The organism is Mesorhizobium sp. M4B.F.Ca.ET.058.02.1.1, assembly GCF_003952505.1.
Taxonomy (GTDB): Bacteria; Pseudomonadota; Alphaproteobacteria; order Rhizobiales; family Rhizobiaceae; genus Mesorhizobium.
Map to the genome: position 1 here is coordinate 5247020 of NZ_CP034450.1, position 55616 is coordinate 5302635.

Below are 55616 nucleotides of genomic sequence, written 5' to 3' on the forward strand. Positions count from 1 at the left end.
CTCGATCTTCTTTCGCAGCCGCATGATGCGGATGTCGACCGCCCGCGAAGATTCCGGGTCCTCGACGAAGCCGATCGCTTCGGAGATCGCCGCTCGTGTCAGCAGACGGTTGGCGCGCGTCAGGAAGACTTCCAGTACGTCGAACTCGCTTTTGGCCATGTCGACGACCGCGCCGTTGGCACCGGTGACCAGCCTGCCGTCGAGATCGGCGTGGAATGAGCCGAAGCTCATGCGGCGGCCGGCAGAGGCCGGTTCGGGCTTGGCGGCCTGCGGCTCGGCCGGCTGCGGCACGCGGCGCAGCACGCTGCGCACCCGGGCCAGCACCTCGCGCAGTTCGTAAGGCTTGACGATGTAGTCGTCGGCGCCGAGCTCGAGCCCGACGATGCGATCAAGCGCGGTGCCGGCCGCGGTGGCATAGATGATGCCGATCGGGGTCTTGGAGCGCAGCCAGCGGCCGAACGACAGGCCGTCCTCGCCAGGCATGGCTATGTCGAGGATGGCGAGATGAAAGGATTGCGTCTCAAGCAGGTTCCGCGCCGCGGCGGCACTTTCGGCCGTCGCCACCTCATAGCCGCTGGCGCCGAGATACTCGGCGACGGCATCCCTCAGGTCAGGCTCGTCCTCGACGACGACAATTCTTGCCCGCACTATGCTCTGGCTCCCGCTTTCAGCGGAAAGTAGATTGGGTATAAACATGATGTCCAGCACTCATCTTGAGATGTCTGTCGCAGGGTGGAGAAAAATGGCCGCACGATCCGTCATCGCGCTCGTTTCCGTCGCCGAAGTGGTGGCGGGCGACCTTGCCGACCATCTCGAGCGGCGCGGTCATGACGTGCGCGCGGCGCGCCAGCCCTGGGAAGCGGAATCGCTGCTTTCGGCCAAAGGCATCGACGTGGTGGTTGTCGGCGACAGCCTGAGCCAGGCTGAGGGGCGCGATCTGCTTCGGCGTTATGGCGGCGAGGGCGGACCCGACTTCATCCTGATCTGCCGGCCGACCGACCTGGTCGACAAGGTGCTGGCGCTCGAGCTCGGTGCCGCCGACGTCGTCGAGAGCCCGCTCAACGTCAGGGAACTGGCCGCGCGCATCGGCGGCCTGCTGGCGCGGCGCGGCAGGGCCGCCGGGGAACTGATCGTGCTGGAGAACGCAACCGTCGATCTGAGGTCGGCGATGGTCATGCACCGCTCGGGCGCGGAAGACCAGCTTTCGCCCGGCCAGGTGGCGCTGCTCAAGCTGTTTCTGGCAAGTCCCCGCAAGGTGCTGACGCGCGACGACATCATCGCCGCGGCGCCGGCCGAAAACGCCGACGCCTTCGACCGCTCGATCGATTCGCGCATCGTGCGGCTGCGCCGCAAGCTCGACACCGAAACCATCACCACGATACGCGGCGCCGGCTACCGGTTCGACCCGCCGACGCAGCGCGTCGATTGAATCAGCCAGACTGTTCGATTGTTTCAGCATCGGACCGGTTTCCATTCTGGTCCGATGCTCTCGCTCAGCGCAGCACGATGGCCGAAGGGCCGGATGGCGCATCGCTGGCGACGGCGACCACCTCAGCCTGGGCACGGTCCCGCAAGAGGACGGTGGCAAGGCCGGCAAAGCCCAGAAGGCCTTGTGCGTAAAGCAATGCGGAAAGCACGGCTGCGGCAGATTTCGTGTTCATTGGCTCCATCCCTTCAACTTGTGGTTCCGCTTCAGGAAACCCCCGAAGCGCCCGCGCCGCCCACGGAGCCCCCCGCAGCGGCGCGGGCCTTCGGTCCTCTCGGCAGCAAGTAGCCGGAGGCGCCGCGCATCCACTTCAGCCGAAGGCCGACCCGCCAGAGGGCCTTCAGCCGGTTAACGCGCAGGCTGGACACGATCCAGACCGTGGCGATGAACAGCGCGGCATGCAGCGTCGAAATCTCGCCGGAATTCATGGCCGCAAGTGTCGTCGCCGGGTTGCCGGCAACAGAGCCGACACCGCCGAGGACGATTGCAGCGACGCTTGTCCGGAGAAGCCAGGAGCGTAGGTTCGTTTTCCTGCCCATTTTCGTTTTGCTGTCGTCTGTTCCCGTTGCGTCAACTGTGCTGCCGGCTTGTATCGGGATCATGCCGCACGAGTCGCGCTTTGTTGCAATCTGGTTTCGGCGCAGGTCGTATCGCTTTCATATCAGAGGCATAGGTGCTTTCGTCTGGGGGCTTTGCAGCCTGATGCCGATAACGAAGCGTTAACTATATGCCCTGTCCCCCGATCACGCCCCTCGTCGGGCGGTTAACCACGGGAAACAGATTCGAAACAAATGTGAGCATCAAGCGAAATTGGCTTGAAACATCACCCAGCGATAAATCCGCCATCGAATTGGAGCCGGCCGGACCGGCAGAGAGAGGGGACATCGCCATGCACGCCACCATTTCCGCCAAGCTTATCAACATCACCGCCGCTGCGTTCACCGGCGCGGCCCTGCTTTTCGGCGCCGGCAGCGGCGCCGCCCACGCCAACCAGATCGTGGCCAAGGTTTCGCTGTCTCAGCAGACCATGGAGGTCACCGTCGATGGCCGGCCGACCTTCGCCTGGAAGGTGTCGACCGGCGACCGGGCGCACATCACGCCGACTGGATCCTTCAAACCGACCCGCATGCACGAGATGTGGTATTCGAAGAAGTACGACAACGCGCCGATGCCGCATTCGGTGTTCTTCAGCGGCGGTTATGCCGTGCATGCGACCTATGCCATCAAGCGTCTCGGACAGCCGGCCTCGCACGGCTGCGTGCGGCTGCACCCGGATGCCGCGGCCGATTTCTACCAGCTCGTCGAGGCCTTTGGCCCGTCGAATACCAGCATCGTCATCGTCAAGTAGCAGGCTGTGGTCGAAGGCGGCGAAGAGGGTTGGCAAAACCTCCTCTCATCCGTTCCGCCTCCCGCCTGGCATTGCTCTTCCGCGGTAAACGCCCAACCAAAAAAGAGGCCGGAATTTTCCGGCCTCTTTTTTCCTTTGTCGTTCGATTCCGTCAGTCCTGCAGCGCCGGCATCAGGTTCGGATCCGGCTTCTCTGCATGGTGCGGCAGGTCCTTGCTGGCGATGAAGGTGTAGAACATCGGCACCACGAACAGCGTGAACATGGTTCCAACCAGGATGCCGGTGAAGATCACCAGGCCCATTGAATAGCGGGCGGCGGCGCCGGCGCCGCTGGAGATGATCAGCGGCACCACGCCAAGCGCCATCGCCGCCGTGGTCATCAGGATCGGCCGCAGCCGCACCTTGGCCGAAGCGACGATCGCGTCGCGCCGGCGCATGCCGTGGAGCTCACGCTGCTGGTTGGCGAACTCGACCAGAAGGATGCCGTGCTTGGTGATCAGGCCGATCAGCGTGATCAGGCCGACCTGGGTGTAGATGTTGAGCGTGCCCAAGCCGATGTTGAGCGGCACGATCGCGCCAAAGATCGACAGTGGCACCGCCATCATAATGATCAGCGGGTCGCGGAAGCTTTCGAACTGCGCCGCCAGCACCAGGTAGATGACGAGCACAGCCGCAACGAAAGCGATCAGGATGGTGTTGCCCTGCTCCTTCTCCTGCCGCGACTGGCCGGAATAGTCGATGAAGAACGTGCCGGGCAGGCTCTCCTTGGCGATATCCTCGATGGCCTTCAGCCCGTCGCCGGTGGTGACCCCCGGCAGTGGCAGGGCTGTGATCGTCGCCGAGTTGAGCTGGTTGAACTGTTCGATCGCGGCGGGTGCCGCATTGGTCGAGATCTTCACCACCGCCGACAGCGGCACCATCTCGCCCGAGGCGCTGCGCACGAAATACTGGGCGAGCTTCTCGGGGTTGTCGCGGAATTCCTGCGGCACCTGCGGGATAATGTCGTAGCTGTTGGAGTCGCGGTCGAACTGCGCCACCTCGGCGCCGCCGACCAGCAGCGTAAGCGTGCGGCCGATATCGGCGATCGGCAGGTTCAGCGCCGCCGCGCGCTCGCGGTCGATCGTCACCGTCACTTGCGGCGCGTCATAGGACATCGAGTTTTGCACAACGATGAAGCGGCCGGAGGCCTGCGCCTTGTTCTTGATCTGCTCAGCCGCCTCGTAAACTTCGGCGGAGTCGCCCGTGGAACGTACCACAAAGGAGATCGGCAGGCCGCCGCCCGAACCGGGCAGCGTCGGCGGCGCGAAGACGAATGCCTCGACGCCGGCCACCTTGGCAAGCCGGCCGGTGATGTCTTCCTGGATCTCCTTCGAGCTGCGGGTGCGCTCGGCCCAGTCCTTGAAGGCGAAGCCGACAAAGGCGCCGTTGGTGGCGCCGCCGAAGGCGACGGCCGAGAACTGGGCGCGCGTCTCAGGGATGTCCCTGACCAGACCGAGGATCTGGTTGACGTAGGTTTCGGTATAGTCCGACGTCGCGTAGCGCGGCCCGGTCACGATCGAGAGCAGGAAGCCCTGATCCTCCTCCGGCGCCAGTTCGCTTGAGGTCTTGGTGAACATGAAGCCGGTGAGCGCGACCAGCGCGACCACGATCAGTAACGTCACCGGACGGTTTCTCAGCGAGCTGGTGACCATCCGCTCGTAGACGCGCTCGACGCGGCCAAAGGTGCCGTCGACGATGCGCTGGAAACGGCTGTGCGAGCCTGCCTTGAGGATACGTGCCGACATCATCGGCGTGATGGTGATGGCGATGATGCCCGACAGCACAACCGAGCCGGCAAGCGTCACCGCGAATTCCCGAAACAGCGCGCCGGTCAGGCCGCCGGTGAAGGCAAGCGGGGCGAACACCGCCGCCAGCGTGATGGTCATGGCGACGATGGCGGAGAGAATCTCGCGCATGCCGTTGAAGGCCGCCTGCATGGCCGACATGTGGTCCTCTTCCATGTGGCGGTGGATATTCTCCACCACCACGATGGCGTCGTCGACGACGAGGCCAATGGCCAGCACCATGGCGAGCAGCGACAGCAGATTGATCGAGTAGCCGACCGAATACAGCAGGAAGCAGACGCCAATCAGCGAAAGCGGAATGGTCACGATCGGCATCATCACCGAGCGGAACGAGCCGAGAAAGAGCAGGATGACGACGACGACGATCGCCACCGCCTCGCCGATGGTCTTGAATACCTCCTCGATCGAGGCGCTGATCTGCTCGGTGGAATCGTAAACGATCTCGATCGTCATGCCTTGCGGCAGCGTCTCCTGGATCGTCGGCACCAGCTTGTGGATCGCCGCCGCCGTCGTCAGCGGATTGGCCGCCGGCGTCGGGAAGATGGCAAGGAAGGTGCCGGGCTTGCCGTTGAAGGAGACCCTGGTGTCGGTGCTGACCGCGCCGAGCTCGACGCGCGCCACGTCGCGCAACCTCACCACATTGCCGTCCTTGGAGCGCAGAGGAAGCGCCGCGAAAGCCTCCGGCGTCTGCAATGTCGAGCGCACGGTGATCGATGAGACAACGTATTCGTTCTCGGTGTTGCCGGGCGCCGACAGGAAGTTGCTGTCGTTGATGGCGGTCAGCACATCGGCCGCCGTGACGCCGCGCGCGGCGAGCTTGACCGGGTCGATCCACACCCGCATCGAATAATCCTCGGCGCCGAAGATCTGCACGTCGGCGACGCCCTCGACCGTCGATATGCGCGGGCGAACGACGCGCTCGATATATTCGGTCAATTGCTGCTTCGTCATGTTCGGATTCTGCATCGAGATGTACATCATCGCGAACTCTTGGCCGGTGCCCTTGACGATTACCGGATCCTTGGCGGCGTCGGGCAAGGTGCCACGCACGCCCTGCACCTTGGACAGGACCTCGGTCAGCGCGACGTCCGGGTTGGAGCCGAGCTTCATCTGCACAACCACGGTGCTGGAGGAGGGCCGGCTCGACGAGGTGACGTAGTCGATGTTCTCGGTCGAGGCGACGGCGCGGGCGATCGGAGCGGAGATGAAGCCCTGGATCAGGTCGGCGCTGGCGCCTGGATAGGCCGTGGTGATGGTGATGGCCGTCTCGTCGACTTTCGGATACTGCCGGATCGACAGGTTGAAGATGCCCTGGAAACCCAGGAGCAGGATCATGCAGGCGAGCACGGTCGACAGGACCGGCCGGCGAATGAAGATGTCGGAGAAATTCATTGCTGGGCGGCCTGCTTGTTCGCCGGCTTGGTCGGATCGATTGTGTTGTCGACGGCAACGGACATGCCGTTGAAGAGCCGGTTCTGGCCGGCGGTGACGACCTCATCGCCGGCGGTGATGCCTTCCAGGATCTCGACCATGCCGGCGTTGCGGCGGCCGGGCTTGACGAATACCTGGGCAAGCACAAGCTCAGGCTTTTCGCCTTCCACCGGCTTGGCCGCCGCGTCGGCCGGCTTTTCGTCAGGTTTTTCGTCCGGCTTGGCGGCCGGGGTGGAGCCGGTCTTTGTCGCATCCGGCTTCTCTTCGGGCTTGGCTGCTGGAGCGGCAGCGTCGCCCGCGGGCTTGGCCGGACGCACGACAAAGACGAAGTCGCCATAGAGGCTGGAGGTCAGGGCCGTCTGCGGCAGCGTCAGGACATTCTGCTCCTCCGGCAACTCGACGCGCACCTGCACGAACTGGCCTGGCGTCAGCTTGCCGTCGGGGTTGGCGACCTCGGCGCGGATCGACACCAGCCGGCTCGTAGGGTCGATCTTTGGGTCGATGCCGCGAATGGCGCCGGCGAACGGCATATCGCTGTTGCCGCCGCCGATGCCGAGCCCGCACCGTCTGGCCGATCTTGAGCAGCGGCAACTGCTGTTCCGGCACCGAGAAGTCGACCCGCATGGTATCGAGGTCCTGCAGGGTCACCACCGAGGATCCGGTGGCGAGATACTGACCGAGGTCGATCTTGGGGATGCCGACAGTGCCGGCGAAGGGAGCGGTCAGCTGCTTCTGGTCGAGCACCGCCTGCAGCTTGTTGACCTGCGAGGCGGATGCCGACGCGGTCGCCCGCGCGGTGTCGAGCGTGGCGTCGGTGCCGACGCCGCGCCGCTGCAATTCGACGGCGCGTTCGAGCGCCGTCTGGTCAGAGACGTTCTGTGCTTTCGCCGCCGCGAGATCGGCGCGCTCGACGGCATCGTCGAGCTGCAGCAGCACGGCGTTGTCGGCTACCTTCTGGTTGGCGTGGAACATGATGCTCTTGACGATGCCGGCTGTTTCGACGGTGAGGTCGACGCCGCGCACGGCATTGACGGTGCCGATCGCCTCGACGCCCGGCGTCCACTCGGACGGCTTCACGATGACCGTCGAAACGGTCGCTGCCGGCGGCTTCATGGTGGCGAAATACTGCTTGATCGCGCTGTCACGAAACAGGTTGAAGGCGACAATTCCGCCGCACACCACAATGAGCAGAAGCAATATTCCGACGATGATGAAGAAGCGCTTCACGAACAGTCCCCCTCGGCCGGCGTCCGGCAATAGTCGTCGAACAGCGGGACACATATCGACGTCAGGTCCCGTTTTCAAATGATGGCGATCTTACTGTACCGTCTGGACGGTGTTGTCAATTCCGCCTAGGCTAATGTAAGGGGGATGCACCGATGAAAACCCGCAGAGCAAATTCGCGTGACAGGATACTCGCCGCCGCCGCCGACGTGGCGCGCGAGACGGGTCCGGGCAGCCTGTCGCTGGACGCCGTCGCCAGCCGCGCCGGCGTGTCGAAGGGCGGCCTGCTCTACAATTTCCCGACCAAAGCCAAGTTGATGCAGAGCCTGGTGGAGGATTATCTCAAGGCATTCGAGCAGGCGATGGAAGCCCGCACCGCCGTGGCTGGTCATGAAAGCGCGCTCGCGGCCTATATCAAGCTCTCGGCCGACGAATGCGAGGAGCCGCAGCCGTCGGCGTCCTGGATATTTTCCGCCATCGCCGAGGATCCCGAATTCCTGACGCCGATCAAATCGTTCAAGCGGCAGCTGTTCGAGCGGCTCAAGGGGGAGACGAACGACCTCAGCGCGCTGTTGGTCTGCTTCCTCGCCATCGAGGGCATGCGCAGCATGAATCTCTTCGATTCCGACGTGCTCTCGAAGGATGAGCGGCAGCTGCTGACCTCGTCGCTGCTGGAGATCGCCGGATAGGGGCCTAGCGCCGGCATTTGACTGGCGTTTTGAAATGCCCTCCCTGCCGAGCCCGGTATCCCGCCCGTCACACCAGCTTCATCGACCGGACATAGCCTCACCTGTGGTTGTGCCGAAGTGCGAACGGGAGTGGGACATGGTGGACATTGTTTCGAGCGAAGCGGGCATTCCAAGGCCAGATCATCCACTCAATCAAACCGGCGGCGCCAAGTGGTTCCTGCCGGCCTTCGGAGTGATCGTGCTCGCCGGCGTCATCTATGTCGCCTACGCACTCAGCCAGGATCTCGCCATAGCCAAGACGGTGCCGTGGATCCTGCTCGGCATCGCCTTGCTGATTGCGCTGGGCTTCGAGTTCGTCAACGGCTTCCACGACACCGCCAATGCCGTGGCGACGGTCATCTATACCCGCTCCCTGCCGGCCGAGTTCGCCGTCATGTGGTCGGGCGTCTTCAATTTCCTCGGCGTTCTCACCTCCAGCGGCGCGGTTGCCTTCGGCATCCTGTCGCTGCTGCCGGTCGAGCTCATCCTGCAGGTCGGCTCCTCGTCAGGCTTCGCCATGGTGTTCGCGCTGCTGGTCGCCGCGATCCTGTGGAACCTCGGCACCTGGTTCCTCGGCCTGCCGGCCTCAAGTTCGCACACCATGGTGGGGTCGATCATCGGCGTCGGCCTCGCCAACCAGTTCATGGCGCCGGCCGGCAGCGCCACCAGTGGCGTCGACTGGTCACAAGCGACCAATGTCGGCACCACGCTGCTGGTCTCGCCAATCATCGGCTTCTTCGCCGCGGCAATCCTGCTCTATGCGATGAAACTGCTTGTGCGCAATCCGGCGCTCTATGAGGCGCCGAAGGGCAACACCCCGCCGCCGTGGTGGATCCGCGCGCTGCTGATCTTCACCTGCACCGGCGTCAGTTTCGCCCATGGCTCGAATGACGGCCAGAAGGGGATGGGCCTGATCATGCTGATCCTGATCGGCGTGGTGCCGACGGCCTATGCGCTCAACCGCACCCCGGACATCAACTATCTCGAAGCCTACAAGTCGGCTTCGGTGAGCGTCGAACAGGCACTGGGCAAGTACGTCAAGCCGGGCATCACCGTCCCCGATGCCAAGGTGGCCGTCCAGGACGCCGTGCGCACCAGGACCTGGAACGACCAAACCACGGTGGCGCTGCAGACATATATTCACAACACCACGGCTTCGCTGCAGCCCTACGCTTCGATCGAAAAGGTGCCGACCGATCTGGTCGGCAACGCCCGCAACGACATCTATCTGATCGGCGAGGCGCTCAAACTGATCGACAAAAAGAAGCTGCTGCCGATGGAGGCCGCCGATCTCAAGGCGGTAACCGACTATCACAAGGCGGTCGACAACGCGACGAAGTTCATTCCGCTTTGGGTGAAGATCGCTGTGGCGCTGGCGCTCGGGCTGGGCACCATGGTCGGCTGGAAGCGCATCGTCGTGACGGTCGGCGAGAAGATCGGCAAGAGCCATCTGACCTATGGCCAGGGCGCCGCAGCGGAGCTGGTGGCGATGGTCACGATCGGCATGGCCGACCGCCTCGGCCTGCCGGTGTCGACCACCCATGTGCTGTCGTCGGGCGTTGCCGGCACCATGGCGGCGAACGGCTCGGGGCTGCAATGGTCGACCGTGCGCAACCTGCTGCTTGCCTGGGTGCTGACGCTGCCCTGCTCGATCGCGCTCGCCTTCGTGCTGTTCATCATTTTCCGCCAGGTGTTCTGAGCGGCCAAGTTCTCAAATAAAAGGCAGCGCCGGTCGCAGCCGCTGCCTTTTTCTTTGTGGCTGTTCCATGGCTGTTTCGAGGCGCCGGCGGGACAGCACCCTCCTCTGGCCTGCCGGCCATCTCCCCGCAAGGGGGAGATCAGCGGCTTCAGCGCGGACCTCCATTGTTGCAATGCCGGAGATTAGCGAAAGCCGAACAGAGGGGGTGTGAGGGAACTCGACGGGGGTGCCGTATGGACAGGCCGCGATCTTTCGCCGGCGGCTAAGTCGGATCCTCGCGGTGGAGATCGTGGATGGTGACGCTCTCGGCATTGGTCGGCAGCGTCAGCCACTGGCGGTGGCGCAGTGTGCGCTCGGTGTCCTCCAGCCCCATCTCCCAATGTTCGCGCATCGAGGTGCCGGAGAACTCGTAGTCCTTGGCGTGGCCCTCGTAGCCCTTGTGCTGGTAGATCAGGTGGACGATGTTGACGACGCCGGCGTCGGAATAATCGGCGATCAGGTCCCTCTCACCCTCCTTCAGCAGTTCGGGGGGAACGCGCTTCAGCGCGTCGAGCAGCTTCATCTTCAGCGCATGGATGCGCTGGAAATTGTCGGTGTTCTGGCGCGTGCGGCTGGAATACATGATGTCCTTGTGGCGCGACAGCACGTCGGCCATGCCGCGCGGCAAGGCGCCACGCGCGCTGAACAGGTCGACCTGGAACACCAGCGAGGAGCGGTCTTCTTCCTGGTCGAGCAGATATTGCAGCGGCGTGTTGGAGACGATGCCGCCGTCCCAGTAATATTCACCCTCGATGCGGATCGAGGGGAAAGCCGGCGGCAGCGCGCCGCTCGCCATGATGTGCTCCGGGCCGATGCGCACCTTGTCGGTGTCGAAATAGACGAAGTTGCCGGTCCTGACATTGACCGCGCCGACGCTCAGCCGCTTCCTGCCGTCGTTGAGGATGTCGAAGTCGATCAGGCTTTCCAGCGTGTCCTTGAGCTCGGCGGTGTTGTAGAAGCTGGTCGCGCCCTCGGCGCCCGGCTGCTCGAACCAGGGATTGGGCGAGCGAGGCTTGAAGAAGCCGGGCTGGCCCATCATCATCGTCATCCACGAAGAGGTGCGGTTGCGGATGTCGCGATAGATGTCGCCCTCTGGCGTATAGGCCCAGATCTTGCGCCCGGAGATCGTCTGCCAGAACTGCTCCAGCCGCTCCAGCCTACGGCTCGGCTCGTTGCCGGCGATGATCGAGGCGTTGATGGCGCCGATCGACACGCCGGAGAGCCAGGTCGGCTCGCAGCCGGCATCGGACAGCGCCTGGTAGACTCCAGCCTGATAGGCGCCGAGCGCGCCGCCGCCCTGGAACACCAGGGCGATGCGGTCATACTGCGCCGTTATTTCCTCGATCGAGGCGGCGACCGCCTTGTTTCGGGTGCGTTCAAGCACGGGCCTTCTCCGGCTGGGTTGCGTTCGCCCAGGAATGGCCGCGGTCGGCGAGATAGTCATGGACGACTTCGCCCAGCCCAAGCGTAAGGTCGGCGGTGAAGTGGACGGCCGACACGATGTCCAGCACCGGCAGCTTCGCCACGTCGGCCATGACATGAGGGCGAAGGTCGAGCGCGGCCGGCGCCGTCCAGGCCTCCTTCAGCGTCACGTCGGTAAGGTAGTAGCGAACCAGCTCGCAGATGCGCGGCGTGCCGTCGACATGCGGGATGATCTTGCTGAGGAAGTTGGGCGCGGCGAGCGAGGCGAGCACCTGGTCGTGGTCGGCCTCCTGGTGCTTGTAACCCATCGTGCTGGTGGCGCATAGGACGCTGCCATAGTGCAAGGTGCCGACAACCACCTCGCCCTCATGCACGATCTTGGGGCTGGCGAGCTTCTTCGGGAAACCCCAGAGCTCGCGGCCGCCGGCGATCGGCGCATCGTCGTCGAGATACATGGAATGGACATAGCCGCCGTGCTGGCCCTTGTAGCGCACGGGGATGACCTGGCCGGTCTCGGTATAGTCGCCGAAGCCGGTCGAATCCGGCATGCGGATGAACTCGTACTTGACCAGCGGCTCGTCGATCTCCAGCGGCGCCGGCACGACCGCCTCCAGCGCCTCGCGTGTCGTGCGGTAGGTGATGATGATGTATTCGCGGTCGAAGAAACGGTAAGGCCCGGGCGGGAATGATGGATTGGTGAGCGGCATCGCATAGGCGCGCTTCACGACGTCGTCGATTTTCAAGCTATTTACCCATCGGTTGCAGGAATAATACGCTCGAAACGCGCAGGAGGACTATGTTGCACGGCACCATGACAGTGCCATGTCATCGACCTTGAGGCCAGCACGCAGTCTCCTTTACAGCATCACAACATTGTAATCGCACCACATATGGTCATGACATTGTTATGTTGCGGCGCACAAACTATGTGCGGAAATATCCCCTTCAATCCTGTCGCGAGATCATCATGGGTTCCCTTTCCTCGAAGAACGCCCTCGTCACCGGCTCTACCAGCGGTATCGGCCTGGCAATCGCCCGCGCCTTTGCCGCCGAGGGCGCCAATGTCACCATCAACGGCCTCGGTGACGCAGCTGATATCGAGCAGGAGCGCGCCGGCATCGAGAAGGATTTCGGCGTCAAGTGCCGCTATTCCGATGCCAACATGATGGACGGCGCGGCCGTCAGCGCCATGGTGCGCGAGGCCGATGCGGCTTTCGGCAGCCTCGACATCCTGGTCAACAATGCCGGCATCCAGCATGTCGCGCCGATCGACGAGTTTCCCGACGACAGATGGGAAGCGATCATCCGCATCAACCTGCTGGCGGCCTTCTACGCCATCAAGGCGGCACTTCCCGGCATGAAGGCGCGCAAATGGGGCCGTGTCATCAACACGGCTTCCGCGCATGCGCTGGTCGCCTCGCCGTTCAAGTCGGCCTATGTCTCGGCCAAGCACGGGATTGCGGGCCTGACCAAGACGGTGGCGCTCGAAGTCGCCCAGGCAGGCATCACCGTCAACGCCATCGCGCCCGGCTATGTCTGGACGCCGCTGGTCGAAAAGCAGATCCCCGACACGATGAAGGCGCGCGGCATGACCGAGGAGCAGGTCAAGCACGACGTGCTGCTCGCCGCGCAGCCGACCAAGGAATTTGTCACCGTGGACGAGCTCGCCGCGCTGGCGCTGTTCCTGTGCTCGGACGCGGCCAAGCAGATCACCGGCACCACCCTGCCGATGGATGGCGGCTGGACGGCGCAGTAAGCGTCGCAAACCGCCGCGGGTATCGCTCGCGGAAGCTCATTCCTTGACAAGGGCGAGGGATCGTTCCAGCATCCTAGGCAAGGGGTTCCCCGCGACGACCCCGTGAGGCGTCAGCCCAACGTTCGCGTCCAAACTCTCTTTGTTCTGGAGGTGGACGCCATGCCGTCAACAACCGAAATCACCGTACAGCAACTTTCCCGTCTCGCCGGCCTGCCGGATGCGCCCGTCCTCGTCGACGTGCGCGTCGAGGAGGATTATCAAGCCGATCCGCGCCTGCTGCCGGCATCCAGCCGGCGCGATTTCAGGACCGTCCCGACCTGGGCGGCGGAGTTCACCGGCTCCAGGGTCGTCGTCATCTGCCAGAAGGGCCAAAAACTCTCGCAAGGCGTCGCCGCGTGGCTGCGCCATGAAGGGATAGCGGCGGAATCGCTGGAAGGTGGCTTCGAGGCCTGGGCGGCGGCCAAGGCGCCGCTGGTCACGGCCAGCGCGATTCCGCCCCGTGACGACAAGGGCCGCACGGTCTGGGTGACGCGGGCGCGGCCCAAGGTCGACCGCATCGCCTGCCCATGGCTGATCCGCCGCTTCGTCGATCCCAATGCGGTGTTCCTGTTCGTCGATGCGGCCGAGGTGCCGGCGGTGGCCGACCGCTTTGCGGCGGTTCCCTTCGACATCGACAATGTGTTCTGGAGCCATCGCGGCGAGCGCTGCACCTTCGACACGATGATCGAGGAATTCGGGCTGCGCTCGGAGGCCCTCGATCGCCTGGCCTTGATCGTGCGCGCCGCCGATACGGCACGGCTCGACATGGTGCCGCAAGCGGCGGGCTTCCTTGCCGCATCGCTTGGCCTGTCACGCATGTTCCGCGACGATCTCGAGCAGCTCGAGGCGGGCATGCTCATCTACGATTCCTTCTTCAGATGGTGCCGCGACGCCACCGAGGAAACGCACAACTGGCCGAGCGGGAGCAAGCCGTTATGAACGACCTCATGGCGGGCAACGATGCCGAGACCGCCCGTGTGCCGCCGGCGCCGAGTTTCAGGGAGGCGGTGCGGCTGTGGGCCAGGATCGGGCTGCTCTCCTTCGGCGGGCCGGCCGGGCAGATCGCCCTGATGCACAAGGAACTGGTCGAGGAGCGCCGCTGGATTGGCGAGCAGCGTTTCCTGCATGCGCTCAATTATTGCATGCTCCTGCCTGGTCCCGAGGCGCAGCAGCTTGCCGTCTATGTCGGCTGGCTGCTGCACCGGACCGCCGGCGGTCTCGTCGCAGGCATCCTGTTCGTGCTGCCGGGGGCGCTGGTGATGCTCGGCCTCAGCAGCTTCTACATGCTCTACAATGATGCGCCGGTCATCGAGGCGCTGTTTTTCGGCGTCAAGGCGGCGGTGCTGGCGGTGGTGGTCGAGGCCGTCATCCGCATCGGCAAGCGGGCGCTCAAGAACCGGGTGATGGTGGCGATCGCGGTCGCCGCCTTCCTCGCCATCTATGTCGTCAAGCTGCCGTTCCCGCTGATCATCCTGCTGGCCGGACTGGCTGGCTGGGTCGGCAACCGCGTCGCGCCGGCCCTGTTTTCCGGGTCGGCGCATGGCAAGAGTGGCGTTGCCGACGACAGCAAGGGCGCCGTCGACCTGATGTTCGAGCGCGGCGAACTCGAGCACACCAGGCCGACGAAGTGGCACGCGCCGCGCACCATCGCCATCTGGCTGCCGATCTGGCTCGGGCCGGTGGCGCTGATCGCGGCGCTGACCGGACCGGCCAGCGTCTGGTCGCAACTAGGCAGCTTCTTCAGCGTCATGGCGGTCGTCACCTTCGGGGGCGCCTATGCGGTTCTCGCCTATGTCGCGCAAGCGGCGGTGTCGTCGTTCGGCTGGCTGGCGCCCGGCGAAATGGTCGATGGGCTCGGCCTTGCCGAGACGACGCCCGGGCCGCTCATCCTGGTGCTGCAGTTCGTTGGTTTCGTCGCCGCATACCGGCACGCCGGCGCGATAAACCCGCTGCTCGGCGGGGCGCTCGGATCGCTGCTGACCTTGTGGGTGACCTTCGTGCCCTGCTTCTTCTGGATCTTTCTCGGCGCGCCCTACATCGAACAGCTACGGCAGAACAAGGCGCTGTCGGCGGCGCTCGGCGCGATCACCGCGGCCGTCGTCGGCGTGGTGATGAACCTGGCGCTTTGGTTCGCGCTGCATGTCGTCTTCGGCACGGTGCGCAGCGTCGGCCTGGGCATGGAGATCCCGGTGCTGTCGTCGCTCGACTGGCGCGCCGCGCTGCTTTCGATCGCAGCGATGGTCGCCATGCTCAGGCTCGGGGTCGGCATGCTTCCGACGCTGGCCGCATCGGCGCTGGCGGGGCTGGCGTTGCAGGCGCTTTGACGCCTGCGCCATCACGGCGGCACGCTGCAAGACGGCGGCGCATCGGTCTGGCCGCAACCGGTGCGGCCATCACGGCAGGGTGATTTCCGGTCCGATCGAACGACGTGGTGTTGTCGGCGGGCAGCATCGGGGGCTACACGCTTTGTGCGCTTTGCCGCAATGAGGCCCGGTGCCAGGATTGTCCTTTCGAGTTGGAACGCAGCATGACGCTACTGACGCGCCGCAACCTTCTGAAAACCACGGCGGTGGCCGGCGCGGCCGGTATCGGGCTGTGCGCCATGGGCAGGTTCGCCAGCCGGGCCTTGGCCAGGCCCGATCCGGTGATGCTGAAGACGGCGAGGATCGAGGCGAAGCTGATGGATGTCGGCCAGACCAGGGATGTGCTCACCTATGGCGAGGCCGGCATGCCGCCAGTGCTCAGGATGAAGAAGGGTGAGCCGTTCGCCGCGCGGCTGATCAACGGCCTCGACGATCCGACGACGATCCATTGGCACGGCATCCGCGTTCCCAACAAGATGGACGGCGTGCCGTTCCTGGTGCAGCCCTATGTCTACACCGGCGATCATTTCGACTACGCGTTCACGCCGCCGGACGCCGGCACCTTCTGGTATCACCCGCACTGCAACACGCTGACCCAGATGGGCCATGGGCTGACCGGCGTGATCGTGGTCGAGAACCCGAACGATCCGCAATTCGATGCCGAAATGGTGATCAATCTGCGCGACTGGCGACTCGGCGATGACGGCCAGTTCATCGACCAGTTCCGGCCTCGCGATGCAGCAAGGGCGGGCACCTATGGGACGGTGCGCACCGCCAACTGGCTCGACCAGCCGCAATTCGATGCGCCCGCCGGCGGTTTGGTGCGGCTGAGGGCCGCCATTACCGACGTCACCCGCGTCTACGCCTTCCGTGTCGAGGGAGCCGAGGCGGCAGTCGTCGCGCTCGACGGCAATCCCGTGCCGCAGCGCTTCGCGCCCGACGCCTTGCAACTTGGACCCGGCCAGCGGCTCGACCTTGCCATACGCATGCCCGACGACGAGGGTGCCATCGTCAGCCTCAGGGACGTCAGGGGCACCAAGCCCAAAATACTGGCGACGCTGCGCGCGGTCGGAAAGTCGCTTAGGCGCGACGTTCGCGATCTCGCGGCGCTGGAAGCCAATCCGGTGGCGGAGGTCGATGTCGCCAGCGCGAAGCACATTTCGCTGGCGCTCAGCGCCACCGCGGAAAACGTTCCGGCCGACGGCATCTGCGGCTCGCTCGGTTACAGTTTCTGGGCGATCAACAAGGTGCCGTGGCCGGGCGACACGCCGGACCCGACCGCGCCGCTGGCCGAACTGAAGCTCGGCAGGAGCTATGTCATCGACATGGAGAACCTGACGCCGCAATCGCACCCGATCCATCTGCATGGGATGAGCTTCAAGGTGCTGTCGTCGTCGACGCGCCGGGTCCAGCCGCTCGTCTCCGACACCTATCTCATCCAGCCCGCCGAGAAGGTTCAGCTGGGTTTCGTGGCCGACAATCCCGGCGACTGGCTGCTGCATTGCCACATCATCGAGCACCAGAAGTCGGGGATGACGAGCTATATCCGGGTAGCCTGAAAGGACTGGTCGCAACGCATGACGGCGGCTCGCGGCGCGGGCAAAGGCTGGTTTTTTCGCAGCCACTCCGGATGTTGCGCCCCGGCGTTTCCAAACTTGAACGGGTGCCATTTCCAAAACTCGCGACCGCGCATTTACAACTAACATGTTAGTGTGATAAAGCTGCCCACATAGTGACATCAGGAGAGCTTTCGCAGTGACTTCGCGCTTTGGTCTTTCGGTCGCCCTGGCGACGCCTTTTCACGCGTCCGGGCAGATCGCGGTTCCCGCGATGGTCGCGCAGGCCAAGGCTTGCCTTGGCGCCGGCTGCGGCAGCGCTACGCTGTTCGGCACCACCGGCGAAGGTGCCTCGATCGGCACCGAAGAGCGGCGCCGCATCATCGAGGCCATGCTTGCCGCCGGCATCCCGGCGCATCAGCTCGTTTCCGGCGTGCTTGTCGATGCGGCCGAAGACGCGGCCGAGCAGGCGCGGCACGCGCTGCAACTGGGCGCCCGCAACATCCTTTTGGCGCCGCCGAGCTATTTCAAGAATGTCGGCGAGGACGGACTGTTCGGATGGTTTGCCGCCGTCTTCGCGGCGCTGGGTCCGCTGGCCCGCGATATCCTGCTCTACAACATCCCGTCGGTCACCATGGTGCCGTTGCCGCTCAGCCTGATTAGCCGGCTGCGCACTGCCTTTCCGAACGTGGTCGCAGGTGTCAAGGATTCGGGTGGCGACTGGAGCTACAGCGAGGCGCTGCTTGCCGCGCATGGCGACCTGGTGATCCTGATTGGCGACGAGCGGCACCTGGCGAGAAGCGTGCGCCGGGGCGGGCAGGGCGCCATTTCCGGCATGGCCAATTTCGTCACCGGCGAGATCCGCGCCATGGCGGTGGAGGGTCGCGACGATGCCCGGGTCGAGAATTTCGTGCTCGAACTGCTCAAATTTCCGGTCATACCGGCGGTCAAGGCGATGCTGGCGCGCCGAACCGGCGATGACGGCTGGCTCGCGGTTCGTCCGCCGCTGGAGCCGACCTCCCAGCAGGGGCGCAAGCAGCTTGCCGCAGCCTATGACCAATTGTTTGCGACAGAGCCGGCCTGACCGGCAAAGGAAGCGCTGAATGGAAGACAGCAGCGAACCGGCGACCCTCAGGGAAAAGGCCTATGCCAGCTTCACCCGGCATTTGCTGGCGCGCGATCTGAGGCCCGGGCAGTTCGTGTCGCAGCGCGAACTGGTTGCCTTCACCGGGCTGCCGCTCGGCGCCATCCGCGAGATCGTGCCGCGGCTCGAAGCCGAGGGCCTGCTCACCACCATTCCGCAGCGCGGCATGCAGATCGCGCATATCGACATCAACCTGATCCGCGAGGCCTTCCAGTTCCGCCTGTTCATGGAGCGCGAGGCGGTGGCGCTGTTCACCGTCAATGCCGCCGATGCCGAGCTCGCCCGTTTGCGGCGCGAGCATGAGGAGATGCTCGCTGAGGCGCTGGCGCAGCCGGCGACGCCGGAGATGGAGGCAAAGGCGCAGGCCATCGACTGGGCCATGCATGACACCTTCATCGACGCGCTGGACAACGAGATCATCGCCAAGGCCTACCTTGTCAATTCGGTGAAGATCCGGCTGATCCACCAGGAGCGGTTCCGCATCGACGGCCGCGTCGTGCCGGTCATGCGCGAGCACCTGGCGGTGATCGAGGCCATGGAAAGCCGCAACCCGCAAAAGGCGGTCGAGGCGATCAGCCTGCACATCGACAATGCGCGCCGGCTGGCGCTGCAGATCTGAGGGAAATGAGCCGCGCCGCGGCAGCGGCGCAATCCACAACGACAGCAACCCGGGAGGAAGAAATGTCGTCCAATCCGTTTACCCCAACCAGAAGGCAGCTGCTTGCCGGAACCGCCGCTCTTGCCGCCGCCGGCCTCGCCGGCCTGCGCCCCGGCTTTGCCGCCGGCGTCGACTGGAAGCGCTTTGCCGGCACCACGCTCGACGTCAATCTGGTCAAGAGCCCGCGCAGCGACACGCTGATAAAATACCTCGCCGAGTTCGAGGAACTGACCGGCATGAAGGTCAATGCCGAAGCGACGCCCGAACAGCAGCAGCGCCAGAAGACGGTGATCGAGCTCAGCTCCGGCAAGCCGAGCTTCGATGTCGTGCATCTCAGCTACCACGTGCAGAAGCGGCAGTTCGAGAAGGGCGGCTGGCTGGCCGATATCTCCGGCTATCTCGCCGATCCGACGCTCACGGATTCGGCGCTGGTCGAGGGTGACTTCGCCGATGCCGGCATGGTCTTCGCCAAGGACGCGCAAGGCGCGCTGCGCTCGCTGCCGTTCTCGGTCGACTACTGGATCCTCTACTGGAACAAGGAGCTGTTCGAGGCCAAGGGCCTCAAATATCCCGAGACGTTCGAGCAGCTGGTCGCCGCCGCCGAGGCGCTGACCGATGCTTCAGCCAACACCTATGGTTTTGTCGCCCGCGGACTGAAGAACGCCAACACGCCGGTGTGGACGTCGCTGATGCTGGGCTACGACATGACGCCGCTCGACGCCGACGGCAAGCTGCGCACCCTCTCGCCCGAGGCGGTCGAGGCCGCTGGCCTCTACCAGCGGCTGATGACCAAATCGGCGCCTCCCGGCGTTACCGGCTTCAACTGGGCCGAGGCGCAGTCCGCCTTCCTCCAGGGCAAGATCGGCATGTGGTTCGACGGTGTCGGATTCGCCCCGCCGATGGAGAATCCGGAAAAGTCGAGAGTGGTCGGCAAGGTCGGCTATGGCGTCATGCCCAAAGGGCCCAAGGCGCATGCCTCGGGCACGTTCGGCGACGGCATCGGCGTCACGGCGGCCAGCGAGAAGAAGGAGGCCGCCTATCTGTTCTGCCAGTGGGCGGTGTCGCCCGTCATGGGCGCGCGGCTGCTGCAGGCGGGCGCCGGCGTGCCGTTCCGCAAGTCGGTGCTGGAGGATCCCAAAGTACGCGAAGGCGTCACCATGCCGGCAAGCTGGCTCGACGCCGTGGTCGGATCCGGCAATGTCAGCCGGCTGGCGCTGCCGGTCATCATCCCGGTGACCGAGTTCCGCGACATCTATGGCGTGGCGCTGAGCAACATGATCGCCGGCGCCGATCCGGCGGAGGAGCTGAAGAAGGCCACCGAGCAGTTCCAGCCGGTCCTCGACCGGAGCGAGCAAGGCTGATGTCCGCCACCACCCCAGAACGGGCCGGGGTGACGATGGAAGCCATGGAAGGGAGCCAGACGGTGCGTCTGGCTCCCAACTACTGGCCCTTCGTCCTGCCGGCGCTCGTCGTCGTCGGCGCGGTGATCGTCTTTCCCTGGGCCTTCACGCTGTGGATGAGCGTCAACAGCTGGACGCTCGGCCAGTCGCGCAGCTTTGCCGGCATGGAAAACTATCTCCGCCTGGCGAGCGACCCGCGGTTCTGGGAATCGCTCTGGCATACGCTGACCTACACCTTCCTGTCGGTCGTCGCGCCGATGTTCCTCGGCACCGTCGCCGCACTGATCTTCGATGCAAAGGTCCCGCTGCGCGGCCTGCTGCGCGGCATCTTCGTGATGCCGATGATGGCAACGCCGGTCGCCGTGGCGCTGGTGTGGACGATGATGTTCCACCCGCAGCTCGGCGTGCTCAACTATCTCCTGTCGCTGGTCGGCATTCCGGCGCAGGAATGGATATTCAACGCCAAGACGGTCATTCCCTCGCTGGTCGCGGTCGAGACCTGGCAGTGGACGCCGCTGGTGATGCTGATCGTGCTGGGCGGGCTGGCCTCGGTGCCGCGCGAGCCGTTCGAGAGCGCCGAGATCGACGGCGCCAATGCCTGGCAGCAGTTCCGCTACCTGACGCTGCCGATGATCGCGCCGTTCCTGATGATTGCCGTCATCATCCGCACCATCGATGCGCTTAAAAGCTTCGACATCATCTACGCCATGACCCAAGGCGGTCCGGGCACGGCGTCGGAAACCATCAACATCTATCTCTACAACACCGCCTTCTCCTACTACGACATCGGCTACGGCTCGGCCATGGCCGTGGTGTTCTTCGTTGTGATCGTGGCGCTGTCCTTCATCCTGTTGATGCTGCGCCAGCGCTCGCAATGGATCAACGCGGAGGGCAAATAAGATGACGTCACGCCTCATCAACCGGATCGGACTGTTCTTCGCGGCCCTGGTCCTCGTCTCGCCGGCGATCCTGTTCTTCCTCTGGATGATCTCGCTGTCGCTGAAATTCGAGATCGACAACGGCGCCTATCCGCCGATCCTGATTCCCGAGCACTTCGCCTGGTCAAACTATGTGAAGGTGTTCGAGGAGAACAACTTCCTGCTCTATCTGGGGAATTCGGTGCTGGTCACCGGCACGGCGACGCTGCTGGCGCTCCTGATCGGCGTGCCGGCCGGCTACGGCATCGCCCGGCTGAAGGCCGAACGGTCGGCGGTCGTCATAATGATCGCCCGCATGACGCCCGGCCTTTCCTATCTGATCCCGCTGTTCCTGCTGTTCCAGTGGATCGGCATCCTCGGCACGCTGTGGCCGCAGATCATCATCCATCTGGTGGTGACAGTGCCGATCGTCGTCTGGGTGATGATCGGCTATTTCGAGACGACGCCGATGGAGCTGGAGGAGGCGGCCAGCATCGACGGCGCCAGCTCATGGCAGGTGTTCCGGCTGGTGGCGCTGCCGATCGCCAAGCCCGGCATCGTCGTCGCCTTCATCCTGTCGGTTATCTTCTCGTGGAACAATTTCGTCTTCGGCGTGGTGCTCGCCAGCCGCGAGACGCGGACCTTGCCAGTCGCCGTCTACAACATGCTGTCCTACGAGCAGGTGAGCTGGGGGCCGCTCGCCGCGGCAGCACTCGTGGTGACGCTACCGGTGCTGGTGCTGACCCTGTTCGCGCAAAGGCAGATCGTCGCCGGGCTGACCGCCGGCGCGGTCAAGGGCGGCTGAGGCCGGTCCGACATTACACGTTTGTGGAGACATGAAATGGCATCGGTGACCATCAACAACGTGCAGAAGGCTTTTGGGACCGCCAAGATCATCCACGATGTCAGCGTCGACATCGCCGATGGCGAGTTCGTCATCCTGGTCGGGCCGTCGGGCTGCGGGAAGTCGACGCTGCTGCGCATGATCGCGGGGCTGGAGACGATCTCGGCTGGCAAGATCGCCATCGGCGAGCGGGTCGTCAACGAGCTCAGGGCGCGCGACCGCAACATCGCCATGGTGTTCCAGAACTACGCGCTCTATCCGCATATGACGGTGGCCGACAATATGGGCTTCGCGCTGAAGATCAAAAGAGCCGATCCGGCCGACACGGCAAGCCGGGTCAAGCGGGCGGCAAGCATACTCGGCCTGGAAAAGCTGCTCGACCGCTATCCGCGCCAGCTTTCCGGCGGCCAGCGCCAGCGCGTCGCCATGGGCCGCGCCATCGTGCGCGACCCGCAGGTGTTCCTGTTCGACGAGCCGCTCTCCAACCTAGACGCCAAGCTGCGCGTGCAGATGCGGGGCGAGATCAAGGCGCTGCACCAGCGGCTGGGCACCACCACCATCTATGTCACGCACGATCAGATCGAGGCCATGACCATGGCCGACAAGATCGTCGTGCTGCATGACGGGCTGGTCGAGCAGATCGGCGCGCCGCTCGACCTATACGATCGTCCGGCCAATCTGTTCGTCGCCGGTTTCATCGGCTCACCGTCGATGAACTTCATCCGCGGCCGCATCGAGGAAGGCGTGTTCCGCAGCACCAGCGGGCTGACGCTGCCGCTGCCGGACGACATCCACCCGGCACGGGTCCCGGACTGCGAGCTCGTCTACGGCGTCCGTCCTGAACATATCCGTGCACGCAGCGAGGGCATTGCCGGCACCGTGACGCTTTTGGAAGCGACAGGTTCGGAGATCTTCGCCACGGTGGATTGCGCCGGCGAGGAAATCTCCTGCCTGTTCCGCGAGCGGCTCGCGCTGAAGCAGGGCCAGGCGGTGCATATCGAGGCCGACCGCGCCTGCGCCCATCTGTTCGAGGCGAGCACTGGCCGGCGCATCTGAACGGCTCGCGTCGACACCGCCGGGGTGGGTCGTCGTGCCAGCTTGCCGGCGCGCCCGGGTGGTGCTTAGGTGCGCCGTCAATGGGCGGGATGTGCCGTGGATCAGCGATGTGAATCGTCGGGGAAGAACTCCGTTCGGACAATTGTAACCGTTCGATGAGGCCGGCCGCCGATTTCCCAGCAGGGCACCGTCTTGTCCTGGCCGTGGCGCGGCTGCTGATCACGCTTCGTCACCCGATGCTTGTGGCGCGGTTTGCGAGGAAGATGGGCTACTGGCCCAATCCCGCCGCGCCCGAGCGTTATAATGAATGCATGCTCTGGCGAAGGCTGATCGACCACAATCCGCTGTTCGTCACGCTGTCGGACAAGCTCGCCGCGAAGGACTATGTCCACGCCGTCTGCCCGGAGCTGGAAGTGCCGAAGACGTTGTGGCGCGGCCGCGATCCCGACGACATCCCGTCGGCGTTGCTCGACGACGCGGTGGTGGTCAAAGCCAACCATGGCTGCGACATGAACATTTTCGTCTCGGGCGGCCAGCCGGATCGCGCCTCCATCGTACGTCAGCTAAGGCTGTGGCTGGGCAAGCGGCAGGGTCGTCGCAACAGCGAATGGGCCTACTGGCGGATCGTGCCGGAGGTGTTCGTCGAGGAGATGCTGCCGCTCGCCGGCGGCGAGATCGCCACCGAGATCAAGGTCCAGGTCTGCAGCGGCGTCGTCTGCCATGTCAGGGCCGAGGACAAGAAGGCGCTCAAGTCGCGACTGTTTGATCCTGACGGCAACCCTTTGGCGGGGCGCGACATCGACTATCCGCGCGAGGATCAGGCGCTGCCCGTCACCGCCCGCCTCGTCGAATTGACTAGGCAAGCTGCCCTGATTGCGCCGCGCATCGCCGGCGATCTCGATTATGTCCGCGTCGATTTCCTGGTCACGCGCGAGCGGCTGTACGCCGGCGAGATCACTGTCTATTCGGCCGGCGGTTATGCAACCTGGAGCAATCCAGCCATCATGGCGGACATCGAGCGGCGCTGGCGGCTCGACCAATCGGACTATCTGCGCAAGCAGCATAGCGGGCTTGCCCGGCTCTACGCCGGTGCGCTGCGCTCAAAATGCCTCCGGGCCCACGGCAGTCCGAAGCCTGTTCCCGTTGCCGAAATCCACCCGCGCCTGGGCATGCCGGACCCGCGCGAGCCCTGAGCGTCCGGCCTGGCGGCCTGTGCAGGTCATCTTGGACCGCAATGCTGCACAGGCACCGACTTCTCACCGTGGCAAATCGAGATGCGGGTTTGTTTTCTCATTCGAAGACGGACGGGAGAAAGTCCGTTCGCTTTGGACATTTCGCTCAAGGGCTGCGCCCGGATCGTACTTGGCGGTTCAGGCCGCATACCTCTGAACCACGCCCGGCTGCCTTGACCACTGGGCATACCAGCTGTCGAACAGCTTGAGCTGTGCCTCGGCATAGCCGCGCTGGCTGTCGGTCAAGGCATCCGTCTCGTTGAAGTGCAGCCGGTATTCGGGATTACCCTTCAGCACCATCATGTGCTTGAAATAGAGCACCAGGTCCGGACCCTCGTCGAAGGAGGAGAGAACAGCGAGCGCGGCGTCCAGTTCCTGCGCGCGCTGGCGGGCTTCGGCGTCGCCCTTGGCGGCGGCCTGGCTGAGCCCGACGAGGTGCAGGACCTCCTTTGGCAAGACATTGCCGATGCCGGTGATCGCGCCGGACGCGCCGCAATTGACGAAGCCGTGGAAGACGGCGGTGTCGACGCCGATCATCAGCGCCACCTCATCGTCGCGGCTGGTGATGTTTTCGGCCGCATAGCGCAGATCCGACGGTCCGCCGAACTCCTTGAAGCCGACGAGGTTGGGATGTTCGGCGCGCAGCGCGAAGAACAGATCGGCGCGCGTGGCGAAGCCGTAATAGGGGCTGTTGTATATGACCGCGGGCAATTCGGGCGCGGCCGCGAGGACTGCCTTGAAATGGTGGCGCTGCGCGGTGACCGAAGGTCCGCGCGACAAGACGCGCGGGATCACCATCAGGCCTCGGGCGCCGACCTTCTGTGCATGGGCGGCATGCGCCACGGCGCTGGCGGTATTGACCGCGCCGGTTCCGACGATCACCGGCACGCCGGCCTTCACCAGGCGCTCGACCCCCTCCATGCGCTGCGCGTCAGTCAGCAGCGGCCAATCGCCCATCGAGCCGCAATAGACGACGGCCGACATGCCGGCGGCAATCAGCTCCCGCCCCTTGCGAACGAGCGCCTCGAAGTCGGGCTGGCGGTCTTCCGTGCACGGGGTCATCAGAGCCGGCATGCAGCCGGAAAAGACATTGGCGGTCATTCGGGTTCTCCCTTGAGGCTGGCGAACGGGCCGGCTGCCCATTCTGTCCCGGCGCCGGTCGTCTGTCACGGCTTCTTATCCTCTTATCGAGCAATCGCCACAGCTGGGCGGCGCCGGCCGGCGGCACCAAGCCGCTGTTCGACCCCATCGCCTTCGCGTGGCCGGGAGCGGATAATCATCCTTATGGACGATTTTTTTCAACGATCATTCGCCGTTTCGGTATCTTCTTGCGAGGTGGTTTGCTTTGATGGCCACGGAGGCGTGCGAGATGCCGGGACCGATATCGAACCATCGTGGAATGGCAGCGGTCCTGCTCTTGGCAATCTGCCGGTGCCGATTCCCGAAGGTTGAAGAGCAGGGACATGGCGCGGGATGATTTTGCGAATGATTGCATACATCGCGCGCCACAAGTGCGTAGCCTCGTCGCACTAGAGAACAGCCTTACAGGGAGCAACAATGCGCACCAAAGCCTCTATTCGTGTCGTCGGTTGTCATGCTGAAGGGGAGGTCGGCGACGTCATCGTGGGCGGCGTGCTGCCGCCGGCGGGCCGCACGATGATGGACAAGATGATCACGATGGAGCGCGATCACGACCATATCAGGCGCATGCTGATCTGCGAGCCGCGCGGCAGCGTCGCGCGGCACGTCAACCTGCTCGTTCCCTCGACGCGCAAGGATTGCGCAGCAGGCGCCATCATCATGGAGCCGACGGAATATCCGCCGATGTCCGGTTCCAACACCATATGCATCGCCACGGTGCTGCTCGAGACCGGCATGGTGCCGATGCAGGAGCCAGAGACCCGCTTCAAGCTCGACATGCCGGGCGGCGTCATCGAGGTGCGCGCCGAATGCCGCGACGGCAAATGCGTCTCGATCACCTTCCGCAACGCGCCTGCCTTTGTCGACCGCCTCGACGCCGGCATCGAGGTGGAAGGGCTCGGCACTCTTAAGGTCGATATCGCCTATGGCGGCATGTTCTACGCCATCGTCGATGCCACGGCGCTCGGCTTCTCGGTCGCCCCGGACGAGGCGCGCGAACTGGCCGTGGCCGGCGAGAAAATCCGACGGGCCGCGCGCGAACAGCTCGATGTCATCCATCCGGAATTCGACCATGTGCGCGGCGTCTCGATCGTGCAGTTCGCCATGCCGTTCCAAGGGCCGGGCAATGTCACGCGCAACACCTGCATCGTCTCGCCGGGACGCTCCGACCGCAGCCCGACGGGGACCGGCACGTCGGCCCGTATGGCGGTGTTGCAGGCCAGAGGCCTGATGGGCGTGGGCGACGTGCTCACCCATGAATCGATCATCGGCTCCCGCTTCACAGGCAGGATCGTGGACCTGACGGAAATCGGCGGGCGCAAGGCGATCGTCCCGGAGATCACCGGCCGGGCCTGGATCACCGGCGAGCATGCCTATTATCTCGATCCGACGGACCCGTACCCGGAGGGCTATGTGCTGTCGGATACCTGGGGCACTTCCACCTCGATGAAGCAATAGCCGCCCGGCCGCGAGCCAGAGCTGGACACCGCACCGCCACAAAGGCTGGCCGAAACCGAACGGACGATGCCTATACCCTGGTGAAAATCGATATCTATCCCTGCCGCCGTGCCAATCGGCGGCGGTCTCGCCAAACCATTGAAAAGCATGGTGATCCCGACAGGAATCGAACCTGTGACCTACAGATTAGGAATCTGCCGCTCTATCCTACTGAGCTACGGGACCACGCGGCCCGACACATAGCCGCTTCGGACCGGTTCGCCAAGAGGCGGACTGAAAGCAAAATCAGTCCGCCGTTTCGCAAAACTCACACTTGCCCCGACTTCTGCGCATGCCCGGCTACGGTCCGCGGAGGATCCACGTCCTTGCCGGGAACCGGCCTCAGGCGGCCAGAGCGGTCTCCGCGAGCTTCACCCAATAGCTCATGCCATGCGGAATGACCTCGTCGTTGAAATCGTAGGCCGGGTGGTGCAGGCCGGCCGTGTCGCCGTTGCCGATGAAGATGAAGGCGCCCGGCCGCGCTTCCAGCATGTAGGAGAAATCCTCGCCGCCCATCACCGGCTGGATGGAGCGGTGCACCTGTGAATTGCCAGCGATATCGGCGGCGACGTCGGCTGCAAAGACCGTCTCTTCCGCATGGTTGAAGGTGACCGGATAGTTGGGCTCGTAGTCGAAGGTGATGGTGGCGCCAAAGGCGGCGGCCAGGCCGTCGCAAAGGGCGCGAATGCGCTCCTCGGCCTTCTTGGCCACTTCCTTCTTCAGCGAGCGCACCGTGCCGGCGATCTCGGCGCTCTCGGGGATGACGTTGTAGGCGTCGCCGGCGTGGAATTTCGTCACCGACACCACCACCGACTCGACCGGGTCGGTGCTGCGCGAGGCGATCGTCTGCATCGCTCCGACAAGCTGGCTGGTGATGACGATCGGATCGATGGTGCCGTGCGGCATGGCCGCATGGCCGCCCCGGCCCTTGACGGTGATGGTGAATTCGGCGGTCGCCGCCATGATCGGGCCCGGCCTGATGGCGAACTGGCCGACCGGCAGGCCCGGCATGTTGTGCATGCCGAACACCTTGGAGATGCCGAAGCGTTCCATCATGCCGTCCTTGACCATCTCGTTGCCGCCGCCGCCGCCCTCCTCGGCCGGCTGGAAGATGACCGCGACCGAGCCGGTGAAATTGCGGGTTTCGGAGAGATATTTGGCGGCACCCAAAAGCATCGCCGTGTGGCCGTCATGGCCGCAGGCATGCATCTTGCCGGGAACAGTCGAGGCGTAGGGCTTGCCGGTGATTTCGTTGATAGGCAACGCGTCCATGTCGGCGCGCAGCCCAATCGTCGTGCCATCGCCGTTGCGGCCGCGGATGATGCCGACGACGCCGGTCTTGCCCAGGCCCGTCACCACCTCGTCGCAACCGAATTCCTTAAGCTTCCCGGTGACGAAGGCCGCCGTCTTGAAGACATCGAAGTTCAGCTCCGGCGTCTGGTGCAGGTGGCGGCGCCAACCGGCGACCTCGTCTTGCATCTCGGCGGCGCGGTTCAAAATCGGCATGATGGTCCCATTTCATCGTTGGAGCAGCCAGTTGCAGCCTGCTGCATTATAGTTGTGATTGCCAGGCGCTTTGCCATGTTGACGTCACATAGGGTAAATAGCACCGCAACAATGCAGCCCGGGAAATCGAGGGCCGGGCCGCACCATGCTGGCGATCGCGTAACGAAATCTTACGGAGCCAGGGGCGACTACGGCAAGAGGCGATTTCGGATTCCATGATGCGGCACGGGCATTTCCTCAAACTATTGCTGGCCGGCGCGCTGGCCTTGCCGATGCTGGCGGGCGTCGCGCGCGCCAATCCTTTGATCCTGTTCGACCTGAAGAGTGGCAAGATCCTTGAGCACCAGGACGCTTTCAAGCGCTGGTACCCGGCGTCGCTGACCAAGCTGATGACGGCCTATGTGACGTTCCGGGCCATCGCCGCCGGTGAGGTCACGCTCGATTCGCCGATCAAGGTGACGAAGCATTCTGCCGGCGAGCCGCCCAGCAAGATGGGCTTCAAGCCGGGCTCGGTGATGCGGCTCGACAATGCGCTGAAGATGATGCTGGTCAAGTCGGCCAACGACATCGCCATGGCCGTTGGCGAAAATATCGGTGGCACGCAGGCGGCCTTCGCCGACCGGATGAACGCGGAAGCGGCGCGTCTCGGCATGACCGGAACACATTTCGTCAATCCGAACGGGCTCTATTCGCCGGACCAGTACACCACCGCGCGCGATCTCGCGCTGCTGGTGATGGCGATCCGCGGCGAGTTCCCGCAATACGCGCCCTGGTTCTCGATCGAGGGGCTCGCCGTCGGCAAGAAGGCGCTCCCCAACTACAATCTGTTGATCGGCCGCTATCCGGGCGCCGATGGCATGAAGACCGGTTTTGTCTGTTCCTCGGGCTTCAACATGATCGGCTCGGCGACGCGCAACGGTCGCACACTGGTCGCCGTGGTGCTTGGCGAGAAATCGGCGGTCAGCCGTGCCGAGACGGCGGCGAAGCTGCTCGACCAGGGCTTTGACACGCCGACCACAGGGTCGACGACACTCGCCGCGCTGCCGTCCTATGGCGACACGATCTCGGCCAACGATTTGCATGACGAGATCTGCAAGAAGAAGACCAAGGCGGAGCAGTCGGAAGCAGCGCCCGCTCCGGCCAAGGATGCGCCGAAGTCGCCTTATCAGGTCAAGCTCGACCACCCAACCCTGGTCGCCGTCGGGCTCGGCGGCGCCGACGGGCCGACGCCGAAGGCGATGCTCGATCAGGCCGGCAAGGAATATGCTGACGTGCCGCTGCCGAGCTGGCGGCCCGACATTCCGGCGCCGACGGGCGCCGAACCGGCCGCAACCGGGACGGCCGCGGCCGCCGCGCAGGGCGACCAGCCGGTCAAGGTCGCGAACTAGCCCGATGGGCGGCAGCTTTCCCATCCCGGTCTCGGTGCTCACCGGCTTCCTCGGCGCCGGCAAGACGACGCTGCTCAACCGGCTGCTGAAGGACCCGCAACTTACCGACACGGCGGTCATCATCAACGAGTTCGGCGAGGTGGCGATCGACCATCTGCTGGTCGAGCAGGCCTCAGACGGCATCATCCAGCTTTCCGACGGCTGCCTGTGCTGCACGGTGCGCGGCGAACTGGTCGATACGCTGGCCGACCTCGTCGACCGGCTGCAGACCGGCCGCATCGCCAGGCTGGCGCGTGTCGTGGTCGAAACCACCGGGCTTGCCGATCCGGCGCCGGTGCTGCAGTCGATCATGGCGCATCCGGCGCTGGTGCAGGCTTTCCGGCTCGACGGCGTGATCACTCTGGTCGATGCGGTCAACGGCAATGCAACCCTCGACGCTCATGTCGAGGCGGTGAAGCAGGTGGCGGTCGCCGACCGCATCGTGCTCACCAAGACCGACCTCGCCACCGATGCCGGCGATGTCGCGGCGTTGCGAGCGCGCCTGCGTCAGCTCAATCCCGGCGCCGTTCTGCTCGATGCCGATGACAGCGAAACCGGCGCCGCGGCGCTGTTCGACTGCGGGCTCTACAACCCCGAAACCAAATCGGCCGATGTGCAGCGCTGGCTGGGCGAAGAGGCTGGTCATCATCACCATGATCATGATGGCCACCACCACCATCATGGCGACGATCATCATCACGATCACCAGCATCGCCACGATTCGCGTGTGCGCTCGCATTCGCTGGTCCATGACGGTCCGGTGCCGTTCTCGGCGATCGAGATGTTCCTCGATCTGCTGCGCTCGACGTATGGCGAGAAGCTGCTGCGCATGAAGGGCGTCATCGAATTGCTGGAGGATCCGTCGCGGCCGCTGGTCATCCATGGCGTGCAGAAGATCCTGCACCCGCCGGCAAGGCTGCCGGCCTGGCCGGAGGGCAATCGCGGCACCAGGCTGGTGCTGATCACGCTCGACATGCCGGAGGACTATGTGCGCCGGCTGTTCGCCGCCCTCACCAACAGGCCGTCGATCGACACGCCCGACCGCGCGGCGCTGGAGGACAATCCGCTGGCCATAGCCGGGCGACGGTAAGGGCCAGGACCGCGAACTCAGGCGGCGCCGCGCTCGACCAGGAAGCGATGGCCGCCGGACACCGCCGCCGTTTCGACGAGCTGATGGCCTGCGTCCGAGCAGAAGGCCGGAATGTCGATGACGGCAAGCGGATCGGTGGTTTCCAGCCAGATCAGGCTGCCTGGCCGCATCGCGGCCAGCCGCTTCTTCGCCTTTAGCACGGGGAGGGGACAGTTCAGCCCCTTGAGATCGTAGACGGCGGGGCGCTTTTCTCTTTTTTCAAGCATGTCGTTGTCCCAAAACCGCCCTACACTTTGGGCGACATGCATCAGCCAAAACCTCAGCCGCCGAACATGCCGAGCAGCTTCTTCTTCAGCTTCGTCACCGTGCCGTCGTCGGCGCTCGCGGCCTGCGTTTCGGCTGCCGGTTCGGCCGCTTCGACGCCCGCGGTGGTGACCGGCTGCTGGGCAGCCTGCTTGGCGGCTTCCGCCTCGGCCAATGCCTGGGCCTTGGCAGCTTCCTTGGCGGCCTTGGCTGCCTGTATGGCTGCGAGCCGCTGTTCCTCGGCCTTGCGCTTGGCTTCCTTCTCGGCGTCGAGCGCGGCCATCTTGCGGCCGAGCGGCGAATCGATACGGCCCATGCGCGCGGTCTCGGTCACCGAGCCGTCGCCGTTCATCGATGGCGGGTCGATCGGCACGCGCTCGCCGCGGGCGCGGCGCTTCGACCAGTCGGAAACGATGCTGGCTTCCTTGATGCCGGCAATCGTCGGCTTGGGCGCCGGCGCGCTGGACTTGACCGCGCCGTTGAAGGCCGAGTCATAGGTGCTCTGATAGGCGCTATAGGCGCTCTTCAGCGAATCCGGCTGCGTGGTGGCGGGGCAGGGCCCGGTGGGATCGAAGGTCGTGCCTTCGGGAGCCACTTGATTGAAGACGTAGCGCTTTTCGCAGACGTCGACCTTCGGCGGCACCTTGGTGATCTCGAAATTGTCGTAGCCGACCTTCAGCATCTTCCAGAAATCGTAGTTCGGGTCGTTGCGGTAGCGCGCCATGTTGGCGGCGGTCATGCGGAACGGAAAGGCCTGGATCTGGAACTCGGTCTGCCCGCCCTGGAAGGCATCGCGGCCGAAGGCGTAGATCTGCTCGATCTGGGCATCGGTCATCGAATAGCAGCCCGACGACGAGCAGGCGCCATGCACCATCAGGTTGGAGCCGGTGCGGCCATTGGCGCGGTCATAGGCGTTGGGATAGCCGATGTTGAAGGACAGATGGTAGTTCGAGCGCGGGTTCATCTGCGAGGGCCGGACCGTATAGAAGCCTTCCGGCGCCTGGCGGTCGCCTTCCGTGTACTTCGGCCCGAGCTTGCCCGACCATTTGCAGATGTCGTAGCTGGCCACCATCTCGTAGCGGCCATTGGTCTTGGCCTTCCAGATCTCCAGCTTGCCCTCTTCCTTGAAGATACGGGCCATCACCGACGAGGTGCGGACCATGCCCTTGGCCTTCATGTCGGCCAGGATCTTGTCCGGCAGCGGCTTGTTGGCCTCCGGCGCGAAATCCTTCATCGAGGAATCGTTGCAGCCGGCGACGCCGATGGCGGCGATCAGGACTCCGGTACGGGCAAGCTTGGCAAACATGGTACGGCTTAGTCTTTCCCTCGGGCCACGGGTTCAACCGCCAGGCCCGCACGCTGAACATGAGCGGACCGTAAGCCCGTTAACCTTGAAAAATCCTTACCGCAAGCCTCGAACGACCCCTCGCGGCAATTTCATTGAGCCGAACGCGGCGGCATTTTTGTGGCGGAATCGTGCCCGTACACCACTTTGCCGCGTAGCGGCCGAAGCTATTCCAGGGCGATCAGACGTTTTGACAGAAACGGATTTGACGGGGACTAGTTGACGTCGGTGCCAGTGCCATTGCTGTTGCCGTTTTCCACTGGCGGCTGGGAAGTCGCTTGTTGGGCCGTCAGTGCTTGCAGGCGGGCCGCTTTGATCAGCGTGGGTTTCTCGTATTTCTTCATTTCAAATCCCCCGAAACGAGAAGCTTAATTAGCAGCCGTTAAAGCAAAGTGTCTATGGCGGCCCCGCTCCGAACCACCGGATCGCCGCCTGGACCACCGATGTGGGTGGCGCCTTCCGGACGGAAAACCGTTCCAAACGTTTGATGGAACTGCCCGGATATAAAGCGCGTCGGGCTGAAACGGTGTTAGGCGATGCGCCTTAAGCCCTCCCAGAACCGCCCACATTTCCGGGCACTAGAGGCTGCGTCCCATGGCCAGGTATTTCTCGCGACGCTGCTCACGGAAATCGGTGTTGGCGCCGGCAAAATCCTTCATCGTCTTGGCGATGAGGTCGCCGGTGGCGGCGATCACCGTCTCCGGCGCCCGATGGGCGCCGCCGAGCGGCTCGGGGACGATGGCGTCGATGATCTTCATTTCGTAAAGATCCTGGGCGGTGATCTTCATGTTGGTCGCCGCGTCCCTGGAGCGGGTGGTGTCGCGCCACAGGATCGAGGCTGCGCCCTCCGGCGAGATCACCGAATAGATGGCATGCTCCAGCATGTAGACCCGATTGGCGGTGGCGATGGCGATGGCACCGCCCGAACCGCCTTCGCCGATCACCACCGAGATCGACGGTACCTTGAGCGCCAGACAGGCCGAGGTCGAGCGGGCAATCGCCTCGGCCTGGCCGCGTTCCTCGGCGCCGACGCCGGGATAGGCGCCGGCGGTGTCGACCAGCGTCAGAAGCGGGATCTTAAAGCGGTCGGCAAGCTCCATCAGCCGCACCGCCTTGCGGTAGCCTTCCGGCCGCACCGAGCCGAAATTGTGCTTCAGCCGGCTCGCCGTGTCCGAGCCCTTCTCCTGGCCGATCACCGCCACCGGCTCGCCTCGGAAGCGGGCGAAGCCGCCGACGATCGCCTGATCCTCGCCGAAATTGCGGTCGCCGGCGAGCGGCGTGAAATCGCTGAGCAGGCCCTTGATGTAGTCGACGCAATGCGGCCTGTCGGGATGGCGCGCCACCTGCACCTTCTGCCAGGGCGTCAGCGCCTTGTAGGCCTCGCGCAGCGCATCGCGCGAGCGCTTCTCCAGCCGGCTGATCTCGTCGCCGACATCGACGGCCTCGCCGTTCTCGGCAAGCTTCTTCAGTTCCAGGATCTTGCCTTCGAGATCCTGCACCGGCTTTTCGAAATCGAGGTAGTTGTACATTCTTGAGCGGACCGACAGTTCGGAAGGCAATGGCTGGCGAAACCCTCGAAAACAGGGGCCCCGGGCGATGGAACGTCGCCCTCACATAGCGACATGAGGCCTAGTCGGCAAGCGGATGATGATCATTGACCAGCCGCACCAGCCGCTCTTCCAGCACATGGGTGTAGATCTGGGTGGTGGAGATGTCGGCGTGGCCGAGCAGCTGCTGCACGGCCCTGAGATCGGCGCCGTTCTGCAGGAGGTGGCTGGCGAAGGCGTGGCGCAGCACATGCGGCGAGATCTTGGCCGAGGCGATGCCGGCCCTTGCGGCAAGCCCTTTGAGGTCGCGGGCGAAGACCTGACGGGAGAGGTGGCCGGTGTCGGAGGCGGCCGGAAACAGGAAGGGGCTGGCGGCGAGGGCCGGCCGCTCTGCCCTGGCGGCAAGCCAGGCCCGCATGGCGGCGCGCGCCTTGGCCGAGAGCGGCACCATGCGCTCCTTGTCGCCCTTGCCGCGCACCATGAAGAAGCGGTCATCGCGCAGCGCCACCGTCACCGGCAGGCCGACCAGTTCGGAAACGCGCAGGCCGGTGGCGTAGAGCACCTCAACCAGTGCATGCAGGCGCAGCCGCGCCGGACGGTCGCCGCCGTCGGCGTCGCCCGCTTCGGTAGCGGCGCGGTCGATCAGCCGGCCGGTCTCGGCCTCACTCATCGTCTTCGGCAGCGGACGGCCCTTCCTCGGACTGTCCAGCGTGCCGGTCGGGTCGTCGCCACGCAGGCCCTCGGCGTAGAGGAACTTGAAGAATTGGCGGATGGCCGACAGTTTGCGCGCCTGCGAGGTGGCGGCGAAGCCGCGCGCGGCGATATCGTCGAGATAGGCGCGGATGTCGGCGGCGGCCGCGCCCGCGAGCCCGCCGCTGATTGCCATCGAAGCGTCTTCCAGGTCGCGGCGGTAGGAGGACAGCGTGTTTTCGGCCGCGCCCCGCTCGGCGCTCATCATCTCCAGGAAGGCCTCGATGCGCGCCGCGCTGTTCATGTCGTTGGCGTCAGTTCTTCTTGGGGTTCAGCTTTTCGGGCGGGATGCGCACGCTCATTTCGGCCTTTTTCGGTTCGACGAACATGGCCAGCGCGAACATCGTGCCATAGGCAATGCCGGCCAGAATCGTCAGCGTCACGACAAAGCGAAACAGTGTCGGCATCAATATGCGCCCGTCTCTTGTTCTGCATTTCCAAACCCTGTGCCCTTATGGGACGCCAATCCGGCCAATTCAAGGTAGAAGCCTGTTGTCCTAACGCAGGTCCTTGCCGGCAAACCGTATAACACTTTCCGGGACCTGCTTGTTTTGGCGCAGGTCCTGTTCGGAAAACCGCTGACACTTTTCCGGGACCTGCTTGCCGTGCTTGACGCAAACAGGCTTTTGATGTCGATAACGCCGACAAAGAGGGCTCGTATGAACGCGCTACAAGCAAATCCTCCCGGCGAGGGCCATGCCGAGCTGCTGGAGCGGCTGGGCAGCCGCTCCATCGTCTTCGTCGGCCTGATGGGCGCCGGCAAGACGGCGATCGGCCGCAAGGTGGCGGCGATGCTTTCGCTGCCCTTCATCGACAGCGACCAGGAGATCGAAAGCGTGTCGCGCATGACCGTGCCCGAGCTGTTCGAGCGCTATGGCGAGACCGAATTCCGTGCCTTGGAGCAGCGCGTCATCCTGCGCCTCCTGGAAAACGGCCCGCAGGTGCTGTCGACCGGTGGCGGCGCCTTCATGAACGCGCAGACGCGCGAGGCGATCGCCACGCATGGCGTCTCGGTGTGGCTCAAGGCCGAGCTCGATTTGTTGATGGAGCGCGTATCCAAGAAGCAGAACCGGCCATTGCTCAAAAGCCCTGATCCACGCGCCGTGCTCGAGCGGCTGATGGGCGAGCGGTATCCCGTATATGCCACATCGGACATCACCGTGCCGACCCGCGACGACCGCAAGGAGGTCATCGCCTTCGAAGTGGTCGCGGCGCTGTGCGGCCATTTTGGCGTTGCGCTTGTACAAGCCAGCGACGAGGCCCGGCCATGAGCGACGTCGCACCCGTCACCGTCGAAGTCGGCCTTGGCGATCGTGCCTACGACATAATGATCGGTCCCGGCCTGCTGTCCGGCGCTGGCCTGGAGATTTCGCGCCGCTTGCCGGGCAGGCGCGCGGCCGTGATCACGGATGAGAACGTCGCCGCTGCGCATCTCGAAACGCTGAAGGCCGGCCTCGGGACGGGCGGCATCCAGGCGGCCGTCATCACGCTGCCGGCCGGCGAAAAGACCAAGAGCTTTGCGCATCTCGAAGAGGTGGTCGACGGGGTGCTCGCCGCCAAACTGGAACGCGGCGACGTCGTCATCGCGCTAGGGGGCGGCGTCATCGGCGACCTCGCCGGTTTCGCCGCCGGCATCGTGCGGCGCGGCATGAAATTCGTGCAGATCCCGACATCGCTGCTGGCGCAGGTCGATTCCTCCGTCGGCGGCAAGACCGGCATCAACAGCGCGCGCGGCAAGAACCTCGTCGGCGTCTTCCATCAGCCGAGGCTGGTGCTGGCCGACACCGGCGTGCTCGACACGCTGCCGATCCGCGAATTCCGCGCCGGCTATGCCGAGCTCGCCAAATACGGGCTGATCGACCGCCCCGACTTCTTCGCCTGGCTGGAGGCGAACTGGCAGGACGTGTTCGCCGGCGGTCCGGCGCGCACGCAAGCGATCGCCGAGGCCTGCCGCGCCAAGGCCGATGTCGTCGCCCGCGACGAGTTCGAGACCGGCGACCGCGCACTGCTCAATCTCGGCCATACGTTCGGCCACGCGCTGGAAGCCGCGACGCACTATGACGGCGCCCGGCTCGTCCACGGCGAGGGAGTCGCCATCGGCATGGCGCTGGCGCATCGCTTCTCGGCGCGGCTCAACCTAGCGAGCCCGGACGATGCGGCGCGCGTCGAGGCGCATCTTCGCGCCGTCGGCCTGCCGTGGCGGATGGCCGACATCCCCGGCGAACTGCCCGACGCCGAAGCGCTGCTTGGCTTCATCGCCCAGGACAAGAAGGTGTCGCGCGGCGCGCTGACCTTCATCCTGACGCGCGGAGTCGGCCAGGCCTTCATCGCCAGGGACGTGCCGGCGTCGGAAGTGCTTGGCTTCCTTGCTGAAAACCACCCGGGATGAACGAGGCTGGCTGGATCGCCGCGGCCGTCCTTGCCGGCTCCATGCTGCTGGCCTTGCTCTTTCGCGCCCGCCTGCTCGCTGCCTTCGGCCACGAATTGCGGCGCGTCGATCCGCAACGTCCGGCGCATGACGAGCCGCGCGAGGCGGCCGACGATTTCCGCCGTGACGGCCAGGCGCCACGAGAGGAACGCAATCGTCTGGAGGGACTGTTCGACCTCGAGGAACTCGAAGTGTCCGACGTCATGGTCCACCGCACCAACATGCGCTCGGTCAATGCCGACAATGCATCGGAAGCGGTGGTGCGCGAGATCCTGAACAGCCCGCATACGCGCATGCCGTTGTGGAAGGGCTCGCTCGACAACATCGTCGGCGTGCTGCACGCCAAGGACCTGCTGAGGGCGCTGAACGAGGTCGGCAACGACTTTTCCAGGATCGACGTGATGAAGATCGCGTCGAAGCCCTGGTTCGTGCCGGACACCACCACCTTGCAGGACCAGCTCAACGCCTTCCTGCGCCGCAAGGCGCATTTCGCCATCGTCGTCGACGAATATGGCGAAGTGGAAGGGCTGGTGACGCTGGAGGATATCATCGAGGAGATTGTCGGCGAGATCGCCGACGAGCACGACGTCGACATCCAGGGCGTTAAGCAGGAGGCCGACGGCTCGGTCGTCGTCGACGGCACGGTGCCGATCCGCGATCTCAACCGGGCGCTCGACTGGAACCTGCCGGACGAGGAGGCCACCACGATTGCCGGCCTCGTCATCCACGAGACCCAGTCGATCCCCGATGAAAAACAGGCCTTTACCTTCCACGGCAAGCGCTTCGTAGTCATGAAGCGCGACAAGAACCGCATCGCCAGGCTGCGGATAAAGCCGGCCGGCGACGCCTGAAAATCAGGTAGGTCGGCGCGGCGCGGCGTCTGCCTCCGGCGCTATTCCACGATCTCCCTGGTCGAGCGCTCGTGCAGCGTCGCGCCTGTTTCGGCGTCGACCGCCGCAAGACTGACCTCGTAGCCCCAGAGGCTGCGGATATGGCGCAAGGTCGCGTCGCGGCTGCCTTCGTCCAGGAGGATACCGGCCTTCACCTTGTGCTGCAGCCGCAGTTGCCTGTCGCCGCGCAGGTCGACATCGACAATCTGGATGTCGGGCCTGTTCGCCCCCACGTCGTAGCTGTGGGCCAGGCCGCTGCGTATCTTCTCATAGCCGCGCTCGTTGTGGATCGATGCGACCTCCAGATGCGGTTCGTCGGCTCGATCGGCAAGCACGAAGAGCCGCCATTTCCGGATCAGGGTTGGGCTGAGGTACTGGCGGATGAAGGATTCATCGCGATGGTCGGCCCATGCCTCGAGCAGCGTCTCGCGCCAGTCGCCGCGGCCCGCAATGTCGGGAAACCAGTCGCGGTCCTCCGCCGTCGGCTCGGTAGAGATGCGCCGTATGTCCTGCATCATGTCGAGACCGAGCGCGTAGGGATTGATGCCGGAAAAGCGGGGATCGTCGAAACCAGGCTGGAAGACCACATTGGCATGGTTGCGCAGGATTTCGAGCATGGCGCCCTCGCCGATCAGCCCGCGATCGAACAACAGGTTCATCAGCGTGTGGTGCACGAAAGTGGCGCAACCCTCGTTCATCACCTGGGTTTGCCGCTGCGGGTAGAAATATTGCGCGATGATGCGGACGATGCGGACGATTTCGCGCTGCCACGGTTCCAGCACAAGGCTGTTCTTCTCGAGGAAATAGAGCAGGTTCTCCTCGGGCAGATTGAGCGACTTCTTCCGTTCGGCCAGGCTTTCGTCCTTCTCGCCGGTCTTGCCGGTCTCCTGCGAGGCCGGCAGCGTGCGCCACAGATCGTTGTAGGAGCGCTCCTCATATTCGAGGCGCTCGCGCAGGCCTTCGCGCTGCCGCTCCGACGACAGCTTGGGCGGCCGGCGGTAGCGGAACACGCCCTGTTCCATCAACGCATGCGCCGAATCGAGGACCGCCTCGACCGCCGCGAGGCCGTGCCGCTCCTCGCAGCGGGCGATATAGCCCTTGGCGAAGTCGAGATAGCTCAGGATCGCCCCGGCGTCGGTCCACTGCCGGAACAGGTGATTGTTCTTGAAAAAATGATTGTGTCCAAGCGCCGCGTGCGCCGTAACCAGGGCCTGCAACGCCATGGTGTTCTCCTCCATCAGGTAGACGATGCAGGGATTGGAGTTGATGACCAGTTCATAGGCCAGACCACGACCGCCCTTGCGGTAGAGAAGGTCGTGATGAAGGAAGTGCTTGCCGAACGACCAATGGCGATACATCAGTGGCATGCCTATCGATGAATAGGCGTCGAGCATCTGCTGGGACGAGATGATCTCCATCTGAACCGGATAGATATCGAGGTGGAGTTCTTCCAGGGCGATCGCCTCGATCGCGTCATAGGCCCGCGACAGCGTCTTGAAGTCCCAATCGGATCCGGAAAACAGCAAAGCTGGTTTGCCTGCCTGCCTGGCCATTTGCACCCCTCTCAAGCGCTCTTGCGGGCAGCTGGCTGCCTTGCGAAGAGCTGGCGGAAGACCGGGTAGATGTCGGCCGGAGTGGCGATGCGGGTCATCTGGAAGTTCGGCCATTTCTGCGCGACGACGCTGTAGGCGCGCCACAGCGACGTCCCGTTTTCGGTGGCTCCGAAAATATGGCTCTCGCGTTCGTCGATGATCTCGACATAGGCGAAATATTGGCAAAGACGCATGAGCGCGCCGTCGAGCAAAGCTATGCAGCGTTCCGAATCGGTGGCGAAATTGTCACCGTCCGAAGCCTGGGCGGCGTAGATGTTCCACTCGTTGGCCGGGTAGCGTTCTTCGATGACGCGGCGCATTTCGTCGAGCGCCGTGGAAACGACTGTGCCGCCGCTTTGCGTGCAATGGAAGAAGGTTTCCTCGTCCACCTCCTGGGCCTCGTGGGTGTGGCGGATGAAGACCACCTCGGTGCGCTCGTAGCGCCGTTTCAAGAACAGATGCAGAAGCACGAAGAAGCGTTTGGCCAGATCCTTCTCGCGCTCACCCATCGATCCGGACACATCCATCAGGCAGAACATCACGGCACTGGCATTCGGCAGCGGCCGGGGATCGAAGCGATTGAAGCGGATGTCGATCGGATCGACATAGGCGATGCGTTTGCGGCGGCGCTCCAGCCGTTCGAACTCCTTGCGCAAATCCGCGACACGCAGACGCGTCGCTGCGCTGGCCGGCTGAGAGTCCAGCGCGGCGATCTGCCCGGCGATGGCATCCACGTCCGCCTGCTTCGGCCGCCTCAACGCTATGCGGCGGCCATGACTGTTGCGCATCGTACGCGCGACGTTGATGTTGGTCGGCGAACCGGTTGTCGCGAAGCCGGCGCGCTGCGACTTGAAGGCGAGGATTTCCTTGAGGTTGAGCTTGACCATGTCGGGCAGTTCGAGATCCTCGAAAAACAGATCGAGAACCTCCTCACGCGACAGCACGAAACGGAAATCGTCTTCCGAGACTGTGTCGCCCGGAGACGACGACCCGGCGCCGCCGCCCTGGCCGGGTTTGGGGATCAGGTCTCCCGGAGAGAAACTCTTGTTGCCGGGCAGGATGTGCTGGCGCCGCCCGCTGTTCCTGGCATCGTTGAAGCTCGGCTCACCGGTACCTTTTTCCGGCATCGGCACGGCGTATTCCCTGTCCGCCTCGGCGATCCGGCCGGTGCGTATGCGGTCGCGTATGCTGCGCTTCAGTTCTTCCCGCGCGCGCCGGAGGAAGCGCTGGCGATTGCCCAAGCTCTTGTCCTTGGGATTCAGGCGGCGGTCGATGAAGATCGGCATGGAACCCCCGGGCGTTCTCAACCCGCCTTGTTCACCCGCATGTACCAGTCCACCAGCCGACGCACCTGACGCTGGGTGTAGCCACGCTCGACCATGCGCTGCACGAATTCATTGTGCCGCTTCTCGGTGACGCTGTCCTGCTTGGAGCCGAAGCTGATCACCGGCAGAAGGTCTTCGACCTGGCCGAACATGCGCTTTTCGATGACCTCGCGCAGCTTTTCATAGCTTGTCCACGACGGGTTGCGACCGTGATTGCGCGCCCGGGCTCGCAAGGTGAATTTCACCACTTCGTTGCGGAAGTCCTTGGGATTGGCGATGCCGGCCGGCTTTTCGATCTGTGACAATTCGTTGTCCAGCACCTCGCGGTTTAGGATCTGGCCGGTGTCGGGATCCTTGTAGTCCTGGTCCTCGATCCAGGCATCGGCATAGGCGATGTAGCGGTCGAACAGGTTCTGGCCGTATTCGCTGTAGGACTCCAGATAGGCCTTCTGGATCTCGTGGCCGATGAATTCGGCATAGCGCGTGGCGAGTTCAGACTTGGTGAACTCGAGATAGGCGGCTTCCGTCTGCTTCGGAAATTGCTCCCGCTTGATCGCCTCCTCCAGGATGTACATCAGGTGAACAGGATCGGCGGCCACTTCCTTGGTGTCGTAGTTGAAGGTCTGCGACAGGATCTTGAAGGCAAAGCGCGTGCTGACGCCGGTCATGCCCTCGTCGACGCCGGCGGCGTCGCGGTATTCCTGCACCGACTTCGCCTTCGGGTCGATCTCCTTCAGGCTCTCGCCGTCATAGGCGCGCATCTTGGTGTAGCGCGGTGAATTATCGTGCTCGGCCAGGCGCGTCGAGACGGTGAAGCGGCTCAGAATATCGAGAACTTCCGGAGCGCAGGGGCTGGCCGCCAATTCGCTTTCGCGCAGCAGCTTCTCGTAGATCTGCCTCTCTTCGGTAACCCGCAGGCAATAGGGAACCTTGACCACAAGGATGCGATCGAGAAACGCCTCGTTGTTCTTGTTGTTCTTGAACTGCTGCCATTCTGATTCGTTGGAATGCGCCACGACGATGCCCTGGTAGGGGAAGGCGCCGAAATTCTCGGTGCCGTTGTAGCTACCCTCCTGCGTGGCGGTCAGCAGCGGATGCAGGACCTTGATCGGCGCCTTGAACATCTCGACGAATTCGAGCAGGCCCTGCGTCGTGCGATTGAGCCCGCCGCTGTAGGAATAGGCGTCCGGGTCGGACTGGCTGAAATTCTCCAACTGCCGGATGTCGACCTTGCCGACCAGAGCCGAAACATCCTGGTTGTTCTCGTCTCCCGGCTCGGTCTTGGCAATGCAGATCTGGCGCAGCCGCGACGGCATCAGCTTGACGACGCTGAATTTGGAGATGTCTCCGGACAATTCGTCGAGGCGCTTGGCCGCCCATGGCGAAATCAGCCCGTTCAGCCGGCGGCGGGCTATCCCGTATTTGTCCTCCAGCAGGTCGCCCATGTGGTCGGGGTTGAAAAGGCCGAGCGGCGATTCGAAAACGGGGCTGATCTGGTTGCCGGCCTTCAGCGTGTAGATCGGCCGCTGCTCCATGAGCTTCTTCAATCGCTCGGCGAGTGATGACTTGCCGCCGCCGACAGGACCGAGCAGATAGAGAATCTGCTTGCGCTCCTCGAGCCCCTGGGAGGCATAGCGGAAATAGCCGGCGATACGCTCGATCGTATCCTCCATGCCATAGAAATCGGCGAAGGACGGATAAACCTTGACGGTCCGGTTGGAGAAAATGCGGCCGAGCCGCTCGTCCTTGCTGGTGTCGATCAGGTTTGGCTGGCCAATCGCCGCGACCATCCTTTCGGGCGCCGAGGCATACATCGATTTGTCTTCGCGGCAGGCAAGGAGGAATTGCTGGAGGCTGATCTCTTCCTGTGCGGCATTGGTATAGATCTCCGAGAACAGGTCGAAGACGTCGGATTGGTTCTCGCGCATGATTATGTGCCCTCGGAGCCGCTCTGGCTGCCAGTCGGCTCATCACATATTCAACTGCCGGAAAGCGTTGTTGGTTCCCTCCAATTGAAGAAGAACACGTGCAATCTGGCGTTGACCTCCGGCAAGGCACCCGATGTGGCCGAAATGCCTGCCTGTAGAATAACGTGGTGATTGCCAGTCTACCTTCAAGGGTATTTCGATTGGTTTTCGCATTCGCATCTCGCAGCCGGGATTCAGGGGCAAGCACGAATGCCCGGACGTCGCCTCGCCGCCGGACTTTCAAGCTCAGGTCATTACCAATCCTTAACTGGACGCCTGTGGCGCGCATGTGCACTCTGCCAATGAAAACGGCCGGAGGTGGTGATGATCGATCGGCGCAGTCTCATCATGGCATCGATGGCGGCACTGATGCCCGCTGGGGCATTCGCCGCGCAGCATCTCAGCCAGCCCACGCGGCAGAGCTTCGACTACGGCCCGGCCAGGCTCGATATCTACACGCGCGACGGCTTCAGGGGCCGGCCTGTCGTCTTCTTCATCCACGGCGGTGCGTGGCGGATCGGCAACCGCAACAACGTCGACGCCAAGCCCGGCTTCCTGCTCGACAACGGCTTCCTGTTCGTCTCGATCGACTATCGCATGCTGCCCGAGGCCAACGTGGCCATCCAGGCCGGCGATGTCGAGAAGGCCTATGCCTATGTGCGGGCCAACATCGCCAAATATGGTGGCGACCCCGACCGCATCGCGGTGATGGGCCATTCGGCCGGCTGCCATCTGGCGGCACTGACCGGCCTGCGCGGCGGATTGCCCGGCGTCGCCGCGCTGGTGCTCGATGATACCAAAGCCTACGACATCGAGGCACTGGCCAAGGCGCAGGGCGGCAGGCTGCGGCCGATCTACGCGCAGGCCTTCCCCGACCCGGCCCGATGGCGCGCGCTGTCGCCAGCGACCTATATCGGGAGCGGCAAGCATCCGCCTGTCTTCGTCGCCTATTCGAAAGCGCCGATCCGCGCGGTCGCCGCCCGCGCCTTCACCGATCGGCTGCGGGTGGCCGGCACAAAGGTCACGCTGTTCGACGGCAGCGCCTATACGCACATGGCGATCAACCGCCGCTTCGGCGAGGAGGGCGATGCGTTGACCGGCGCGGCGATGGCGTTCCTGAAGGCGGCGGTCGCCTGACTTCACCGGCTCGCCCGCCTCACCTATGCGGCTGCGTTCGCAGGCAGGGCCGCGCTCCCTAGCCAAACTGGATCACGTCAAAGTCCGCGGCAGGACATTGCAGCTTGAGCGCTAGTGGTTTCAGATGCGGAGGATCGCCACGGCGGAGGGAACGCGATGAATGGGGCCGACGTTCTTTGTGACGTGCTGCTGGCGAACGGCGTCAACGTCTGCTTCGCCAATCCCGGCACGTCCGAAATGCACTTCGTCGCGGCGCTCGACCGCAAGCCGGAGATGCGTTGCGTGCTCGGCTTGTTCGAAGGCGTGGTGACCGGGGCAGCCGACGGTTACGCCAGGATGACCGACCGGCCGGCCGCGACGCTCCTGCACACCGGTCCCGGGCTGGCGAATGGATTGGCCAACATTCACAATGCCCGGCGCGCCCGCGTTCCGATGATCAACATCGTCGGTGACCATGCCTCCTATCATCTGGCGCTCGACGCGCCGCTCACCAGCGACATCGAGAGCCTGGCGGCGCCGATGTCGCGCTGGGTTCGCCGCATCGACGGTCCGGACGATGTCGAACCCGCGGCGCAGGCGGCGTTGCGCGCCTCGCTGACGCCGCCCGATATCACGACCCTGATCCTGCCGGCCGACGCCGCGTGGGGCGGCGCCGGCCCAGTGGTGTCGGCCAAAGTCGAACTGGCACCGGCACCTGCGGTCGACATGGGTACCGTGCGCAAAATTGCCGAGGCCATTGGCGGTGCGCCAGGACGGGTCGGCATGATCGTACGCGGGCTGGCGGCCCGCGAGGAGGCGCTCGAAATCGCCGGCCAGATCGCCGCGGCCATGGAGGTTCGCCTGTTCAGCGAGGTCCTGGTCGCCCGGATGCAGCGCGGCCGTGGTCGCGTGGCGCCGAGCCGCATTCCCTATCCGATCGACGCCGCGCGAACGCTACTGGCGGACATCGATGTCTTGATCCTTGTCGGGGCGAAGGAGCCGGTGGCCTTCTTCGCCTATCCCGGCAAGCCGGGACGGCTGGTGCGAGATGGCTGTGAGGTGCTGACACTCGCAGCGCATGGCGAGGACCTGAAGGCGGTGCTGGCGGCGCTTCGCGACGAACTCGGCATCAAATCGCCGCAGCCGCTCGCGGTCGCGACGGCCTTTCCCGATGAGCCGACACCACGCGGCAGGCTGACCGACGATGCGATCGCGCTTTCCGTGGCGCGGAAACTGCCCGAGAATGCCATCGTCTGCGACGAGGCTGTCACCTCGGCACGGCGCTATTTCGCCCTGTCGGCCTTTGCCGCGCCGCACGACTACATGATGGGCGCAGGCGGATCGATCGGCGGGGGTATTCCGATGGCGACCGGAGCGGCGATCGCCTGTCCCGGCCGCAAGGTCATCAATCTGGAAGCGGATGGCAGCGGCATGTACACGGTGCAGGGGTTGTGGACCCAGGCCCGGGAAAGGCTCGATGTCGTCACCATCATCTTTTCCAACCGGACCTATGCGATCCTGCATGGCGAGATGCGCAATGTAGGGGTCAATGCCATCGGCGAGAACGCAAGGCGGATGCTCGATCTCGACCAGCCGGCGCTGGATTGGGTTTCGCTGGCGAATGGCATGGGCGTGGAAGCGGCGCGCGCCGACACATGCGAGCGGTTCGATGCCTTGCTGGACAGCGCTCTTTCTCGCACGGGGCCGTTCCTCATCGAAGCGCTGATCTGAGCAGCTCGGTAACCCGCCAAGCCTTACCAGCGGGTCTGCTCGCCCGGCGCGGCGGGTTCGATCGCCAGCGCATGCACACCGGCCTTCAGTTCGTCGGCCAGCAATTCGTTGACGGCGCGGTGGCGCTCGATGCGGCTCATGCCGGCAAAGGAAGGCGAGACGATGCGAACGCGGAAATGCGTCTCGCCGGTGCCGTCGAAGGCGCCGTGATGGTCGGAGCCGGAATGATGATGGCCCGCGTGAAGGTGGCTCTCGTTGATGATGACCAGCCGCTCCGGCGAGAATGCCGCCTTCAGCTTGTCTTCCATCGTCGACTGTATGGACATTGGAGCTTCCCTTCACCACATGACGGCATAGCCGCAAATTGTTGACGGCATAGCCGCAACCTATCTACGGCACAGCTGCAAAATCTCAATTTCAGACCGCTTTTAAGCCGCGATTCAGCGGTTAGGGCGATCATCGCGGAAATGTCAATTCTTGTTTCGCACGTGCGAACAGCCCATAAATGGGTGAGATGAAGCCGTATCCCAAATATTTCGAGAAAATCCGCATCCGGCCGGAAAAGGACGCGGAGCTGAAGTCGCGCGCACCGATCTGCCAGTGGGACGGCTGCAAGGAGGCCGGCACCCATCGCGCGCCGGTCGGGCGGCTGAAGGAGGGCGAGTATTTCCGCTTCTGCTTCGAGCATGTGCGCGAGTACAACAAGGGCTTCAACTACTTCTCGGGCGTGCCGGACACCGAGGTCGCCCGCTTCCAGAAAGAGGCACTGACCGGACACCGGCCGACCTGGCGCATGGGAGCCAATGGCGGCGGGATGCGCTCGGCGCCCGATTTCGCCCAGCAGCGCTCCGGCCGCGCCGGCTACTACAACCGCATGCGCGACCCCTTCAACCTATTCAACGGGCCCAAGGATCCGCGCGAGGCGCGCGAGCGCAAGGCCAAGCCCCTTGAGGCCAAGGCACTGGAAACTCTTGGCCTTGATACAAAGGCGACTGGCAAGGATATCAAGGCGCGCTATAAGGAACTGGTTAAGCGTCACCATCCGGATGCGAATGGCGGCGACAGGGGTTCGGAAGACCGGTTCCGCGATGTGCTCCAGGCCTATCGCGTGCTCAAGCAGGCAGGATTGTGCTGAGCGGCCCTACGGTTCGTGTCGTTTTCCAACTTTCACAAGGTTGGAAAAGGCTCTAAGACCGCCCCCGGACAAAATCGATTGCCGGCGAAATCAGCCATTTCGCCCGTGGAGACGTGGATAGAGATGAACAAGGTCGACCGCGACATCGCCAACCTGCCCGACACGACAGTGTCGGTGAAGGACAAATTCGGCTTCGATTCCAAGATGGTGGTGCCGGCCTATTCGGTTTCTTCGGAGCACGTTCCGGACGTCGATCCCGACTATTTGTTCGACAAGAACACGACGATGGCGATCCTCGCCGGATTTGCCTACAACCGCCGGGTCATGGTGTCTGGCTATCACGGCACCGGCAAGTCGACCCATATCGAGCAGGTCGCCGCGCGCCTCAACTGGCCCTGCGTGCGCGTCAACCTCGACAGTCATGTCAGCCGTATCGACCTCGTCGGCAAGGACGCCATCGTCGTCAAGGACGGGCTGCAGGTCACCGAATTCCGCGACGGCATCCTGCCCTGGGCCTATCAGCACAATGTCGCGCTCTGCTTCGACGAGTACGACGCCGGCCGTCCGGACGTGATGTTCGTCATCCAGCGCGTGCTGGAATCTTCGGGCCGCCTGACGCTGCTCGACCAGAGCCGGGTCATCCGCCCGCATCCGGCCTTCCGGCTGTTCGCCACCGCCAACACGGTCGGCCTGGGCGACACCACCGGCCTCTATCACGGCACGCAGCAGATCAACCAGGCGCAGATGGACCGCTGGTCGATCGTCACCACGCTGAACTATTTGCCGCACGACAATGAGGTGAACATCGTGCTGGCCAAGGCCAAGCACTATCGCGACAGCAAGGGCAAGGATATCGTCAACAAGATGGTGCGGGTCGCCGACATGACGCGCTCGGCCTTCATCAACGGCGACCTTTCGACCGTGATGAGCCCGCGTACCGTCATCACCTGGGCAGAAAACGCCGAGATCTTCGGCGATATCGGCATGGCGTTCCGGCTCACCTTTCTCAACAAGTGCGACGAGCTGGAGCGATCGGTGGTCGCCGAATTCTACCAGCGCGCCTTCGGCGAAGATTTGCCCGAATCCGCCGCCAACGTGGTGCTGGGGTAGCGCTGACCTCATGGAAGCGGCGTGCCGGACATTTCTGTGGAGCATCCCGGTACTCTGTTTGTCGATCTGTCAGGCAGCCATGGCTCAGACCGCACCATTTACACCGGGCCAGATTTGGACTTATCACGGAGCAGCGCCCGCTTCCTCGCGAGTAATTGTAGGTGCGGCTGACACTTTTGCGGGAAAAGGCCAGCCGATCGTTTCGATCTCCGTCACCGACGTGCCGATACCGACCAATGAAAAGGAGATGCAGACTGTGGCTCATTTGCCCGTTGCTGCCGATGCGCTGCGGGCGAGTGTCGTTGAGCTTGAGGGCACGGGGTCTGTTCCAGATGGTTTTGAGAGTGGATACCGTCAGTGGCGACAGACTTATGACTCCGGAAAAGCAGGCTATTTCACAATTTCGGTTGAGGGAATTGTCCGGATACTCCGCACTCAATTTGACCAACGGACAACAGGCCAGCAGCCGGAAATGAAATAGAGACGTATTATGGCGGGTCCGGGCGACAACACGCGCAACAAGCCGAAGAACGGGTCTGAGGCCGACAGCTTCAAGCGCTCGGTGACCGTTTGCATGCGCGCCATTGCCGGCGACAAGGATCTCGAGGTCGGTTTCGCCAAGGACCGGCCGGCGCTCGCCGGCAGCCGCGCCCGGCTGCCCGAGCTGCCGAAGAAGGCCTCGAAGGCCGATATCGCCATCACCCGCGGGCTCGGCGATTCCATGGCGCTGAAGCGCGCCTGCCACGATCAGCGCATCCACAACAAGCTGGCGCCGGAGGGCAAGCTGGCGCGCTCGATCTACGACGCGGTCGAGCAGGCCCGTGTCGAGGCGATCGGCAGCCGCGCCATGCAGGGCGTCGCCGACAATATCGGCTCGATGCTGGAGGACAAATACGCCAAGGCCAATCTCGTCGACGTCAAGGACAAGGCCGACGCGCCGCTCGAGGAGGCGGTGGCGCTGATGGTGCGCGAGAAGCTCACCGGCCGCGCCGTGCCCAGGAGCGGCGAGCGCCTGGTCGATCTGTGGCGCCCTTGGGTCGAGGAGAAGGCCAGCGCCGATCTCGACGGCCTGTCGGCCAAACTCGACGACCAGCAGGCTTTTGCCCGCATCGTGCGCGACATGCTGGTCTCCATGGAGATGGCCGAGGAGCTCGGCGACGACCAGGAGAGCGAAGACACCGAGGACAGTGACGACAACGAGCCGCAGGGCGAGGAGCAGAGCGAGGAGGGCGGCGAGGACGATTCCGGCTCGGAGCAGTCGCAGTCCGACGACGCCGAGGCGTCCGACGACGACGAGCAGTCGGCCGAGACGGAAGCGTCCGACGCCACCGCCGACGACCTCTCCGACGAGGACGATTCCGACGCCGAGACGCCCGGCGAGGCGCGGCGTAACGACAATCCCTTCACCAATTTGCCGAAGGAGATCGACTACAAGGTCTTCACCACGGCTTTCGACGAGACGGTCGGCGCCGAGGAATTGTGCGAGGAAGAGGAGCTCGACCGGCTGCGCGCCTTCCTCGACAAGCAGCTCGCCAATCTTTCCGGCGTCGTCGGCAGATTGGCCAACCGGCTGCAACGCCGGCTGATGGCCCAGCAGAACCGCTCGTGGGATTTCGACCTCGAGGAAGGCTATCTCGATCCGTCGCGACTGGTGCGCGTCGTCATCGATCCGATGCAGCCGCTGTCCTTCAAGCAGGAGCGCGACACGAAATTCCGCGACACGGTGGTGTCGCTGGTGCTCGATAATTCGGGCTCGATGCGCGGCCGGCCGATCACCGTCGCCGCCACCTGCGCCGACATCCTGGCGCGCACGCTGGAGCGCTGCGGCGTCTCGGTCGAGATCCTCGGCTTCACCACCCGCGCCTGGAAGGGCGGGCAGGCGCGCGAGAAATGGCTGAAGGACGGCAAGCCGCCGAACCCCGGCCGGCTCAATGATCTGCGCCACATCATCTACAAATCCGCCGACCACCCATGGCGGCGGGCGCGGCGCAATCTCGGCCTGATGATGCGCGAGGGCCTGCTCAAGGAAAACATCGACGGCGAGGCGCTGCTTTGGGCGCATAACCGGCTGATCGGGCGGCCGGAACAGCGCAAGATCCTGATGATGATCTCCGACGGCGCGCCGGTCGACGATTCCACGCTCTCGGTCAATCCCGGCAACTACCTGGAGAGGCACCTGCGCGCGGTCATCGAGCTGATCGAGACGCGCTCGCCGGTCGAGCTATTGGCCATCGGCATCGGCCATGACGTCACCCGCTACTATCGCCGTGCCGTCACCATCGTCGATGCCGAGGAACTGGCCGGCGCCATGACCGAGCAGCTCGCCTCGCTGTTCGGCGAGGAAAGCGCGCGCGAGATGCGGCGCGGCGGCTTGCGGCGCGCCGGATGAAGCTCATGGTGCGGGGCTTGCGGCGAACGGTTCTGGCTGCCTGCGCGCTGGCCGGCATGCTGTCGCCGGCCGTCGCCGCCGGTCTGGCTTCCATCGAGCCGGTCGAGATCTCGGCGCGGCCGATAGGCCAGTTCCGCATTGGCCATGACGACAAGCAGTTCGGGCCGCTGGAATTCGTCGGCGGTCTGGAGATGACCTCGCCGTCGCGCGATTTCGGCGCGCTCTCGGCCTTCCGCTTCCTCAAGCCCGGCGGCGACTTCATCGGCGTCGCCGACACCGGCTTCTGGTTTTTCGGCACGGTCGCACACGATGCCGACAAGCGGCCGTCGGGCATCCAGAATTTCCGCATGCAGCAGATGGTCGACCGGTCGGGACGGCCGATCGAAAAGAAATGGGAGGTCGACGCCGAGGGCCTCGCGGTCAAGGACGGCATCGCCACGGTCGGTTTCGAGCGAAACCAGCGCGTCGCCCAGTTCAGGATCGATCCCGACAAGATGAAGGCGCCGTTCAAGGAGCTCGACTATCTCGTGCCGGCCCGGGAGCTGCGCCAGAACCGCGGCTTCGAGACCGTCACCCATGCCAATCCCTACGGCCAGCACGAAGGCGGGCTGGTCGTGGTGTCGGAAAAGAGCCTGGACAAGGCCGGCAACATCTTCGCGGCGATCATCGAGGGCCCGAACAAGGGCGTCTTCACCGTCAAGCGCAATGGCGATTTCGACATCACCGACGGCGCCTTCCTGCCCGATGGCGATCTTCTGCTGCTCGAGCGCAGCTTCTCGATGGCGGGCGGGGTGAAGATGCGGCTGAGGCGCATCTACGGCGAGAGCGTCGAGAAGGGCGCCGTCGCCGACGGGCCGGTGCTGCTGGAGGCCGACATGGGCTACCAGATCGACAATATGGAAGGGCTCGACGTCTGGACCCGCGACGATGGCGCGCAGATGGTGTCGCTGATGTCGGACGACAACCACTCGATCCTGCAGCGCAACCTCTATCTGGAATTCATCCTGCACCAGGATTGAGGGGCCGGCCTAGGGCTTGGCCGCAATCCAGATGACGTGGCGGGCGCCGCGCTTGCCATGGGCACGCGCCTTGACCTCCTCGACGGTGAAGCCCGCCTGTTTCAGGCGCCGCGTGAAGCCGCTGTCCGGCCCTTGCGACCACACCGCCAGCACGCCGCCCGACTTCAACGCCGCACGTGCATGGCCGAGGCCGGCCGCGCGGTAGAGGGCGTCATTGTCCTTGTAGACGATGCCTTCAGGGCCATTGTCGACATCGAGCAGGATGGCGTCCCAGGCCGACATCCCGGCGCCGATGACGCGCCCGACATCGCTTTCCAGGATGGTGACGCGGGGGTCGTCGAGACAGCCGTCGAAAATCCCGGCCATCGGGCCGCGCGCCCAGGCGACGACGGCCGGCACCAGTTCGGCGACGGTGATGCTTGCGTCCGGGCCAAGCTCGGCAAGGGCGGCGCGCAGCGTGAAGCCCATACCAAGGCCGCCGATCAGGATTTTCGGCTGCTTGTGACCGGCGATCCTTTCGCAGGCGAGTTTTGCAAGCGCCTGCTCGGAGCCGCTGAGGCGGCTGTTCATCAGCTCATTGCTGCCGAGCATGATAGAGAACTCGGAGCCGCGCTGCTTCAAACGAAGTTCTTGTTCGCCATCAGGCGTCTTTGCCGAGTCGAGTTGGACCCAGGGTATCATGCTCTACCTTTGAGCATGATCTTGTCCGAAGACCGGTTCCCACTTTTCGGGATCATGCATTAGGTGGCCAGCGCCGGCTGGCTCCAGCGGGCGGCGAGCAACCGGTAGGGGATCAGCGCCACTACGGCGATGATCAGCTTCACCGAGAGGTCGCCGAGCGCCCAGGACACCCAGCGCATGGTCTCGGCCGGCAGCACACCCAGCAGCGGCGCCGCCTCCAGTGCGAAGGCATCGTTCGGGCCGGCGAAGGCGAAAGCGGCGGAGAAGGCGACGCCGAAGAAGATGATGGTGTCGAACACGGAGCCGACCAGCGTGCCGACGATCGGCGCGCGCCACCAGCTCTGCCGGCGCAGCCGGTTGAATACGGTGACGTCGAGCAGCTGCGCGGTGAGGAAGGCGGCGCCCGAGGCAGCGGCGATGCGCACCAGCCGGTCGGCGGCGGTCTCGAACTCGATCAGGCCGTGTCGGAACAGGAAGGGCGGGACGAGGATCGAGCAGATCACGGCCGTCATGAAGCCGACGAAGACGATCCTGCGCGCCACCGTCGGGCCATAGCGGCGGTTGGCGAGGTCGGTGACCAGGAAAGAGAAGGGGTAGGTGAAGGCGCCCCAGGTCAAGATGTCAGCCAGTGACAGGCCGCTGATCTCACCCTGCATCGGGAACTGCACAAGGATGTTGGAGGCCACGACGACGAGCGCCATGGCGGCCACGAAGGGCAGGTAACGCGAGAAGGAATTCATTTTTTTATCCTGGGTAATGGAACCAGCGGGAGCGCCGCCCTGGCGTGGACGACGCTATCGTCTTGCTTCGAATATGAAATCGGACCGGAAATCGCTTCGTGCTCCCGGTCCGGCTAGCGGCGGTGATCCGCCGAAAGGCGTCAGGCTGCCGGCTGCTCGGCGAGCTTCTTGGCGATCTGCTTCTTCAACAGACGGGCGCGCTGCGACAGCTCCTTGGCGTCGGCCTTGGCCAGGAAGGCGTCAAGGCCGCCGCGGTGCTCGACCGAACGCAGCGCGTTGGCCGAAATGCGCAGGCGCACATTCTGGTTCAACACTTCGGAGATCAGCGTCACATTGACCAGGTTCGGCAGGAAGCGGCGCTTGGTCTTGTTGTTGGCGTGGCTCACATTGTTGCCGGTCTGGACTGCCTTGGCAGTGAGCTCGCAGGTGCGGGACATGATACTAACCTTCAGTTCTCGGTCGGCCAAACCATTCGACCCGCGCCAGGCGGCGCGCGGTCTCGGTCAGGCGGCCTTATGGAAAAAGTTGGCGTTCCATAGTGGCATTTCACCGGCGCGTCAAGCTCCGGCCAGCCGGCATCGTCAGGCCATATTCCATATAAAGGCCGGATTTCTCCCTATAAGCCAGCGACATAGGGACATGCCAGCCTGGAATTGCCCGTTTCCCGGCTGAAAATCGAGGACTGCCATGCTTCGCCCCCCTGTGCTTCGTTTGCCATATGCGTTCGCTGGATTGCTCGCCGTGGCCCTGCCGACGGCAAGTTTCGCCGCCGCGGCGCCACAATCCTTCAAGGGTGAATACACGGTGTCGTTCCTCGGCCTTTCGGTGGCCAGGGCGACGTTCTCGAGCCGCTATGACGGCGATAATTACGCGATCAACGGCACCGTCTCAGCGGCAGGCCTCGCCAAGCTGTTCGACGACACAAAGGGCACGGTTTCGTCCAAAGGCACGATTTCAGGCAAGCAGATGCGGCCTGCGGCGTTCCGGGCCGACTACACGTCGGGCAAGAAGGCCTCGGTGGTCGACATCCGCTTCGCCAATGGCGCGGTAACCTCGACCGAGGTCATACCGGCGCCGAAGAAGCGCGATCCCAAGAGCTGGGTGCCGCTTGGCGCGGGCGACCTGAAGTCGGTTCTCGATCCGATGGCGGCGACCGTCATCCACGCCGACAGCCTCGATCAGGTCTGCGGGCGCACGGTCAAGTTCTACGACGGCGAGATGCGCGCCAACCTGACGCTGACCTATGCCTCGAAAGGGTCGATCTCGGTGCGGGGCTACAAGGGCGACACGGTGACCTGCCGGATGGGGTTCGAGCCGGTGGCGGGGTACCGCAAGGGCCGCAAGGCGCTGAATTTCCTCAAGGACCGGAGCCGCATGATGGTGACGTTTGCACCGCTCGGCCAAACCGGCGTATATGCGCCGATCCGCGCAACGGTCGGGACCCAGATCGGCCCGCTGACCATCAGCGCCGGACGGTTCGAAGCCATAAACTAGGCGCGTTTGCGCGCCGCCGGAGACAGGCATGGGGCGCGCAACACTGATCGGCTTCTCGGCGGTCGCCATGTGGTCGCTGCTGGCGCTGTTGACCGACGCGTCCGGCCAGGTGCCGCCATTCCTGCTGTCGGCCATCACCTTCGCCATCGGCACGTGCGTCGGGCTCGCCGCGCGGCTGGTGATGCCGGCCGCTGACCGGAGCAAAAAGATCCCGCCGCAAGTCTGGGTGATCGGCATTGCCGGCCTATTCGGCTACCATTTCTTCTACTTCACCGCGCTGCGCAACGCGCCGGCGGTGGAGGCGAGCCTGATCGCCTATCTGTGGCCACTGCTGATCGTGCTGGGCTCGGCGCTGATGCCGGGCGAGCGGCTAGCCTGGAACCACGTCGTCGGCGCGCTGCTCGGCCTCGCGGGAACGGTACTCATCGTCACCAAGGGCGGCGGGCTCGCCTTCGACGCGCGCTATGCCTTCGGCTATGCGATGGCCGGCGTCTGCGCCCTCCTGTGGTCGTCCTATTCGCTGTTGTCGCGGCGTTTCCCGTCGGTGCCGACCTCGATCGTCACCTGGTTTTGCGCCGCGACGTCGGCGCTTTCGCTGGCCTGCCACTTCCTGCTCGAGCAGACGGTGCTTCCCGTCGGCATCGGCCAGTGGCTGGCCGTGTTCGGCCTTGGCCTGATGCCGGTGGGGGCCGCCTTCTACGCCTGGGACATCGGCGTCAAGCGCGGCAACATCCAGGTGCTGGGCGCGGCGAGCTACGCCGCGCCGTTGCTGTCGACGCTGGTGCTGATCATTGCCGGCGTCGCCGAGCCGTCGCTGCGCATCCTCGCCGCCTGCGTGCTCATCACCGGCGGCGCGGCACTTGCCGCGAAGTCGCTGTTGCTGCGCAAAGCGGCCACGGGTGAGGCAAACGCATGATGCCGTTTCCCGGCGGCATCGACGCCAACGCCAATGCGACGCTGGTGTTCTCGCTGGTGGCGGCGGTGATCTACGCTTTCACGCTCAACATGCCGCCGAGCCTCGCCCGCTCGGCGGCAAAGACGCTTGCCGTCGCCGTGCTGGCGGTGCTCGCCCTCATGCAGGGCGGCCCATTTCTGTTGGCTGCCGCGCTCGCGCTCAGCGCCGTCGGCGATGCCTTCCTGTCACGCGATGGCGAGAGGGCCTTCCTTGGCGGGCTGGCCAGTTTTCTTACGGCGCATATCCTCTACGTT

The 55616-nt window shown here is 64.3% G+C and carries 52 protein-coding genes, 1 tRNA gene and 1 pseudogene (2 of these 54 running past the window's edge); 31 read left to right on the forward strand and 23 right to left on the reverse strand.

What is annotated here, in order from left to right; genetic code table 11:
• A protein-coding gene (locus EJ073_RS25500; RefSeq protein ID WP_245455362.1) for a response regulator transcription factor crosses the window boundary here: on the reverse strand, positions 1-648 show its 5' portion. Its footprint begins 84 nt before the window's first position; only the first 648 of its 732 coding nucleotides appear in the window; the start codon lies at positions 646-648; the stop codon falls past the left edge of the window.
• 94 nt (positions 649-742) lie between these two features.
• Here EJ073_RS25500 and EJ073_RS25505 point away from each other — a divergent pair, with 94 nt between their 5' ends.
• Positions 743-1429, forward strand: coding sequence for a response regulator transcription factor (locus EJ073_RS25505; protein WP_126058021.1), 687 nt, complete (start codon positions 743-745; stop codon positions 1427-1429).
• 64 nt (positions 1430-1493) lie between these two features.
• Here the strand turns inward: EJ073_RS25505 and EJ073_RS31770 are convergent, their stop codons facing one another.
• Together EJ073_RS31770 and EJ073_RS25510 are read right to left on the reverse strand one after the other, a co-directional pair.
• Positions 1494-1661: a hypothetical protein gene (locus tag EJ073_RS31770; protein WP_189340605.1), complete on the reverse strand. Its 168-nt coding sequence runs from the start codon at positions 1659-1661 to the stop codon at positions 1494-1496.
• A gap of 31 nt (positions 1662-1692) precedes the next feature.
• The gene (locus EJ073_RS25510; protein WP_126058022.1) at positions 1693-2025 is read right to left on the reverse strand and encodes a hypothetical protein; all 333 of its coding nucleotides are present in this window, start codon (positions 2023-2025) and stop codon (positions 1693-1695) included.
• 350 nt (positions 2026-2375) lie between these two features.
• On the opposite strand from EJ073_RS25510, the gene EJ073_RS25515 reads away from it, so the two are divergent.
• Entirely contained in the window at positions 2376-2834 is a 459-nt protein-coding gene (locus EJ073_RS25515; protein ID WP_126058023.1) for a L,D-transpeptidase, read from the forward strand.
• 151 nt (positions 2835-2985) lie between these two features.
• Here EJ073_RS25515 and EJ073_RS25520 read toward each other — a convergent pair whose 3' ends face one another.
• Both EJ073_RS25520 and EJ073_RS25525 read right to left on the reverse strand, forming a co-directional pair.
• Positions 2986-6069, reverse strand: a complete 3084-nt coding sequence (locus EJ073_RS25520; protein ID WP_126058024.1) for an efflux RND transporter permease subunit — start codon at positions 6067-6069, stop codon at positions 2986-2988.
• Positions 6066-7389, reverse strand: a pseudogene (locus tag EJ073_RS25525) (efflux RND transporter periplasmic adaptor subunit). The gene EJ073_RS25520 and the pseudogene EJ073_RS25525 overlap by 4 nt, the downstream one beginning before the upstream one ends.
• Before the next feature lie 98 nt (positions 7390-7487).
• On the opposite strand from EJ073_RS25525, the gene EJ073_RS25530 reads away from it, so the two are divergent.
• Positions 7488-8021 (forward strand): TetR/AcrR family transcriptional regulator, encoded by a 534-nt coding sequence (locus EJ073_RS25530; protein WP_126058025.1) that lies wholly within the window; start codon positions 7488-7490, stop codon positions 8019-8021.
• Between the two features lie 136 nt (positions 8022-8157).
• Entirely contained in the window at positions 8158-9759 is a 1602-nt protein-coding gene (locus tag EJ073_RS25535; RefSeq protein WP_126058026.1) for an inorganic phosphate transporter, read from the forward strand.
• 262 nt (positions 9760-10021) lie between these two features.
• Here the strand turns inward: EJ073_RS25535 and EJ073_RS25540 are convergent, their stop codons facing one another.
• Both EJ073_RS25540 and EJ073_RS25545 read right to left on the reverse strand, forming a co-directional pair.
• Positions 10022-11182, reverse strand: coding sequence for a patatin-like phospholipase family protein (locus EJ073_RS25540; protein WP_126058027.1), 1161 nt, complete (start codon positions 11180-11182; stop codon positions 10022-10024).
• Positions 11175-11963, reverse strand: coding sequence for an acetoacetate decarboxylase (locus EJ073_RS25545; protein ID WP_126058028.1), 789 nt, complete (start codon positions 11961-11963; stop codon positions 11175-11177). Before EJ073_RS25545 ends, EJ073_RS25540 begins: the two co-directional genes overlap by 8 nt.
• A 224-nt stretch (positions 11964-12187) precedes the next feature.
• On the opposite strand from EJ073_RS25545, the gene EJ073_RS25550 reads away from it, so the two are divergent.
• The 11 genes from EJ073_RS25550 (at position 12188) to EJ073_RS25600 (ending at position 24146) form a co-directional block, all read left to right on the forward strand.
• Positions 12188-12976 (forward strand): 3-hydroxybutyrate dehydrogenase, encoded by a 789-nt coding sequence (locus EJ073_RS25550; RefSeq protein ID WP_126058029.1) that lies wholly within the window; start codon positions 12188-12190, stop codon positions 12974-12976.
• A gap of 159 nt (positions 12977-13135) precedes the next feature.
• Positions 13136-13954, forward strand: a complete 819-nt coding sequence (locus EJ073_RS25555) for a sulfurtransferase/chromate resistance protein (protein WP_126058030.1) — start codon at positions 13136-13138, stop codon at positions 13952-13954.
• The gene (chrA, locus tag EJ073_RS25560) at positions 13951-15339 is read left to right on the forward strand and encodes a chromate efflux transporter (protein WP_126058031.1); all 1389 of its coding nucleotides are present in this window, start codon (positions 13951-13953) and stop codon (positions 15337-15339) included. The genes EJ073_RS25555 and chrA overlap by 4 nt, the downstream gene beginning before the upstream one ends.
• A 203-nt stretch (positions 15340-15542) precedes the next feature.
• Positions 15543-16937 (forward strand): multicopper oxidase family protein, encoded by a 1395-nt coding sequence (locus tag EJ073_RS25565; protein WP_126058032.1) that lies wholly within the window; start codon positions 15543-15545, stop codon positions 16935-16937.
• Between the two features lie 196 nt (positions 16938-17133).
• Positions 17134-18018: a dihydrodipicolinate synthase family protein gene (locus EJ073_RS25570; protein ID WP_126058033.1), complete on the forward strand. Its 885-nt coding sequence runs from the start codon at positions 17134-17136 to the stop codon at positions 18016-18018.
• A gap of 19 nt (positions 18019-18037) precedes the next feature.
• Positions 18038-18697, forward strand: coding sequence for a GntR family transcriptional regulator (locus EJ073_RS25575; protein ID WP_126058034.1), 660 nt, complete (start codon positions 18038-18040; stop codon positions 18695-18697).
• Positions 18698-18759: 62 nt separating this feature from the next.
• The gene (locus EJ073_RS25580) at positions 18760-20097 is read left to right on the forward strand and encodes a sugar ABC transporter substrate-binding protein (RefSeq protein WP_126058035.1); all 1338 of its coding nucleotides are present in this window, start codon (positions 18760-18762) and stop codon (positions 20095-20097) included.
• A complete protein-coding gene (locus tag EJ073_RS25585) occupies positions 20097-21035 on the forward strand; it encodes a sugar ABC transporter permease (protein ID WP_126058036.1) in 939 nt (312 codons plus the stop codon). Before EJ073_RS25580 ends, EJ073_RS25585 begins: the two co-directional genes overlap by 1 nt.
• 1 nt (position 21036) lies before the next feature.
• Entirely contained in the window at positions 21037-21858 is an 822-nt protein-coding gene (locus EJ073_RS25590) for a carbohydrate ABC transporter permease (RefSeq protein ID WP_126058037.1), read from the forward strand.
• 36 nt (positions 21859-21894) lie between these two features.
• Complete coding sequence (gene ugpC, locus EJ073_RS25595) at positions 21895-22953, forward strand: sn-glycerol-3-phosphate ABC transporter ATP-binding protein UgpC (RefSeq protein ID WP_126058038.1); 1059 nt, start codon at positions 21895-21897, stop codon at positions 22951-22953.
• 155 nt (positions 22954-23108) lie between these two features.
• Positions 23109-24146, forward strand: coding sequence for an ATP-grasp fold amidoligase family protein (locus tag EJ073_RS25600; protein ID WP_126058039.1), 1038 nt, complete (start codon positions 23109-23111; stop codon positions 24144-24146).
• A gap of 177 nt (positions 24147-24323) precedes the next feature.
• On the opposite strand, the gene EJ073_RS25605 is transcribed toward EJ073_RS25600, so the two are convergent.
• Entirely contained in the window at positions 24324-25286 is a 963-nt protein-coding gene (locus EJ073_RS25605) for a dihydrodipicolinate synthase family protein (RefSeq protein ID WP_126058040.1), read from the reverse strand.
• A 456-nt stretch (positions 25287-25742) separates the two neighbouring features.
• Here EJ073_RS25605 and EJ073_RS25610 point away from each other — a divergent pair, with 456 nt between their 5' ends.
• Positions 25743-26783: a proline racemase family protein gene (locus EJ073_RS25610; RefSeq protein ID WP_126058041.1), complete on the forward strand. Its 1041-nt coding sequence runs from the start codon at positions 25743-25745 to the stop codon at positions 26781-26783.
• Positions 26784-26931: 148 nt separating this feature from the next.
• On the opposite strand, the gene EJ073_RS25615 is transcribed toward EJ073_RS25610, so the two are convergent.
• Both EJ073_RS25615 and EJ073_RS25620 read right to left on the reverse strand, forming a co-directional pair.
• Positions 26932-27008: transfer RNA gene (locus EJ073_RS25615), tRNA-Arg, on the reverse strand.
• 156 nt (positions 27009-27164) lie between these two features.
• Complete coding sequence (locus EJ073_RS25620) at positions 27165-28328, reverse strand: M20 aminoacylase family protein (protein WP_126058042.1); 1164 nt, start codon at positions 28326-28328, stop codon at positions 27165-27167.
• 218 nt (positions 28329-28546) lie between these two features.
• On the opposite strand from EJ073_RS25620, the gene EJ073_RS25625 reads away from it, so the two are divergent.
• Positions 28547-29716 carry a D-alanyl-D-alanine carboxypeptidase family protein gene (locus EJ073_RS25625; RefSeq protein WP_126059344.1) on the forward strand — a complete coding sequence of 390 codons (1170 nt, stop codon included), beginning with the start codon at positions 28547-28549 and terminating at the stop codon, positions 29714-29716.
• Between the two features lie 4 nt (positions 29717-29720).
• Positions 29721-30845: a GTP-binding protein gene (locus EJ073_RS25630; RefSeq protein ID WP_126058043.1), complete on the forward strand. Its 1125-nt coding sequence runs from the start codon at positions 29721-29723 to the stop codon at positions 30843-30845.
• Between the two features lie 17 nt (positions 30846-30862).
• Here EJ073_RS25630 and EJ073_RS25635 read toward each other — a convergent pair whose 3' ends face one another.
• From EJ073_RS25635 to EJ073_RS25655, 6 genes are all read right to left on the reverse strand, one after another.
• Positions 30863-31111, reverse strand: coding sequence for a sulfurtransferase TusA family protein (locus EJ073_RS25635; protein ID WP_126058044.1), 249 nt, complete (start codon positions 31109-31111; stop codon positions 30863-30865).
• Between the two features lie 53 nt (positions 31112-31164).
• Entirely contained in the window at positions 31165-32454 is a 1290-nt protein-coding gene (locus EJ073_RS25640; RefSeq protein WP_126058045.1) for a murein L,D-transpeptidase family protein, read from the reverse strand.
• A gap of 254 nt (positions 32455-32708) precedes the next feature.
• Entirely contained in the window at positions 32709-32837 is a 129-nt protein-coding gene (locus tag EJ073_RS32830; RefSeq protein WP_281033022.1) for a hypothetical protein, read from the reverse strand.
• 234 nt (positions 32838-33071) lie between these two features.
• Positions 33072-34022, reverse strand: coding sequence for an acetyl-CoA carboxylase carboxyltransferase subunit alpha (locus EJ073_RS25645; protein WP_126058046.1), 951 nt, complete (start codon positions 34020-34022; stop codon positions 33072-33074).
• Between the two features lie 100 nt (positions 34023-34122).
• On the reverse strand, positions 34123-35034 hold the full coding sequence (locus EJ073_RS25650) for a site-specific tyrosine recombinase XerD (RefSeq protein ID WP_126058047.1): 912 nt from the start codon (positions 35032-35034) through the stop codon (positions 34123-34125).
• Between the two features lie 10 nt (positions 35035-35044).
• Positions 35045-35197: a histidine kinase gene (locus tag EJ073_RS25655; protein WP_126058048.1), complete on the reverse strand. Its 153-nt coding sequence runs from the start codon at positions 35195-35197 to the stop codon at positions 35045-35047.
• 252 nt (positions 35198-35449) lie between these two features.
• Between EJ073_RS25655 and EJ073_RS25660 the strand changes: the two genes are divergently transcribed.
• From EJ073_RS25660 to EJ073_RS25670, 3 genes are read left to right on the forward strand one after another with little or no spacing between them, the layout of a single operon-like run.
• Positions 35450-36061, forward strand: coding sequence for a shikimate kinase (locus EJ073_RS25660; protein WP_126058049.1), 612 nt, complete (start codon positions 35450-35452; stop codon positions 36059-36061).
• Positions 36058-37179 (forward strand): 3-dehydroquinate synthase, encoded by a 1122-nt coding sequence (aroB, locus tag EJ073_RS25665; protein ID WP_126058050.1) that lies wholly within the window; start codon positions 36058-36060, stop codon positions 37177-37179. Before EJ073_RS25660 ends, aroB begins: the two co-directional genes overlap by 4 nt.
• Positions 37176-38069: a transporter associated domain-containing protein gene (locus EJ073_RS25670; RefSeq protein ID WP_126058051.1), complete on the forward strand. Its 894-nt coding sequence runs from the start codon at positions 37176-37178 to the stop codon at positions 38067-38069. The genes aroB and EJ073_RS25670 overlap by 4 nt, the downstream gene beginning before the upstream one ends.
• A 41-nt stretch (positions 38070-38110) precedes the next feature.
• Here EJ073_RS25670 and EJ073_RS25675 read toward each other — a convergent pair whose 3' ends face one another.
• The 3 genes from EJ073_RS25675 to EJ073_RS25685 are packed head-to-tail and all read right to left on the reverse strand — an operon-like array spanning position 38111 to position 42953.
• Positions 38111-39661 carry a SpoVR family protein gene (locus EJ073_RS25675; protein ID WP_126058052.1) on the reverse strand — a complete coding sequence of 517 codons (1551 nt, stop codon included), beginning with the start codon at positions 39659-39661 and terminating at the stop codon, positions 38111-38113.
• Between the two features lie 11 nt (positions 39662-39672).
• Complete coding sequence (locus tag EJ073_RS25680) at positions 39673-40986, reverse strand: YeaH/YhbH family protein (RefSeq protein ID WP_126058053.1); 1314 nt, start codon at positions 40984-40986, stop codon at positions 39673-39675.
• A 17-nt stretch (positions 40987-41003) separates the two neighbouring features.
• Positions 41004-42953: a PrkA family serine protein kinase gene (locus tag EJ073_RS25685; protein WP_126058054.1), complete on the reverse strand. Its 1950-nt coding sequence runs from the start codon at positions 42951-42953 to the stop codon at positions 41004-41006.
• 363 nt (positions 42954-43316) lie between these two features.
• Here EJ073_RS25685 and EJ073_RS25690 point away from each other — a divergent pair, with 363 nt between their 5' ends.
• Both EJ073_RS25690 and EJ073_RS25695 read left to right on the forward strand, forming a co-directional pair.
• The gene (locus tag EJ073_RS25690) at positions 43317-44129 is read left to right on the forward strand and encodes an alpha/beta hydrolase (protein WP_126058055.1); all 813 of its coding nucleotides are present in this window, start codon (positions 43317-43319) and stop codon (positions 44127-44129) included.
• A 156-nt stretch (positions 44130-44285) separates the two neighbouring features.
• Positions 44286-45839, forward strand: coding sequence for an acetolactate synthase large subunit (locus EJ073_RS25695; protein WP_126058056.1), 1554 nt, complete (start codon positions 44286-44288; stop codon positions 45837-45839).
• Positions 45840-45862: 23 nt separating this feature from the next.
• Here EJ073_RS25695 and EJ073_RS25700 read toward each other — a convergent pair whose 3' ends face one another.
• Complete coding sequence (locus EJ073_RS25700) at positions 45863-46165, reverse strand: BolA family protein (RefSeq protein ID WP_126058057.1); 303 nt, start codon at positions 46163-46165, stop codon at positions 45863-45865.
• A 179-nt stretch (positions 46166-46344) separates the two neighbouring features.
• Here EJ073_RS25700 and EJ073_RS25705 point away from each other — a divergent pair, with 179 nt between their 5' ends.
• From EJ073_RS25705 to EJ073_RS25725, 5 genes are all read left to right on the forward strand, one after another.
• Positions 46345-46974, forward strand: a complete 630-nt coding sequence (locus EJ073_RS25705) for a J domain-containing protein (RefSeq protein WP_126058058.1) — start codon at positions 46345-46347, stop codon at positions 46972-46974.
• Positions 46975-47097: 123 nt separating this feature from the next.
• Positions 47098-48084: a cobaltochelatase subunit CobS gene (gene cobS, locus EJ073_RS25710; RefSeq protein WP_126058059.1), complete on the forward strand. Its 987-nt coding sequence runs from the start codon at positions 47098-47100 to the stop codon at positions 48082-48084.
• Between the two features lie 79 nt (positions 48085-48163).
• A complete protein-coding gene (locus EJ073_RS25715) occupies positions 48164-48565 on the forward strand; it encodes a hypothetical protein (RefSeq protein WP_245455364.1) in 402 nt (133 codons plus the stop codon).
• Positions 48566-48574: 9 nt separating this feature from the next.
• The gene (cobT, locus tag EJ073_RS25720; protein ID WP_126058061.1) at positions 48575-50473 is read left to right on the forward strand and encodes a cobaltochelatase subunit CobT; all 1899 of its coding nucleotides are present in this window, start codon (positions 48575-48577) and stop codon (positions 50471-50473) included.
• Positions 50470-51492: an esterase-like activity of phytase family protein gene (locus EJ073_RS25725; protein WP_126058062.1), complete on the forward strand. Its 1023-nt coding sequence runs from the start codon at positions 50470-50472 to the stop codon at positions 51490-51492. The genes cobT and EJ073_RS25725 overlap by 4 nt, the downstream gene beginning before the upstream one ends.
• Positions 51493-51501: 9 nt before the next feature.
• On the opposite strand, the gene EJ073_RS25730 is transcribed toward EJ073_RS25725, so the two are convergent.
• The 3 genes from EJ073_RS25730 to rpmB form a co-directional block, all read right to left on the reverse strand.
• Positions 51502-52173 carry a hypothetical protein gene (locus EJ073_RS25730; RefSeq protein WP_126058063.1) on the reverse strand — a complete coding sequence of 224 codons (672 nt, stop codon included), beginning with the start codon at positions 52171-52173 and terminating at the stop codon, positions 51502-51504.
• Positions 52174-52232: 59 nt separating this feature from the next.
• Entirely contained in the window at positions 52233-52913 is a 681-nt protein-coding gene (locus EJ073_RS25735) for a queuosine precursor transporter (protein ID WP_126058064.1), read from the reverse strand.
• Between the two features lie 140 nt (positions 52914-53053).
• Complete coding sequence (gene rpmB, locus EJ073_RS25740; RefSeq protein ID WP_095804527.1) at positions 53054-53350, reverse strand: 50S ribosomal protein L28; 297 nt, start codon at positions 53348-53350, stop codon at positions 53054-53056.
• A gap of 265 nt (positions 53351-53615) precedes the next feature.
• Between rpmB and EJ073_RS25745 the strand changes: the two genes are divergently transcribed.
• The 3 genes in view from EJ073_RS25745 to EJ073_RS25755 are tightly spaced (at most 28 nt apart) and all read left to right on the forward strand, a layout consistent with a single transcriptional unit that may run on beyond the window.
• Positions 53616-54407: a DUF3108 domain-containing protein gene (locus EJ073_RS25745; RefSeq protein ID WP_126059345.1), complete on the forward strand. Its 792-nt coding sequence runs from the start codon at positions 53616-53618 to the stop codon at positions 54405-54407.
• Positions 54408-54435: 28 nt separating this feature from the next.
• Positions 54436-55323, forward strand: coding sequence for an EamA family transporter (locus EJ073_RS25750; RefSeq protein WP_126058065.1), 888 nt, complete (start codon positions 54436-54438; stop codon positions 55321-55323).
• Positions 55320-55616, forward strand: the 5' portion of a protein-coding gene (locus EJ073_RS25755) for a lysoplasmalogenase family protein (protein WP_126058066.1). It continues 375 nt past the right edge of the window; only the first 297 of its 672 coding nucleotides appear in the window; its start codon is at positions 55320-55322; its stop codon lies off the right edge, out of view. Before EJ073_RS25750 ends, EJ073_RS25755 begins: the two co-directional genes overlap by 4 nt.

What these genes read in the sequence shown, in the direction of transcription:
- EJ073_RS25505 (WP_126058021.1), top strand. Translation starts at nt 743, where the DNA reads ATGGCCGCACGATCCGTCATCGCGCTCGTTTCCGTCGCCGAAGTGGTG.
- EJ073_RS31770 (WP_189340605.1), bottom strand. Translation starts at nt 1,661, where the DNA reads ATGAACACGAAATCTGCCGCAGCCGTGCTTTCCGCATTGCTTTACGCA.
- EJ073_RS25510 (WP_126058022.1), bottom strand. Translation starts at nt 2,025, where the DNA reads ATGGGCAGGAAAACGAACCTACGCTCCTGGCTTCTCCGGACAAGCGTC.
- EJ073_RS25515 (WP_126058023.1), top strand. Translation starts at nt 2,376, where the DNA reads ATGCACGCCACCATTTCCGCCAAGCTTATCAACATCACCGCCGCTGCG.
- EJ073_RS25520 (WP_126058024.1), bottom strand. Translation starts at nt 6,069, where the DNA reads ATGAATTTCTCCGACATCTTCATTCGCCGGCCGGTCCTGTCGACCGTG.
- EJ073_RS25530 (WP_126058025.1), top strand. Translation starts at nt 7,488, where the DNA reads ATGAAAACCCGCAGAGCAAATTCGCGTGACAGGATACTCGCCGCCGCC.
- EJ073_RS25535 (WP_126058026.1), top strand. Translation starts at nt 8,158, where the DNA reads ATGGTGGACATTGTTTCGAGCGAAGCGGGCATTCCAAGGCCAGATCAT.
- EJ073_RS25550 (WP_126058029.1), top strand. Translation starts at nt 12,188, where the DNA reads ATGGGTTCCCTTTCCTCGAAGAACGCCCTCGTCACCGGCTCTACCAGC.
- EJ073_RS25555 (WP_126058030.1), top strand. Translation starts at nt 13,136, where the DNA reads ATGCCGTCAACAACCGAAATCACCGTACAGCAACTTTCCCGTCTCGCC.
- chrA (WP_126058031.1), top strand. Translation starts at nt 13,951, where the DNA reads ATGAACGACCTCATGGCGGGCAACGATGCCGAGACCGCCCGTGTGCCG.
- EJ073_RS25565 (WP_126058032.1), top strand. Translation starts at nt 15,543, where the DNA reads ATGACGCTACTGACGCGCCGCAACCTTCTGAAAACCACGGCGGTGGCC.
- EJ073_RS25575 (WP_126058034.1), top strand. Translation starts at nt 18,038, where the DNA reads ATGGAAGACAGCAGCGAACCGGCGACCCTCAGGGAAAAGGCCTATGCC.
- EJ073_RS25580 (WP_126058035.1), top strand. Translation starts at nt 18,760, where the DNA reads ATGTCGTCCAATCCGTTTACCCCAACCAGAAGGCAGCTGCTTGCCGGA.
- EJ073_RS25585 (WP_126058036.1), top strand. Translation starts at nt 20,097, where the DNA reads ATGTCCGCCACCACCCCAGAACGGGCCGGGGTGACGATGGAAGCCATG.
- EJ073_RS25590 (WP_126058037.1), top strand. Translation starts at nt 21,037, where the DNA reads ATGACGTCACGCCTCATCAACCGGATCGGACTGTTCTTCGCGGCCCTG.
- ugpC (WP_126058038.1), top strand. Translation starts at nt 21,895, where the DNA reads ATGGCATCGGTGACCATCAACAACGTGCAGAAGGCTTTTGGGACCGCC.
- EJ073_RS25600 (WP_126058039.1), top strand. Translation starts at nt 23,109, where the DNA reads ATGAGGCCGGCCGCCGATTTCCCAGCAGGGCACCGTCTTGTCCTGGCC.
- EJ073_RS25605 (WP_126058040.1), bottom strand. Translation starts at nt 25,286, where the DNA reads ATGACCGCCAATGTCTTTTCCGGCTGCATGCCGGCTCTGATGACCCCG.
- EJ073_RS25610 (WP_126058041.1), top strand. Translation starts at nt 25,743, where the DNA reads ATGCGCACCAAAGCCTCTATTCGTGTCGTCGGTTGTCATGCTGAAGGG.
- EJ073_RS25620 (WP_126058042.1), bottom strand. Translation starts at nt 28,328, where the DNA reads ATGCCGATTTTGAACCGCGCCGCCGAGATGCAAGACGAGGTCGCCGGT.
- EJ073_RS25625 (WP_126059344.1), top strand. Translation starts at nt 28,547, where the DNA reads ATGCGGCACGGGCATTTCCTCAAACTATTGCTGGCCGGCGCGCTGGCC.
- EJ073_RS25630 (WP_126058043.1), top strand. Translation starts at nt 29,721, where the DNA reads ATGGGCGGCAGCTTTCCCATCCCGGTCTCGGTGCTCACCGGCTTCCTC.
- EJ073_RS25635 (WP_126058044.1), bottom strand. Translation starts at nt 31,111, where the DNA reads ATGCTTGAAAAAAGAGAAAAGCGCCCCGCCGTCTACGATCTCAAGGGG.
- EJ073_RS25640 (WP_126058045.1), bottom strand. Translation starts at nt 32,454, where the DNA reads ATGTTTGCCAAGCTTGCCCGTACCGGAGTCCTGATCGCCGCCATCGGC.
- EJ073_RS32830 (WP_281033022.1), bottom strand. Translation starts at nt 32,837, where the DNA reads ATGAAGAAATACGAGAAACCCACGCTGATCAAAGCGGCCCGCCTGCAA.
- EJ073_RS25645 (WP_126058046.1), bottom strand. Translation starts at nt 34,022, where the DNA reads ATGTACAACTACCTCGATTTCGAAAAGCCGGTGCAGGATCTCGAAGGC.
- EJ073_RS25650 (WP_126058047.1), bottom strand. Translation starts at nt 35,034, where the DNA reads ATGAACAGCGCGGCGCGCATCGAGGCCTTCCTGGAGATGATGAGCGCC.
- EJ073_RS25655 (WP_126058048.1), bottom strand. Translation starts at nt 35,197, where the DNA reads ATGCCGACACTGTTTCGCTTTGTCGTGACGCTGACGATTCTGGCCGGC.
- EJ073_RS25660 (WP_126058049.1), top strand. Translation starts at nt 35,450, where the DNA reads ATGAACGCGCTACAAGCAAATCCTCCCGGCGAGGGCCATGCCGAGCTG.
- aroB (WP_126058050.1), top strand. Translation starts at nt 36,058, where the DNA reads ATGAGCGACGTCGCACCCGTCACCGTCGAAGTCGGCCTTGGCGATCGT.
- EJ073_RS25670 (WP_126058051.1), top strand. Translation starts at nt 37,176, where the DNA reads ATGAACGAGGCTGGCTGGATCGCCGCGGCCGTCCTTGCCGGCTCCATG.
- EJ073_RS25675 (WP_126058052.1), bottom strand. Translation starts at nt 39,661, where the DNA reads ATGGCCAGGCAGGCAGGCAAACCAGCTTTGCTGTTTTCCGGATCCGAT.
- EJ073_RS25680 (WP_126058053.1), bottom strand. Translation starts at nt 40,986, where the DNA reads ATGCCGATCTTCATCGACCGCCGCCTGAATCCCAAGGACAAGAGCTTG.
- EJ073_RS25685 (WP_126058054.1), bottom strand. Translation starts at nt 42,953, where the DNA reads ATGCGCGAGAACCAATCCGACGTCTTCGACCTGTTCTCGGAGATCTAT.
- EJ073_RS25690 (WP_126058055.1), top strand. Translation starts at nt 43,317, where the DNA reads ATGATCGATCGGCGCAGTCTCATCATGGCATCGATGGCGGCACTGATG.
- EJ073_RS25695 (WP_126058056.1), top strand. Translation starts at nt 44,286, where the DNA reads ATGAATGGGGCCGACGTTCTTTGTGACGTGCTGCTGGCGAACGGCGTC.
- EJ073_RS25700 (WP_126058057.1), bottom strand. Translation starts at nt 46,165, where the DNA reads ATGTCCATACAGTCGACGATGGAAGACAAGCTGAAGGCGGCATTCTCG.
- EJ073_RS25705 (WP_126058058.1), top strand. Translation starts at nt 46,345, where the DNA reads ATGGGTGAGATGAAGCCGTATCCCAAATATTTCGAGAAAATCCGCATC.
- cobS (WP_126058059.1), top strand. Translation starts at nt 47,098, where the DNA reads ATGAACAAGGTCGACCGCGACATCGCCAACCTGCCCGACACGACAGTG.
- EJ073_RS25715 (WP_245455364.1), top strand. Translation starts at nt 48,164, where the DNA reads ATGGCTCAGACCGCACCATTTACACCGGGCCAGATTTGGACTTATCAC.
- cobT (WP_126058061.1), top strand. Translation starts at nt 48,575, where the DNA reads ATGGCGGGTCCGGGCGACAACACGCGCAACAAGCCGAAGAACGGGTCT.
- EJ073_RS25725 (WP_126058062.1), top strand. Translation starts at nt 50,470, where the DNA reads ATGAAGCTCATGGTGCGGGGCTTGCGGCGAACGGTTCTGGCTGCCTGC.
- EJ073_RS25730 (WP_126058063.1), bottom strand. Translation starts at nt 52,173, where the DNA reads ATGATACCCTGGGTCCAACTCGACTCGGCAAAGACGCCTGATGGCGAA.
- EJ073_RS25735 (WP_126058064.1), bottom strand. Translation starts at nt 52,913, where the DNA reads ATGAATTCCTTCTCGCGTTACCTGCCCTTCGTGGCCGCCATGGCGCTC.
- rpmB (WP_095804527.1), bottom strand. Translation starts at nt 53,350, where the DNA reads ATGTCCCGCACCTGCGAGCTCACTGCCAAGGCAGTCCAGACCGGCAAC.
- EJ073_RS25750 (WP_126058065.1), top strand. Translation starts at nt 54,436, where the DNA reads ATGGGGCGCGCAACACTGATCGGCTTCTCGGCGGTCGCCATGTGGTCG.